Source organism: Serratia sp. HNCC26DJ206, from assembly GCF_057180605.1.
This window is the reverse complement of record NZ_JBXUGP010000002.1, coordinates 114,055-171,725: the sequence shown is the minus strand read 5'-3', so window position 1 is coordinate 171,725 and position 57,671 is coordinate 114,055. Positions and strand designations below refer to the sequence as shown.

The window sequence follows — 57,671 nt, the reverse complement described above, 5'->3', positions numbered from 1 at the left end:
CACGTCATACTTCAAGTTGCATGGGTGTTGGCTGCGTCCGTTCGCACCAGTCACATAGTTGTCTATGCTCCTGGCGACTCTCGGACTTGCCGCCTACACGCAACTCGAATTATTTAGTGTATACACCGCTGGGAGGTCGGGAAAATCGGGTTTTATTGAACAACTCTTTCCATTTATTGCAATGACTGGGACCACTGCTGCCAATGGCAGCAACGCTGGCTATCCCACTGTTCAAGCGCCTGAGCGACCTCTTGCCGCCAGTGGCGCAACAGCGCTTTCTGGCCGCTCAAACCATACTCAGCCACGCATTGCACCACGCTCTGCTGCTGTTGCAGATGGCTGCGCAGAGCGGCCATTGGGGATACGGTGTTCAATAACAGGCGTTGCAGCGCCCCCAGGCTGGCTTCCAATGGCCGATGGGCAAAGGCAAAGCCTGCCAGTTCGCGCCAGTCCTCTTCGTTCAGCAACTGATCGCCTTCATCACCCACAATCGCCAGTTGCAGATCGATACGCTGCTGCAACCAGCGCCAGTCGCGAACCAAATGTTGATGCGCCGCATGGCACAGTGCCCGCCCCTGCTCGCTGAGCGGCAGCAGCGCCATGGCGGTATAACAACCGCTGCTGGCTTCCGGCTTACTGCCAATACGCACCAGGGTAAAACCGCAGGATTGCCAGAAACGCCACAGCGGTTCGGTATAACCAAAGCTGACGGAAAGGAAATCCAACTCCTGCGAACGCTGCTTTTGCTGTTCAATTAACCGCTTGGCGATCCCCTGCTGGCGCAGCTCTGGCAACACCGCAATACGGGTAATACGGCGCGAACGCAGCGTTGGAGCCCACCACTGGCCACCGTGTGCCGCCAGAGATTGGGCCACCAGGTTGCCACGTGGCCTTCTGCGGCCCGCCCAGACTTCATGCGCCAGTTCAGCGCTCAAGCCCCCTTCATCCACCAGCCAGAGTGCCCCCACGATCTCGTCCGCCAGCGATGCTGCGCTGAAATGCATACCCGGTGCATCCATCAGTCGGCGCAGATCCAGGGGAGAAGTGCGGTAGTGAGCGCTGCTGAGCAACGCATAGAAACGCCTCAGTTTAAGGGGATCGGCGCACAGCTCGGCTTGTTCAAGCGGGTTGATGCTCAACGCGTGATGGGCCGCTGACCACACCGGCTCCTCGTTAAACAGCAAGGCGTTATCGATGATGCGCTCCAAGGCATCACCCGCCGCCCAGCGGATCGGTTGCTGTAAACTCAGCGGCTGCCACTCTGGCAATGCGGCGCAAAATTTAAGTAAAAAACCACGACCGGTACCTTCATAACCCTGCACCGTAGTGGTCAGCAATACGCGCGGGAAGTCGCTAATCAGCTGTTGCAGCAAAGGGGTGGGGATCGCCGCAGCTTCATCCACCAGTAACCAGCCGACATCACTGACGTTGTGTTCGGCACAGTATTGCAGCAACGCATCAGGTGCCCAGAACTGTGCCTTTCCGCCTGCCCATTCGCTGGCGACCTCGGTTGCCGCACGGCTTGGCCCGGTGATCCAGCAGCTTAGCGGGCTGGCAGCCACCAGCATCCCTGCCAAGGTGGATTTCCCACGGCCACGCGCAGCAGTCAGCACCCAGACGCCGCTTTCCGCTTCCAACAAGCGGGCCAAAATGGCCTGCTGCTCGGCGCTCGGTTCACCCTGCGGCGGTTGCCAGTCTGCGCGCAGCGGCAACCGGGCCAAACACAGCGGATCGCCTTGCCGCCAAAGGGTCACCTCACGGTCTGCCGCAAGCTGTTGCTGCAAATGAGCGATGAAATTGGGTGTCGCGATCGGCTGCTGGCAATCGCTCCAACGCAGGCTGTCGCCATCCGGCTGTTGCCGCCAGTTCGACCAGGCGGGAACCAGTAGCAGCAACCAGCTACCGGCACGCAGCGTGCCGCAGAGTTGAGCCAAAGCCTCTACGTCCAACCCTTGCGTGGCATCAAAAACGGCGTGCAACCGCTCCTGGCCCAGCAGCGTTCTGACTGCGCCGCTGCTTAGAGAGGGTATCTCGGAAGTAGCCTCGCTCCCCACCCACGGCCAGTCACCCGGCAGTTGCGCGGCCAGCTGTTGGGCCTGAATACGGCACCATTGCGGTTCGCCGCTAAGTACCAGCAAACGGCGGATACCCTGCCGCTGCATAAGCTGTTGCATTGCCTGTAACATCAGAAACCATACCTGAAGGGGAATGAATCAACGGGCAGCAAAGGTATTACACTTATTGGGATCGCCGCTGTCGAACCCTTGCTTGAACCAGGTGTAACGCTGCTGCGAAGTGCCATGGGTGAAGCTGTCTGGCACCACCCGCCCCTGGCTCTGTTGCTGTAAGCGATCGTCACCAATCGCCTGCGCTGCGTTCAGCGCCTGCTGCAAGTCACCGGCCTCCAACATGTTCTGCCGTTGCGCATAATGTCCCCACACCCCGGCAAAACAGTCCGCCTGCAATTCCATTTTCACCGAAAGGCGGTTGACATCCACCTGGCTGGCTCCCTGCTGCATCTGGCGGACTTTCCGCTCGATCCCCAGCAGGTTCTGCACATGATGTCCAATCTCATGCGCCACCACGTAGGCCTGCGCAAAGTCACCACCGGCACCCAGTTTGGTCTTCATGTCCTGATAAAAGGATAAGTCGATATACACCGTACCGTCCGCCGGGCAATAGAACGGCCCCATCACCGATTGGCCGGTTCCGCAACCGGTGCGCGTAGCACCGCGATACATCACCAGTTTCGGATCCTGATAACGTTTGCCTGTTTGTTGGAAGATTTCCTGCCAGGTGTCTTCGGTAGAAGCCAGTACCACCGAGGTGAATTTAGCCAGTTCATCATCTTTCGGGCTGATTCTGACGCTTTGCTGTTGCGCTTGCGGCGCCATCTCGCCGCCGTTTAGCAGCGGCGTAAGATCCACACCGTAGTAACCGGCCACCACTACCACCACCAGGACAATGAGGCCGCCCTTACCGCCAATCGGCGGGCGAAAACCACCGCCACCCATGCCTGAAGATTGCCCACGACGATCTTCAACGTTGTCACTTTCCCGACGCCCTTGCCAGCGCATATGTAAACTCCAAAATATAATGGTGTGGGTATGAAGATGATTATAAAGGGTTAGGGGCGCAGGGAATGCAGTAATTTTCTGGAAAGCAAAATAGAACGGGGCATTCCGCAGAAATGCCCCGTATTCAATAATATGGCAGGAATGAGGTTAGTCGAGCTTCACACCGATACGGCGGGCAACTTCCTCATAGGCTTCGATCAGGCCACCCAGGCTCTGGCGGAAACGGTCTTTGTCCATTTTATCCAAGGTGTTTTTGTCCCACAGGCGGCTACCGTCTGGCGAGAACTCATCCCCCAGCACCACTTCACCCTTGAACAGGCCGAACTCCAGTTTGAAGTCCACCAGGATCAAACCGGCGTCGTCGAACAGTTTGCTCAGCACCTCATTGGCCTTGTAGCTCAGCTCACGCATGCGTGCCAAATGCTCTTTGCTCACCCAGCCGAAGGTTTCGCAGTAGGATTCGTTGACCATCGGATCGTGCATGGCGTCGTTCTTCAGGAACAGATCGAACAGCGGCGGATTAAGCGGCAGGCCTTCTTCAATCCCCAAACGCTTGACCAAAGACCCGGCTGCGCGGTTACGGATCACACATTCAACCGGCACCATGTCCAGCTTTTGCACCAGCACTTCGGTGTCTGACAGCAGGCGTTCCATCTGCGTCGGAATACCGGCTTCTTCCAGCTTGCTCATAATGAAATGGTTGAACTTGTTGTTCACCATCCCTTTGCGATCGAACTGCTCAATGCGCTGACCATCCAGTGCTGACGTATCGTTACGGAATTCCAGCACCAGCAGATCAGGATTTTCGGTGGTGTAGACGGTTTTCGCCTTTCCGCGATACAACTCAGCTAGCTTTTGCATCTTACTTACTCCAGTGAGGTTATACCTTTCGGCTGCCAAACTGCGGCGTTATCGCGCTGCGGTTTACAGCCTACCGGGTACAGAATTGACCTAATAAATTCTTTGGCATGCTGGCGACTATTGTGCCAAACCCGCGACGCAAACGATACCGTTTCGGCAAAACAAAAAGGGGCCGTAGCCCCTTGATGATTGATTATTTAACGCTGGTTTTGCTGAAAGCCGCCTGGAATGCCGCCACCAGGGCATCATTCTGCCCCTGAGGCAACGGTTTCCCTTTGGAATCGATAAATTGCAGGCTGGTACGGTTATTCAAATCACCGACCTGCAGTTTGTAATCACCGTTGTTCAATTCTGGATCTTTCACACCCAAGGCATCCCAGTCGCTACTGCTCGGGGATTTATAGGTTACGGCAACGGTGCCCTGCGGACGGCTGCGGTCACCCACTTTCATCCCCAGCTTTTCCAACGCCGCAGGTAGGCGATCCCACACGGCAACGTATGGTGCACGCACGATCAATACCGGCAAGCCAACGTCATCCGCACCACTTTGCACATCCAACGCGCCAATACCGCTTGCTGCGCGGCTACTGGTCAAACTGTCCTGCTTATCCAGACTTTCGACGATGCTGTTCATCATCATGCTGTTATAACGCTGGATCTCGGTAGGATCGGTCACCTCTTCGGTTTTACCCTGTTGGCGCAACCCTAGCGTTTTCACCACCAACGCCTGCTGGTAACCCTGCTTTTGCAGGCTGACCTGATAGCGGCCTTCGTACTGGGTGTCTTCATCCAAACGGTTCCATTTCACCCAATCCGTGGTCAGCGTCTGACTGGCTTCCTGTTGGGAAGCGATAACCATATTTTTCGCCTGCAATGAGCTGACCACACGTGGCCACAGATTCTGGTTCTGCGGGCTGTTTTCCAGCAGCAGCGTGCCGCTGTTACCCGTGTTTTGGCTGCGAGAACCGCTCAGCAGGGCCAGTGGCTGCGACGGTGGCCGGATATCCAGTTGCTTGCCGACAGGGCCTTTTTGCGCACTGGCCGACACTTCAAGATCACCAGATCGCACTGGCAGGCTCATACCGGCCGGCGCGCTCAACGGTTTGAGCGGTGCGGCGTCGAGATAGGACTCATCGCCGCTGACTTGGCGTTTGTAACGTTGATCGGAGGAACATGCCGCCAGCGTCATAACAAGCGCTAACCCTACGACTGTTGCTACCGTCGACTTTTGCAATGAATAAGCCATCAAATCTCCCTAAGAATGATATCCCCATCGTACTTGCAGCGGCAGCCATATGGGTTACACACAACACCCCAACCGCTGGGTTTAACCAACGCCGGGGATGTATGTATGTGCCACATTGCTGCGACTTCAGTGACTTGGGGTTATAGCAAACCGGCGCTTTTCAACGCACGCTCCACCACAGGACGGGCAGCGTCGGTTAACGGCGTCATAGGCAGACGCATCGTATCGGTTGCCATCAATCCCAATGCCTTACAGGCCCATTTCACCGGGATTGGATTGGGTTCTACAAATAAATCCTGATGCAACGGCATCAAGCGCTGATTCAAGCGGCGAGCTTCGGCAAAGTTGCCTTGGGCCGCAAGACGGCAAAGTTCTACCATTTCACGCGCGGCCACGTTGGCCGTGACGGAAATCACCCCATGACCGCCCAGTTGTATGAAATCCAGGCCGCTGGCGTCATCGCCGCTCAGCAGAGTGAAGTTTTCATCATCAACCAGCACTTGGATCTGACTGACACGACTTAAGTTCCCTGTTGCCTCTTTAACGGCAACAATATTCTTGATTTTGGCTAAACGCGCGATCGTCGGCGGCAGCATGTCACAACCGGTACGCGAAGGCACGTTATACAGGATCTGTGGCAGATCGGTGCTTTCAGCAATGGCTTTAAAGTGCTGGTACAGCCCTTCCTGCGTTGGCCGATTGTAGTAAGGCGTTACCGTCAGGCAACCCACTACGCCGGTATTGCCGAAATGCCGCGTGAGCGAGATCGCCTCGCTGGTCGAGTTCGCCCCGGTTCCGGCGATCACCGGAATGCGGCCTGCGGCCAGTTCCAGCGTCTGCAACACCACGTCGACATGCTCGTCATGGGCAAGCGTGGCGGACTCTCCGGTAGTCCCTACGGAAACAATAGCCGCAGTCCCACTGGCTACATGATAATCAATCAGTTTTTTTAGGCTCGCACGATCGACAGCGCCTTTGGCGTCCATCGGCGTAACCAGTGCAACAATACTTCCCGTAAACATTGGCCGTCCCCTCCACAAACAAGTGACTCATGGTACTTTTGACACCTATCCAAAAGCAAGCAAACAACGTGTTGTAAGCGCTTGGCAGGCGGTTTTTTTTATGTTTACCATGGTAATCCCATTGAGCATGACAGGAAGCTGCATTTTGCCTAAGCCAGATGAACACTATCTCGTGATTACCGCACTGGGCGCCGATCGCCCCGGAATCGTCAACACCATCACCCGCCACGTCAGCAGTTGCGGGTGCAATATCGAAGATAGCCGTCTGGCCATGCTGGGTGAAGAATTTACCTTCATCATGCTGCTTTCCGGCAGTTGGAACGCAATTACCCTGATCGAATCCACTTTGCCGCAAAAAGGCGCAGAGCTGGATTTACTGATTGTGATGAAACGCACAAACTCGCACGAAAGGCCGCCAATGCCCGCGGCGGTGTGGGTTCAGGTGGAAGTGAAAGACTCCCCGCACATCATCGAACGTTTTACCGGTCTGTTTGACTCCAGCCAGATGAACATCGCCGAACTGGTGTCACGCACTCAGCCAGCGGAAGGCGATCTGCCGCCACAGCTATACATCCAGATCACGGCGCACAGCTCCGGCAATCAGGATGCATCAAATATCGAACAAGCCTTTCATCGCCTATGTACAGAATTGAATGCGCAAGGCAGTATTAGCGTAGTGAACTATCCACAGCATGATGAGAAAGATGGAGAGTAGTGATGAGCCCATTGAAAGCCGGTGATACAGCGCCAAAATTTAGTTTACTCGACCAGGATGGCGAGGAAATTCATTTGGCCGACTTCCAGGGACAGCGAGTTCTGGTCTATTTTTATCCTAAAGCCATGACGCCGGGTTGCACTGTGCAAGCCTGTGGCCTGCGGGATAACATGGACGAATTGAAACAGGCAGGTGTCGAAGTGCTTGGCATCAGCACCGATAAACCGGAGAAACTGTCACGTTTTGCCGAAAAAGAGTTGCTCAACTTCACATTGCTATCGGATGAGGATCATCAGGTCGCACAGCAGTTTGGCGTCTGGGGTGAAAAAACCTTCATGGGGAAAACCTATGATGGCATCCACCGCATCAGCTTCCTGATCGATGCCAACGGCAAGGTTGAGAAAGTGTTTGATGATTTCAAGACCACCAATCATCACGATATCGTTATCAATTACCTGAAACAGCAATAATCGATTAATCTCAAAGCGCAGCACTCCGCTGCGCTTTGTTTTTCCGCCTTATTTCGCTTCTTCCCCCGCATCCAGCAAGATGTCATCCGGCCAGGCATGAATGACCGCTTTCACCAGCGTCGCCAGTGGAATGGCAAAGAATACGCCCCAGAAGCCCCACAGGCCGCCAAAGATCACCACTGAAAGGATGATCACCAGCGGATGCAGGTTGACCGCCTCAGAGAACAGAATCGGCACCAGCAGGTTGCCATCCAGCCCCTGAACCACCAGATAGGCGATTACCAGCGTCCAGAAATCGGCACCGATGCCCCACTGGAACATCGCTACCACCACCACCGGGATCGTCACCAGCACCGCGCCAATGTAAGGGATCAAAACGGAAAAACCGACCAGCACCGCCAACAGCAGCGAGTAGCGCATATCCAGAATGAAGAACACCAGATAAGTCGTCACGCCAACAATCACCATCTCCAGCACTTTGCCACGGATATAATTGGTGATCTGCTGGTTCATCTCGATCCACACCTGCCCTGCCAGCCCGCGATCGCGGGGCAACACGCGGCGCACCGCGTTAAGCATCTGCTCCTTATCTTTGAGCAGGAAAAATACCATCAATGGCACCAGAATCAGGTAGATCGCCAGAGTCAGCAGCCCAACCAGAGACGCCAGTGAAAACTTGACCACCGATTCCCCCATGCCAGACAGCCTGCTGCGCAGGTTTTCTGCCATCATGTCGATGATGCCCGCATCCACCAATGCCGGATAACGCTTGGGCAGGGTGGTCGCATAGTTATAGAACTGGTTGAGCATGCCCGGTAAATCGGTCATCAGATTGATACCCTGTTTCCAGGCCGTTGGGGCAACGACAAATGCCAGTAGCAGAGTAATGCCACCAAACACAATCAGCACCATGCTTGCCGCCCAGGTGCGTGACCAGCCCAGGCGTTGCAGGCGTGCGGTCGGCCACTCCAGTAAATAAGCCAGGACAATTGCCACCAATAACGGGGCTAAAATACCGTGCAGAAAATAGAGAATGCAGAACCCGGCAACCAGAATCACCAGCAGCGCGATGGCTTGCGGATCGGTAAAACGGCGGCGGTACCACTGTAACAACATCTCCAACATCAGAGGTTACTCCTTAATTCCGTCAATGAGAGTGTGCCTCCGCCTTTCCCTGTGCGGCCCAGCAGGCATAACATTGTTATTTGTTTTAACACAATTTTAGCCCGATTATCGCCGGGCAAACGTTTCATTGCGAGCGGTGGCTGGCTATGATGAAAGGGTGTTAGCCCCTTCAGACGCACGCTGCACAAAAAGTGCATTTCTGTGAGCCAATGCACCTTCGCGCTGATTGTACTGGAGAGTCTGGCATGCAAGAAGAACTCTTACGCGATGCTGACGTCTTAATACCGTCATACTTCAAGTAGCAGGTGTGTTGACTACGCTCGCTCACCCCAGTCACAGAGTTGTCTATGCTCCTGGGGATTCACGCGCTTGTTGCCTTCCTGCTACTCGAATTATTTAGGGTATAGTTGATGACTTTGATTTAAGGGAAACGCCTGACTATGACCACCCGGTTAACTAAAACAGCGTTAGCAGTACTGTTGTTCGGCACACTTTGCGCCTCTGCACTGACGCCGGTAAATGCGGACACACAGGACCAACTGCCAGATATGGGGACCACCGCGGGCGGCACCTTGAGTATCGGCCAGGAATTGGTGATGGGTGATTTTTACGTGCGGCAGCTGCGCGCCAGTGCCCCTTTGATTAACGACCCATTATTGACCCAGTATATCAACCAGTTGGGTAACCGATTGGTAGCGAATGCCTATTCGGTAAAAACGCCGTTCCACTTTTTTCTAGTGCGTAACGACGAAATAAACGCCTTTGCTTTCTTCGGTGGCAACGTGGTACTGCACTCGGCACTGTTCCGCGAAACCGACAACGAAAGCCAGCTAGCTTCGGTGTTGGCACACGAAATCTCTCACGTCACCCAGCGCCATCTGGCTCGTGCCATGGAAGATCAACAGCGTAATGCCCCGCTCACCTGGGTCGGGGCGCTGGGCTCGGTCCTGCTGGCTATGGCTAACCCGACCATGGGGATGGCGGCGCTGAGCGGCACGCTGGCCGGTGCTCAGCAAGGGGTGATCAGTTTCACCCAGGCTAATGAACAGGAAGCCGACCGCATCGGCATTCAGGTGTTGCAGCGTTCCGGGTTCGATCCGGAAGCCATGCCGGATTTTCTGCAAAAACTGTCGGATCAATCGCGTTACGCGTCTAAACCACCAGAAATGCTGCTGACGCACCCGCTGCCGGACAGCCGCCTTTCCGACGCCCGCAACCGTGCCAACCAGATGCCGCGCCTGATCGTTCAATCCAGCCAGGAGTATCTGCTGGCCAGAGTCCGTACCCTCGGTATGTACAGTTCGGAAGGCTATGGCCTGACCGAAGAGGTGCTGAATCACTACAGCAATGGCAACGTGCGGGAACAACTGGCGGCAAAATATGGCCGGGCGATCCTGTTCTACGAAGCGAAGAAATACGATGAAGCCCGCAATACCATTCAGCCGTTGCTGACGCAGGATCCAAAAAACGTCTGGTTGCTGGATCTGATGACCGATATCGATCTTGCCCAGCAGAAAGCACCACAGGCCATCGCTCGCCTACAGGCCGTTAATGCTGAGCAAAGCAAAAATCCTGTGTTGCTGCTCAACCTGGCAAACGCCTACGTTGAGGGGAATCAACCGGCGCAGGCGTCAAAAATCCTTAACCGCTTTACCTTTGCCCACCCGAATGACCCGAACGGATGGGACTTGCTGGCGCAGGCCAGTGCCGCCCAAGGATTACGTGATGAAGAGCTTTCAGCCCGTGCAGAGAGCCTGGCGCTCGCAGGCCGTTTGGATCAGGCGATCGGTTTGCTCAGCAATGCCAGCTCTTTGCAAAAACTCGGTAGCCTGAAACAGGCACGTTATGATGCGCGTATCGATCAGTTACGCCAGTTGCAAAAGAGCTTCAGCAAGTTCCAGCGCAGCTAATTTGACCAAGGAATGATTGCAATGAAAAATGTCACTCTCTACCACAATCCGCGCTGCTCAAAGAGCCGCGAAACGCTGGCACTGCTGGAGCAGCAGGGCATTACCCCCAAGGTAGTGCTGTATCTGGAAACCCCGCCATCGGTAGATGAACTGAAAAAGCTGCTGAAAGAACTGGGTTTCAGTTCCGCACGTGAACTGATGCGGCAGAAAGAGGATCTGTACAAAGAATTGAAATTGGCAGATGAAAGCCTGAGCGAAGAGCAACTGTTACAAGCGATGGTGACCAACCCGAAACTGATCGAACGGCCAATCGTGGTAAAAGGCGGCCAGGCACGCATTGGCCGACCACCGGAGCAAGTGCTGGAGATCCTCTGATTCTGCGGGCCCTTACAAACCGAGAATATCTTTCACAAACGGAATGGTCAGCTTGCGTTGCGCGGTGATCGACGCGCGATCGAGCTGATCCAGCGTCATAAACAGCGTGCGCATTTCACGATCCAGGCGCTTGAGCAGGAACCGGCCCACGTCTTCCGGCAGTTCAAAACCACGCAGTTTGGCGCGCAATTGCAGTGCCAGCAGTTTCTCTTCATCAGAAAGCGGTTGCAGCTTGTAGATCTGCCCCCAATCCAGACGGGAGGCCAGATCCGGCAAATGCAAATTCAACTGGCGCGGTGGACGATCGCCGGTAATAAACAAACGCGTACGCCCGGTTTCCTGAATGCGGTTATAGAGATTAAAAATCGCCATCTCCCACTCTTCGTCACCGGCAATACATTCGATATTATCGATGCACACCAACGCCAGTTGCTCCATGCCATCCAACACTTCCGGCACGAAATAAGCCCGTTTGTCCAATGGTACATAGCCGACGGCTTCGTCACGCTGCGAAAGTTCAGCGCAGGCCGCATGCAGCAAATGGCTGCGCCCACCGCCCTCGCGTGACCAGAAATAGATGTAACTACCATGTTCCTGACGGATTGCAGACTGGATCGCGGCGAATAGGGATGGGTTCTCACCCGGATAAAAACTGGCAAAAGTTTCATCATCGGGAAGATAAAGTGGCAGTGAAAGCTGTGCCGGCGTATTCAGGGAAGCACCTCAACCAAAACTGGCAGGAAAACAGAGCAAGTCTATCACAAAAAGCGCGAACTGTTGAACCGGCAGGTTTTTATGCCGCAATAGTGAGCAGAGATGGCGATCATGCTGCATCACTGCTATACCCAAAGCACTTGGCTTCGCTCACTCTAGACGGTGCCCTTCAGATTCTGGCAAGGATAATAAACAATGAAATCATGGAACAAAGTATTGCTGGCTTCAATTATTGGCTTGCTGTTGGCCGGTTGCGATGACGCCTCCAAGGCCAATTCTGCCCCGGAAAAAACCAGCGCAACGCAGATGCAAGAAGGCTCAGCGGCTGAAGAAAGCAAAAACAGCACGGATGAGCAACCGCAGGAAACCGACGGTGCCAATGAGCCGGTAGAGAAACCGGTCAGCCCCTAAACGCCAACAGGGCGGATAAATCCGCCCTGTCCAATCCACAACGCAACGTTAAGCGTTATTTGTGATCGCGCCGTTCTTCCGGCACGTCAATCACGTCTTCTTCTCGGCGATACAGGCTGATCACCTTGAACAGCAGGCTCAGGCCGATACCGACGATGGTCGCCAGCGCCATGCCCTTCAGCTCTGCCGCGCCGATATGCAGTTTGGCCCCGCTCACCCCGATAATCAGGATCACCGAGGTCAGGATCAGGTTCTGTGCCTTGTTGTAATCCACTTTAGATTCAATCAAGACACGGATGCCCGAAGCACCGATTACGCCATAAAGCAGCAGGGAAACACCGCCCATCACCGGTACCGGCACCGCCTGGATCGCCGCCGCCAGCTTACCCACGCAGGAAAGCAGGATCGCCAGAATCGCCGCACCGCCAATCACCCAGGTGCTATACACCTTGGTAATCGCCATCACGCCGATGTTCTCACCATAGGTGGTATTCGGCGTTGAGCCGAAGAAGCCGGAGATCACCGTTGAGATACCGTTGGCAAACATTGAGCGATGCAAACCCGGATCGCGCAGCAGGTCTTTTTTGACGATATTAGCCGTCACCACCAGGTGACCAACGTGTTCGGCAATCACCACCAATGCCGCAGGCAAAATGGTGAAGATAGCAAACCATTCAAAACGCGGCGTATAGAAGGTTGGCAGCGCAAACCATGGCGCATTGATGATCGGAGACAGATCCACCACGCCCATAACGAACGACAGCGCATAGCCCACCAACACCCCGATCAGGATCGGAATGATGGCCAGGAAACCACGGAACAGCACCGAACCGAGCACGGTCACACCCAGAGTCACCAGGGAAATCGTAATGGTGGTGGTATCAGCAGAGGTGCCTTCGGCAGGCAGCAGCCCGGCCATATTGGCTGCCACGCCCGCCAGTTCCAAACCGATCACCGCCACGATGGCCCCCATTGCCGCTGGCGGGAAGATCACATCCAGCCAGCCGGTTCCGGCTTTTTTCACAATCAAGGCCACCAGGCAAAACAGCAGGCCGCACATGATAAAACCGCCGAGCGCCACTTCATAACCCAGCGGCAACAGCAGCAGCACCGGTGAAATAAACGCAAAGCTGGAGCCGAGATACGCCGGGATCTTGCCTTTACAGATAAACAGATACAGCAGCGTCCCAATGCCGTTGAACAGCAGCACCGTCGCCGGGTTGATCTTGAACAGTATCGGCACCAAAACGGTCGCACCAAACATGGCGAACAGATGCTGGAAGCTGAGTGGGATGGTCTGGAGTAACGGCGGGCGTTCATTAACGCCGATGGCGCGACGGGTCATGTATTTTTTCCTCTGAACTATTATCAGTTGTGTTGGCTTGATTATGAATGCTCTATGGATTTCAAGTTACAGCTAGGCGGCAAGGGCGATAATCCCCAGGAGCTTATGTTTAATAAGTGACTGGGGTTAGCGCCCGCAGCCAACAACGCTGTAGCTTGAAAGACGACGAGCATAAAAAAGCCGACTCTCTGGTCGGCTCGACGTTATTTTGTACCAAATATCTTATCGCCCGCATCACCCAGGCCAGGCACGATGTAGCCCTTCTCATTGAGGCACTGATCGATGGAAGCGGTATACAATTCAACATCCGGGTGCGCTTTCTCCAGCGCTTTGATCCCCTCTGGCGCAGCAACCAGCACCAGCACCTTGATGCTGGTACAACCCGCCTTTTTCAGCAGATCGATAGTCGCAATCATCGAACCACCGGTCGCCAGCATCGGATCAACCACCAGCGCCATACGCTCTGAAATGTTGGAGACCAGTTTCTGGAAATAAGGCACCGGCTCCAGGGTTTCTTCATCACGGTACACGCCCACTACGCTGATACGCGCACTCGGTACGTGCTCAAGCACCCCTTCCATCATGCCAAGCCCGGCACGCAGGATCGGCACCACGGTAATTTTTTTCCCTTTAATCTGCTCTACTTCAACTGGCCCGCACCAGCCTTCGATGGTCACTTTTTCAGTCACCAGATCGGCGGTCGCTTCATAGGTCAACAAACTCCCCACTTCAGAAGCCAGTTCACGAAAACGTTTGGTGCTGATGTCATGCTCGCGCATCAGACCAAGTTTGTGTTTAACCAGCGGGTGTTTCACCTCAACGATCTTCATCATTATTCTCCTATTAAGGCGGTTGACGGCCAAAAAAATCGCGGGATTATACCGCCTTTTCCCGCGTGCGCCACTACCAATAGCCGTATCGAGATCAACAAAAGATTGATAATTATTATATACCCAATAAACCTCGGGCAACGGTTTAGGGTAAGTGCATGAATCCGCAAACGCTGGTATGCCGCAGCGCCCAAGGCAACGGAAAGATGAAACGAAAAGTGGAAGCAGGCCGATAAGGCTCTCGCAAACGTTTGCTTGCGCTGTTAGAATTGCCGCGCCTTGTTCCGGAACCAACACCGGACGCACAGTTTTCAAACCGCAAACCGTCGTGGGGATCGCGCAGTGACCGACAAAACCTCTCTCAGCTATAAAGACGCAGGTGTCGATATCGATGCTGGCAACGCATTGGTAGACCGCATCAAAGGTGTAGTTAAACAGACCCGCCGCCCGGAAGTGATGGGTGGTCTGGGCGGGTTTGGCGCCCTGTGTGCGTTGCCGCAGAAATACCGCGAACCGATACTGGTTTCGGGTACCGACGGCGTGGGCACCAAGCTGCGTCTGGCGATGGACCTGAAACGCCACGACACCATCGGTATCGATCTGGTTGCAATGTGTGTGAACGACCTGGTGGTTCAGGGTGCTGAACCGCTGTTCTTCCTGGATTATTACGCCACCGGCAAACTGGACGTCGACACCGCGGCCAGCGTGATCACCGGCATCGCCGAAGGCTGTAAACAGTCTGGCTGTGCGCTGGTGGGTGGCGAAACCGCCGAAATGCCGGGCATGTACCACGGTGAGGATTATGACGTCGCCGGTTTCTGCGTCGGCGTGGTCGAAAAATCCGAGATTATCGACGGCAGCAAAGTGCAGCCGGGTGATGCGTTGATCGCATTAGGCGCTTCCGGCCCGCACTCCAACGGTTATTCGCTGGTGCGCAAGATCCTCGAAGTCAGCAATACCGATCCTACTCAAACCACGTTGGAAGGCCAATCACTGGCGGATCACCTGCTGGCACCGACCAAGATTTATGTCAAATCGGTGCTGGAGCTGATTGCCAAGGTTGAGGTTCACGCCATTGCTCACCTGACCGGCGGCGGCTTCTGGGAAAACATCCCACGCGTGCTGCCAGAAGGCATGCAGGCGGTGATTGATGAATCAAGCTGGCAGTGGCCGGCAATCTTCAGTTGGTTGCAGCAGGCAGGTAACGTCAGCCGCCATGAGATGTACCGCACCTTTAACTGTGGCGTAGGTATGGTGATTGCGCTGCCGGAAGACGCGGTTGAAGAAGCTATCGCTTTGTTGACCGCCGCCGGTGAAAAAGCCTGGAAGATCGGTAAACTGACCGCTTCTTCTGACGAACAACAAGTGATTATTCAGTGATGAAAAAGATTGTGGTGTTGGTCTCCGGCCAGGGGGGGAATCTCCAGGCGTTGATTGATGCCTGCCAGCAGGGCCGGATTGCCGCCAATATCGTGGCGGTATTCAGCAACAAAGCCCAGGCCTATGGCCTGCAACGCGCCGCAGAAGCCGGGATCGCCGCTCACGCGCTCGATGCCAAAGCCTTTGCCGACCGTGAAGCTTTTGACGCTGCACTGGCTGCAGCCATTGACCAGTATCAACCCGATCTGGTGGTGCTGGCCGGTTATATGCGCATTCTCAGCAACGCCTTTGTCCAGTACTATGCCGGGCGCATGCTGAATATCCATCCTTCACTGCTGCCGAAATATCCCGGCCTGCACACTCACCGGCAAGCGATCGACAATGGCGATAGCGAGCACGGTACTTCGGTGCATTTCGTCACCGAACAGCTCGACGGTGGCCCGGTGATCCTGCAAGCCAAGGTGCCCATTTTCCCCGGCGACGAGGAAAATGAGGTGATCGAACGTGTGCAAACTCAGGAACACCACATTTATCCTCTGGTGGTGAGTTGGTTCGTTGCCGGGCGGCTGGCAATGCGGGATAACGCAGCCTGGCTGGATGGTGAACGCTTGCCAGCGCAAGGATATGCAGCGGACTAGCGCCTGTAATCTGAATGCAGCCTAAACGGTGCCCTGAGTGGCACCGTTTTTTTTCGTCCTAATCCAACACCCGGCGTTATACTTTACGCATATTTATCATGTTGAGGATAGAGTATGCCGAGCACCACCAGCGTCAAATTACGCCCACTGGAACGGGACGATTTGGCGTTCGTTCACCAGATGGATAATAACGCCAGCGTGATGCGCTACTGGTTTGAAGAGCCGTACGAGGCCTTTGTCGAGCTAGCCGATCTGTACGATAAGCACATTCACGATCAGAGCGAGCGACGCTTCATCATCGAACACGAAGGGGCCAAAGTCGGCCTGGTCGAACTGGTGGAGATCGATCACATCCACCGCCGTGCCGAATTCCAAATCATTATCGATCCGGCCCATCAGGGCAAAGGCTACGCCAGCACCGCCGCCAAACTGGCGATGGATTATGGTTTTTCCGTGCTGAATCTCTACAAGCTGTATCTGATCGTCGACAAAGAGAACCCAAAAGCGATTCACATTTACAGCAAATTGGGGTTCGAAGTGGAAGGCGAGTTGATCGATGAATTCTTCGTTAACGGCGAGTACCGCACCGTGCTGCGCATGTGTATCTTCCAGCCACAGTATCTGGCGAAGTTCAAAACGCCGCCAGCACCGCTAAAATAATCACCTACCGGGGAGCATACCCCTCCCCGGTGGTCACAAGATCAGACAGTACCCAGATAGTCCATTTTGCCCAGTTCAACCCCCTGATGACGCAGGATGGCGTAAGCCGTGGTCAGATGGAAATAGAAATTGGGGATAGCAAAAGTCAGCAGATATCCTTCCGCGGTGAAGCTGAACTCCCGCGATTTGCTCTGCAATGTGATGGTGCGCCCGTCAGCGTCGGCAAAATCATCCGGCTGGAAACGTTGCAGATAGGCAATGGTTTTCTCGATACGCTGGTGCAACTCGGCAAAGCTCGCCTCGTTGTCCGGCATCGCTGGCACTTCCTGCCCGCTCAGTCTGGCAACGGCACCTTTCGCGGTATCGCTGGTTATCTGCACCTGTCGCAGCAGAGGAAACATATCCGCTGCCAGCCGCGCGTCTAACAGCGTGCTTTCAGCCAACTGTTTTTCTTGCAGAAACTGTTCACCTTTCTTTAATAAAGACGACAGATTCTGCAAACCACGGACGAACTGCGCAGGGGAATGGGCATAAATCGACAATGACATAAAACCTCCTGAGTTTAGCGACGAATTTCCTGCACGAATCTTACGCTTTCCGCCAGCTCAATGTTGCCGAATTGTTTAGCGATTTATGCCAATCAGACAAATAACTATAAAAATCATATTATTATTTGAATTAAAATTGAAAATGCACGTTCTTACAAATTCTGATTAATAAACCGAATGATGATTTAATGGCCATTGTTAGGTATCATTCCCGCCACTACGGATAGCCCCCTATAGAAACAGTGGCTGCGGACAGGCAACACAACTCCCCGCCCTCCGCTGCTAATGGAATTCAACCGGCCTGAAAAACATGCGTAAATACAACTTATTATGGTGTGTATGGGTATTATGGGCATTGCTCATCATGCTTTGGCTGACTGAGATCGGCACCAGTGGCACTTACTTAAACCGAACGCTGCTCACGGCTCTGGTCGTTCTGCTGTTAGTAACTCTTGCGTTTATCTACAAAATCCCAAGGATGAATAAAATGTTGTCATTCAATAAACAGAAAAAATCTATCAGTGAGTCAACTGCACCAGAGGTGATTGACCAACCTGTGGCATCACAGGCGATGATGCAATCTGAATCCACGGCGCAAAATGACGTTGCTGATGCCATCAAACCGATCCGTGCCAAGAAAGACACCTTTGTCTCTAATGGTGCCCAGTTCACTGGCGTTATCGAAGGTGACGGCAACATCATTATCGAAGGCAAGGTGGAAGGGAACATCATCTGTATGCACATGGTGCGCATTGAGAACAGCGGCAATGTGAAAGGCGAAATCCGCGCGCAGCAGATCATGATTAACGGTTCGGTTGAAGGCCGTTGCTACGCCGACTCGCTGTCGATTCAGCCCAAAGGCAGCATGCGCGGCGATATTTTTGCCGACGAAATCTCGATCGAGAAAGGCGGCGTGTTTATCGGCCAATCACAGCTGATGCAGAAGGCGCAGCCTCCGGTTCAGACCAAAGTCACACCGTTGAAAACCGCGCTTAGCTCCGCTGAACCCGAAAACCAGCCAGAACCATCAAACAAGCAAGCCAAATAAAACTGCCATCAACCATACCGGCCAGTGATGTAATCCTCCGTACGGCGCTGGCGCGGTGAGGTGAAAAGACTGTCGGTATGGTTATATTCCACCAATCGTCCCTGGTGGATAAATGCCGTATAGTCCGAAACCCGCGCTGCCTGCTGCATATTGTGCGTCACCAGTACCACGCTGTAGCGCTGTTTCAGGGCGGAAATCAGCTCTTCGATGGTGAGCGTGGAGATCGGATCCAGCGCCGAGGTCGGTTCATCCAGCAACAGCACTTCTGGCTCAATCGCGATCGCGCGAGCAATCACCAGGCGCTGTTGCTGGCCGCTGGACAGACGGAACGCGTTCTCACGCAGGCGATCTTTCACCTCGTGCCACAAAGCCGCCGCCCGCAGGGATCGCTCTACCGCTTCGTCCAGAATCCGCCGCTCACGGATCCCTTGTAGCCGCAGGCCGTAAACCACGTTCTCGTAGATGGATTTCGGGAACGGATTTGGCCGCTGAAACACCATCCCAACGCGCCGCCGCAGTGCAGCCACCTCAACCTGTGGGCCGGAAATGATTTCGCCGTTAAGCCGCAACTCACCCTCGATGCGGCAATCGTCTACCAGATCATTCATGCGGTTAAAACAGCGCAACAGCGTTGATTTCCCACAGCCGGAAGGCCCAATCAGCGCCGTGACGCGGTGTTTCGGAATACGCAGAGAAACATCGTGTAGCACCTGCTTGGCACCGTAAAACAGATTCAGGCCGTTGACCGCCAGTGCGGTATCCTCATCCGCAAGATGTTGAACATCCAGCCGCGGTAAGCTGTCTGGCATCATCAAACCCATTGTGCATTCCCCAAAGCGTCGCCCTCTTTCACTCTGCGGCAACAGATTATTGTGACCATGTTTTATACCGCTCCCTCAGCGAGTGGCGAATCCCCATCGCCGCCAGATTAAGCCCCACCACAATTAATACCAGCAGCAACGCCGTCGCGAACACCAACGGCCTCGCCGCCTCTACGCTGGGGCTCTGAAATGCCATATCGTAGATCTGGAAGCTGAGGTGCATGAATTTCCGCTCCAAATGCAGATACGGGAAAATATCATCCACCGGCAACACCGGCACCGACTTCACCACGCCCACCAGCATCAACGGCGCCGTTTCCCCTGCGGCACGCGCCACGGCCAGGATCAAGCCGGTCATCATCGCCGGTGCCGCCATCGGCAACACGATGTGCCACAGCGTTTCCGCACGGGTCGCGCCCAGTGCTAGCGATCCCTGACGCAGCGTGGCGGGAATACGTGACAGTCCTTCTTCGGTGGCCACGATCACCACCGGCAACGTCAGCAGCGCCAACGTCAACGCCGCCCACAGCACGCCGGGCGTGCCAAACGTCGGATTCGGCAGCGATGCTGGGTAAAACAGCTGGTCGAGGGTGCCGCCGATCATATACACGAAAAAGCCAAGACCAAATACGCCGTAAACGATCGAGGGAACACCGGCCAGGTTGACCACGGAAATACGAATCAGGCGTGTCAGAAGATTATTACCCGCATATTCATGCAGATAGAGCGCAGCAATGACGCCAAACGGCATCACCACGATCGACATCAGGATCACCATCAGCACGGTGCCAAAAATCGCCGGGAACACACCCCCTTCGGTGTTGGCCTCACGCGGGCTGTCGGTGAGAAATTTTTGTACCTGATCGGCCCAGTGCGCCAGTTTCTGCCCGCTGCCCATCGCGTTCGGATACCAGGCATCACGCACCTGGCTCAGCGGAATGGTGTGAATTTGCCCGTGCATATCGCGTAACAATAGGGCTGAACGCTCCAGATCGCGGTTCAGCCCCTGCAACTTGTCGGCCAGTTGCCGATACTGGCGCTGCAATTCCAGCCTTTCAGCACGGATCGATGCCTGTAAACGTTCATCCAGTTGCTGATCATGCAGCAGGCTTTTTTCGCGCAGGCGCAGACTTTCAAATTGCTGGTTGATACGCGCCATGTCGCGGAACTGAATCTCGTGCGCCTGACGGGAAAGCGCGGCAATCTGCGGCAAGCGCTGTTGCAATGCCTGGCCGAGATCGCGCCCGGTCAACGGTTGGCCGTCCTCCAGCATCCCGGCCAGATAGCCGTAGGCAGTACCATTGGTATTGCGTTCCAGCACCAGCACATCAGGCGGTGTGGTTTGCAGGCGCACATCACTAGCCAGCAGGGTACGGAAATCCTGCCCTTCAATTTCACGATTGCCCACCTTGATCAGATAACGGGTGACGCTTGGCGCCTCTCCCGCAGGCAGCACAATGCCGGAGTCCTGCAATTGGCGGCGCGAGAGCGTCTGTTGCTGATAAAGCTCACCGATTACCGTCACCGATCCTGCGGCGGTTTGGTTCAATTCGAACTGGTAAACCGGGCTGGGCCAGAAATAGCGCATCCCCTGCCCGGCCAGCAGCAGCAAAATGCCGATCAATGCCAACAGACTGACCGCCACCGATGCGGCCGTCAGCCAAATCCAGGGGGAGCCGCTGCTAATCCACTTTCTCATGGCGTCTCCTGATTCAGCGTATAACGCTCACGCAGGCGTAAACGCACGGCTTCGGCCAAGGTATTAAACATAAAGGTAAAGATGAACAGCACCAGTGCGGTCAGGAACAGCACGCGGTAATGGCTGCTGCCAACCACCGCCTCTGGCATTTCAATGGCGATATTGGCGGCCAGAGCGCGCAAGCCCTGGAACAGGCTGCCATCGATGATCGGCGTATTGCCGGTGGCCATCAGTACGATCATGGTTTCCCCCACCGCACGGCCAAAACCAATCATCAAGGCGGAAAATATTCCGGCGCTGGCAGAAGGTAATACCACGCCAACCACGGTTTGCCACTGGGTGGCTCCCAATGCCAGCGAGCCCCGGCTGAGCGCAGTGGGTACGCTGAACAGGGCGTCTTCCGCCAGCGAGAAAATAATCGGCACCAAGGCAAACCCCATCGCCACACCGACTACCAACGCATTACGCTGATCGTAACCCTCGCCCAGCCGGTAATGCAGCGGTTCACCGAACAGTTGCAACTCCAGCCATGGTCCAGCGGCAAACGCCAACCAAACGGTCAACAGCACCAGCGGCAGCAACAGCAGTAAATCCATCCCCGGAACCAAGCGGCCCGGGGCAAACTGGTTTACCAGCCAACCGCACAGCAGCACCACTATTGCCAGCAAAAACGGCAAAGCCAGTATCGCCAGCAGATAATTCTCCAGCAGCGGTGCCAACCAGATACCGGCCACCAGCCCAATCACCACCGTCGGCAACGCGCCCATCACTTCCACCGCGGGTTTCACCACGCGCCGTAACCCGGCCGACATAAAGCAGGCGGTATAAATCGCCCCGGCCAAGGCCAGCGGCACGGCAAACAGCATGGAATAACCTGCCGCCTTGAAGGTGCCGAAGATTACCGGCATCAGGCTGAACTTGGCCTGATAGCTATCCTCCCCCGAGGTGGACTGCCAAACGTAAGCAGGCTCAGGGTAATTTTCATACCACACCCGCTGCCACAGCGAGCGCCAGGTGACATCAGGATAAGGGTTATCCACGGCGTAATGTTGCCAACCCTGGACCGTTTCAAGCAGCAGGCCATCACCACGCGGCGCGAATGCCATCTGCTGCACATCGCCGGGCAAGATGGTATTCAACAACGGCTGCGGCTGAATGCTGGAAAACAGCGCAAAAGCGCCACCCGGCTGCCATGCGGCAAACACCCGGCGATAGGGCTCAGTAACCAGCAGTTCATTGGGCAACGCACGGTGTTCAAATTGCTGTATCGGCGTCAGTTGACGCTGCTGACCCTTTTCCACCTCGAACCACTCACGCAAGCTGCCGTCCCCTGCGCGGATCAACAGGGCGTGGCCACCGGGTAACAGCGTCAGATCATAAGGCAGGTGTTCGCCAAGAGTTAACGTCTCGCGCAACGATAGCTGCGTTCCTTCAACCTGATAACGGGCCAGCTGATTCCCGCTTAGTAAATAGAGTTGGCGGCCATCCGGCGTCAACAGCAGTTGCTGCGCGGCAGCATTCAGTTGCAGTTGCGTCAGTTGTACGGGCGCTGAAGCGTTGAAACGGCCAAACAATAAGCGATGATCGTCGGTGACTGCCGCCAGCAGGGTGGTTCCCCCGCGCGCTTCGGCCAGCGCCAGCAGCGCCAACGGTTGCCCTTGCGGATCGAATGCCACAGGTTGCTGCCCCAACGGGAAACGCCATTGCGGTTCGCCACCGCCTGTAGGAGCAAAATCAGCCTGGACCACCGTCAAACGGCCATCGGCCTGAGCCAAGGCAAACAGATCGCGCTCACCTACCCCCCGCGCCAATAATACCGGTTTACTCAGCAGGGTTTGTTGCGCTAACGCTTGCCCAGCGCGGGTATCACCTTGCGCCACTAATTGATAAAAACGGCCTTCGCCCTGTTGGTCAATGCGGTAACCGATGCGCTGCTGCACATCCATACCAATCACCCAGGCAGGGGATGCGTTGACGATCGGCAACGGGCGTGCCGCCCCGATGGAAACCGGTTTGAACAGCGGCAATACCGAGAGCAGCAGATAGACAAAAATCAGCATCAGCGTCATCAGCACCAGCAATCCGGTAGCGGTGACAGCGCCCTGCACGCCACGATCGACGAGTGCCCGCAAACGATCGCGAGGATGTTGATGTACCCTTGTTTGTGCCATGTCTCTCGCTGTCGGCTCCGTTTGCTGGCTTGCACCCTAAGATAACCGGGCATCTTATGTCAGTTTTGTGACGTTTGCATGACAAAAATGCCGGGCGTTATCTCTTCGCATGGCCGAGCTGATTGTCTTCCGCTTCCGTATAAAATGGGGGCGATAAGCCCGTAGATATGTTGGACATTCCAGCGGTTCTCTCGCAATAATGAATAAGACACTGGGCGGTGTCTCGAGTCCTTTTCTAAAATTGAACTGGAGTGGCAATGGGTCAGGAAAAGCTCTACATCGACAAAGAATTAAGCTGGTTATCCTTTAATGAACGCGTATTGCAGGAAGCCGCAGATAAGAGCAATCCCCTGATTGAGCGCATGCGGTTTCTAGGCATTTACTCCAATAACCTTGATGAGTTTTACAAAGTCCGCTTTGCCGAACTGAAACGGCGCATCTTAATCAGCGAAGAACAGGGTTCGGGCGGTATGCCGCGCCATTTGCTGAAAAAAATTCAGGCCAAGGTGTTAAAAACCGATCAGGAATTCGACAGCCTGTACAACGATCTGCTGCTGGAAATGGCGCGCAATCAAATCTTCCTGATCAACGAACGCCAGGTATCTGAAAACCAGCAAATCTGGCTGCGGCAATATTTTAAACAGCACCTGCGGCCTCACATCACGCCGATCCTGATCAATCACGACACCAATCTGGTGCAGTTCCTGAAAGATGATTACACCTATCTGGCGGTGGAGATTATCCGCGGCACGCGCATCGATTATGCGCTGCTGGAGATCCCGTCCGACAAGGTGCCACGCTTCGTCAACCTGCCGCCGGAAGCACCGCGCCGCCGCAAACCGATGATCCTGCTGGACAATATTCTGCGTTACTGCCTGGACGATATCTTCAAAGGTTTCTTCGATTACGACACCCTCAACGCCTATTCGATGAAAATGACGCGCGATGCGGAATACGATCTGGTCACCGAGATGGAATCCAGCCTGCTGGAACTGATGTCGTCGAGCTTGAAACAGCGCCTGACCGCCGAACCGGTGCGCTTCGTTTATCAGCGTGATATGCCGAATGAGATGGTGGAATTACTGCGCAACAAGCTGGGGATTTCCAACTACGATTCGGTGATCGCAGGTGGTCGTTACCACAATTTCAAAGACTTCATCAGTTTCCCTAACGTCGGCAAAGCCAATCTGGTCAACCGTCCGTTGCCGCGCCTGCGCCATATCTGGTTTGATAAATTCCGCAACGGCTTCGACGCCATCCGCGAACAAGACGTGTTGCTGTACTACCCGTACCACACCTTTGAACATGTGCTCGAACTGCTGCGCCAGGCGTCGTTCGACCCTAGCGTGCTGGCGATCAAAATCAACATTTATCGGGTGGCAAAAGATTCGCGCATTATTGAGTCGATGATCCATGCGGCGCACAACGGCAAAAAAGTCACCGTGGTGGTCGAATTGCAGGCACGCTTTGACGAAGAAGCCAACATCCATTGGGCTAAGCGACTGACAGAAGCCGGAGTGCACGTCATCTTCTCTGCGCCGGGGCTGAAAATCCACGCCAAACTGTTCCTGATCTCACGCCGTGAAGGCGATGACATTGTGCGCTATGCTCATATAGGCACCGGTAACTTTAACGAGAAAACCGCCCGCATTTATACCGACTACTCGCTGCTGACCGCCGACTCACGTATCACCAACGAAGTTCGCCGGGTCTTCAACTTCATTGAAAACCCATACCGGCCGGTCACTTTCGACAATCTGATGGTGTCACCGCAGAACTCCCGCCGGATGCTGTATGAACTGATCGATCGCGAAATCGTCAACGCCCAAGCCGGTGAAAACGCCGGTATTATGTTGAAAGTGAATAATTTGGTGGATAAGGGGCTGGTGGATCGGTTATATACCGCTGCCGCAGCCGGAGTAAAGATCCGCCTGTTGGTACGCGGCATGTGTTCGTTGATCCCCAACCTGCCGGGGATCAGTGACAATATCCAGGTGATCAGCATCGTGGACCGCTATCTGGAACACGACCGGGTCTACGTTTTCGACAACAAAGGTGACAAACGGGTTTATCTCTCATCCGCCGACTGGATGACCCGAAATATAGATTACCGCATCGAAGTGGCGGTATCGCTGCTGGATCCGGTGCTGAAACAGCGCGTTCTGGATATTCTGGAGATCCTGTTCAGCGATACGGTCAAAGCCCGTTATATCGACAAAGAACTCAGCAACCAGTACGTACCCCGCGGCAACCGCCGCAAGGTGCGCGCACAGGTGGCTATTTATGAGTATTTAAAAGCTCTGGAACAACCAGGAAAGTAGGCCAGCAACTATGCCGCTAAAAAGCACTGTAACCAACAAACCGCAGGAAATCGCTGCTATCGATCTTGGATCGAACAGCTTCCACATGGTGATCGCTCGCGTCGTGAACGGCGCTTTACAGGTATTGGGCCGTTTAAAGCAGCGGGTACACCTCGCCGATGGATTGGACAGTAACAATGTGCTCAGCGAAGAGGCCATCGAGCGCGGTTTGGCCTGCCTGGCGCTGTTTGCCGAACGGCTGCAAGGGTTCCCGGCCGATAACGTCACCATCGTCGGCACGCATACTTTGCGTCAGGCGGTGAATGCGGAAGTGTTCTTGAAACGGGCAGCCAAGGTGATCCCTTATCCGATCGAGATTATCGCCGGTCAGGAAGAAGCGCGTTTGATCTTTATGGGCGTGGAACATACCCAACCGGAAAAAGGCCGTAAACTGGTGATCGACATCGGCGGCGGTTCCACCGAACTGGTGATTGGCGAAGATTTTGAACCACTGCTGGCAGAAAGCCGCCGCATGGGGTGTGTCAGCTTCGCGCAGCAGTTTTTCCCTGGCGGAGAAATCAGTAAAACCAACTTCAAACGGGCACGACTGGCCGCAGCACAAAAGCTGGAAACCTTAGCCTGGCAATACCGTATTCAAGGCTGGCAATACGCGCTGGGCGCCTCTGGTACTATCAAAGCGGCCCATGAAGTGCTGGTGGCGATGGGCGAAAAAGACGGCCTGATCACGCTGGATCGCCTGGAGATGCTGGCAGAGCAGGTGTTGCAGTTTAAAAACTTCAGTGCCCTAAGCCTGCCGGGGCTGGCGGAAGATCGCCAATCGGTATTCGTGCCGGGGCTGGCCATTCTGTGCGGCGTGTTCGATGCGCTGGCGATCCGCGATCTGCGCCTTTCCGACGGTGCGCTGCGTGAAGGTGTACTGTATGAAATGGAAGGCCGCTTCCGCCATCAGGATATCCGCAGCCGCACGGCCACCAGCCTGGCGGATCACTACAATATCGATCGTGAGCAGGCTAAACGCGTGCTGGATACCACGGAACTGCTGTACGCCCAATGGATGGCGCAAAACACCAAGCTGGTGCAGCCGCAGCTGGAAGCCCTGCTGAGATGGGCCGCCATGCTGCATGAGGTTGGGCTGAGCATCAACCACAGCGGTATGCATCGCCATTCGGCCTACATCCTGCAAAATACCAACCTACCCGGCTTCAACCAGGAACAACAGTGGTTATTAGCCGCATTGGTGCGCTTCCACCGCAAAGCGATCAAGCTTGAAGAGTTGCCACGGCTGAATCTGTTCAAGAAAAAATACTATCTGCCGCTGATCCAGCTACTGCGTTTGAGCACCCTGCTCAACAATCAGCGTCAATCCACCACTACGCCAGAAACATTGCGCCTGGTGACCGACGATAACCATTGGACGCTGCGCTTCCCGGCCGGTTATCTGGCGCAGAACAACCTGGTGCAACTGGATTTTGAGCGTGAGCAGGCTTATTGGAATGATGTGGTAGGTTGGCAGTTAATGATCGAAGAAGAAAGCGAGCAGGACGAACAGCGTTCGGCATGAGGGCAAAGTATCGCCCTCTTATTGAACTCCCGCTCATAATGGCGTGCCATTTCCAGCGCTGGTGATTGCTAGCTTCCCCAAGCGGGGCCGTATAATGGTAATGTTCAGCGGTGGTCACCGCATCGCTGAACATTACCACACGCGGAAGACTAAACTAGCTACTCCATTGAACGTACAACGAAAAAATCCTGCGAAATTCTGGCCCCTTTATCCACCTTTTGCACATCGTGAACAAACCAGGCATATATTTCTGGTGGCGCACTGTCATCAGGCAAAGGTTGTGGTTGCTCCTGATAGGCTGCATGTGCGTAATCAAGGAATTTCCTCGCCCTTCTTAGCGCGGGCTTATACACCTCGGGTGCAATATAGAGACGTTTATCATTCGGATGTCTTTCCAAGTCGTTTTGCATATCCAGTGCAGCACTGCGAATATCATCCAGCCAACCCCAGTTTTTTTGCAAAATATCACGTTCACTCTGTAACCGATCGGCACTCTGTCGCGCCTGTGGTGTAATGCCCAACAATCCTGCTGAGGCTGCAGCGGAAGACATAATCTGCCCGCGCTGTTCTTCATATTTTTGGCATTGGCTACGATATTGATAAAATTGCCTGCCCAGCCAGTCAATATAGCTATCCAGATGCGCATTTTGCGCGCCAACGCTGAGTGTTTTTTGGGGAATAGCCTGCTGATAGATTTTTACCCACTGTCCAACCGACTTACGCTCGACGGCGTCCTGCATCAGGAAATAAGCCGCAACATCGGTATCTGTTTTATCAAGGGTCTGAAAATCCAGAAAAGGAACACCTGCCATGGTTGCTGCACGGTACATTCGGTGTAGCGCTACCCGACACAGTTCTGCACTCGGCTTCTGTTCATCCGGCTTCAGCCCCCCGCCCATATCCTCAGCACAACCTGGCAATAGTTCCTCTTGGTGTTTTTCCTTATTACCGCCTAACCGATAGAGACAACGCCAGACCCGCGTTTCATGAGCGGCCACCAGATGCAATGCATTCTTGACTACATCTGGCAGTGCCGAACTTTGGTCAATCGCTTTTTCACCCAATAAGACACTGACCTCTCTTACTGGCCCTCCGAATGTGGAAACAAAATAATCCAATCCATTGTTACTGCTGGCAGGAGTGTAGCGGCTACAGTCAAACAAACCGGTAAAGATGATCTCAACCGCAATACCCTGATAGGTATATTTGTCACCTTGCTTTTCGCATATATCTTCAAGCAAGGTGTCGATAAATTTACGTGCCAAGGTCGCACCAAGATCAAAACCGAATAGGGAAATGGAGATCAGTTTGATAGGGACCTGACTATTGGATTTCGCTCGTTCAAAGAAACGTTCAAATCGCAATTTTGCTGAGGCTATCCGAGTATCTACGCCCGTTACTAATATATCTGCCACAGTAGGGTTATCACGCAGCCAAGGAGTAGCCTCTATACTGACCCGTTTTGCCACATTTTTAGCACTATCGGCCAGGAGCTTTTTCCACTCAGCAGGGCTGATAAGCTTTCTCCCCTGCTCTTTCAATACCTCAAACCAATCAGCACCCTTGAATAACTCTATGCCTGCATCTTTAGCCATTTCACCCGGCTGATTTTTTAAATCATCCAGCACGGTGCTCTGCGCACCATCCATAATGGTATGAATTTTCTCAGTCAGCTCTTCATTAAATGGCGTACCGAGTCCGGAAATATAGAATGCATCGTAATTTTCACAAGACGTATTTTGTTGCGGCACAGGAAACGCCCTAAACAAACGGGCAATATTACTCAGGCGCTGTTCTGATGCATCCTGTTCAATATTGCGATGTACGCCATCAAAAAAGAAACCAACATGCCACGTTCGGGAACAGTTTCCCAACCCCGCATCCTCTGCCTGTTGTGCACGATTTGCAGCGGCAATAAGGTTTTCAATATCCATTATTTGTGCTCCAGCGCAACTGTTTTACCTTGGGTGTCAGGATGCTTTTCATAAGGTGACCATGCATTATCACTCCACCCCAGCAGGACTTTATCTCCAGGCAGAAAATGTACGTGCAAGTCATTTTCTCCCCACTTCCTTTCTGGCAATGGCATAACAACCTTGCGAGTTTCTGTACGCAGTCCAGCATCATACTGAGCGCGTGTGGTACTTAACGTCCAAATAACTTCTGCCGTATTTCCGCTGATACTGCCGCAACAGGTTGCTTTCCCCCCACTTGTCGAGTAAGGATTTTCTTTATATGCAAACGCATTAGCCCCTGCCACGCCATTGACGCTAAACCCCAAAATCGGGCGGTCAATCTCACTGTGAATAATCAGCGTGACAGGGCCGGTTGGTAGCCCCCAGATCGACGCCCAGATAAGCCAGCCACACCACACCACAACGGACAATAGCAACCCGCCCCAAATCCGTTTGCCCCAACGGGCATAACCGCGGGTCACTGCACCATCAATCTTTTCCAGTTGGGTAAACAATCCCATATCTTTCTCGCTTTCCTGTGGTTATTTATCTACTGCCAACAAATTAACAATACGAACCAGCGCCCCATTAACACTTCATTTATAAACGTCAATCGGACTTTCTTGGATTATTGCGGTGAACACCATCAAACAAACCAACGAACCAAGTCCGGGAACAAATTCCCAGCCCCGCATCCTCTGCCTGTTGCGCACGGTTCGCAGCGGAAATAAGACTTTCAATATCCACGGTTATTGCTCCTTTAAGTTAGGGGAATAGGTCAAATCAGGAATATTCTCTGCCTTTGGATGAATAAAACCGGTCCCCCACCATAAACGAACTTTATCCCCCGGTAGAAAATAGACATGCAGATAGTTTTCTCCCCACTTCCTTTCTGGCAGTGGCATAACAACCTTGCGAGTTTCAAGGCGCATACCTTTAAGATACTGCTCATGGGTAATATCGAGAGTCCAAATAACTTCTGCCGTATCACCACTGATACTGCCACAACAGGTTGCCCCGCCTCCTCCATGCGCAAACGCATTAGAACCTGCCACGCCATTGACGCTAAAACCCAAAATTGGGCGGTCAATCTCACTGTGAATAATCAGCGTAACAGGGCCGGTTGGTAGCCCCCAGATCGACGCCCAGATAAGCCAGCCACACCACACAACAACGGACAATAGCACCCCACCCCAAATCCGTTTGCCCCAACGGGCATAACCACGGGTCACTGAGCCATCAATCTTTTCCAGCAGGGTAAACAATCCCATGTTTTTCTCGCTTTCCTGTGGCTTTCAACATCCATTATTTATGCCCCAGCTCACCTGTTTTACCTTGGGTGTCAGGATGTTTTTCATAAGGTGACCATGCATTATCACTCCACCCCAGCAGGACTTTATCTCCAGGCAGAAAATGTACGTGCAAGTCATTTTCTCCCCACTTCCTTTCTGGCAGTGGCATAACAGCCTTGCGAGTTTCAAGGCGCATACCTTTAAGATACTGCTCATGGGTAATATCGAGAGTCCAAATAATTTCCGCCGTATCACCGCTGATACTGCCGCAACAGGTTGCCCCACCTCCTCCATGCGCAAACGCATTAGAGCCTGCCACACCATTGACGCTAAACCCCAAAATCGGGCGGTCAATATCACTATGGATAATCAGCGTGACGGGCCCGGTTGGTGGCCCCCAGATCGACGCCCAGATAAGCCAGCCACACCAGACGACGACAGACAATAGCAACCCGCCCCAAATCCGTTTGCCCCAACGGGCATAACCACGGGTCACTGCGCCATCAATCTTTTCCAGTTGGGTAAACAATCCCATATCTTTTTCGCTTCTCTGCGGCTATTTATCTACTGCCAACAAGCTAGCAATACAAACCAACGTGCCATTCCCAGCCCCGTATTCTGCCTGTTGTGCACAGCTTGTGGCGAAAGTAAGGCTTTCAATATCCACGGCTATTGCTCTTTTGAATTAACAGGCTTGGTTATATCCAGCATATCTTCAGCTTTGGGGCTAATGACCCCAGTTCCCCACCATAAGCGAACTTTATCCCCTGGTAGAAAATAGGTATGCAGGTAGTTTTCGCCCCATTTCCTTTCAGGCATTGGCATAACAACCTTGCGAGTTTCTGTACGCAGTCCAGCATCATACTGAGCGCGTGTGGTACTTAACGTCCAAATAACTTCAGCGTTATCACCGCTGATATTACCGCAACAGGTTGATTTCCCAGGTCCAGAAGCATATGGATTCGTTTCGTCATGTGCAAAAGAGTTAGCACCTGCCACGCCATTGACGCTAAACCCCAAAATCGGGCGGTCAATCTCACTGTGAATAATCAGCGTAACAGGGCCGGTTGGTGGCCCCCAGATCGACGCCCAGATAAGCCAGCCACACCAGACGACGACAGACAATAGCAACCCGCCCCAAATCCGTTTGCCCCAACGGGCATAACCACGGGTCATCGCACCATCAATTTTTTCCAGCTGGGTAAACAATCCCATGTTTTTCTCGCTTTCCTGTGGCTTTCAGCATCCATTATTTATGCCCCAGTTCACCTATTTTACCTTGGGTGTCAGGATGTTTTTCATAAGGTGACCATGCATTATCACTCCACCCCAGCAGGACTTTATCTCCAGGCAGAAAATGTACGTGCAAGTCATTTTCTCCCCACTTCCTTTCTGGCAGTGGCATAACAGCCTTGCGAGTTTCTGTACGAAGCCCAGCATCATACTGAGCACGTGTGGTACTTAACGTCCAAATAACTTCCGCTTTATCTCCGCTGATACTGCCGCAACAGGTTGCACCGCCTCCTCCATGAGCAAACGCATTAGCCCCTGCCACACCATTGACGCTAAACCCCAAAATCGGGCGGTCAATCTCACTGTGAATAATCAGCGTGACGGGGCCGGTTGGTGGCCCCCAGATCGACGCCCAGATAAGCCAGCCACACCAGACGACGACAGACAATAGCAACCCGCCCCAAATCCGTTTGCCCCAACGGGCATAACCACGGGTCATCGCACTATCAATTTTTTCCAGTTGGGTAAACAATCCCATGTTTTTCTCGCTTTCCTGTGGCTTTCAACATCCATTATTTATGCCCCAGCTCACCTATTTTACCTTCGGTGTCAGGATGTTTTTCATAAGGTGACCATGCATTATCACTCCACCCCAGCAGGACTTTATCTCCAGGCAGAAAATGTACGTGCAAGTCATTTTCTCCCCACTTCCTTTCTGGCAGTGGCATGACAGCCTTGCGAGTTTCAAGGCGCATACCTTTAAGATACTGCTCATGGGTAATATCGAGAGTCCAAATAACTTCTGCCGTATCTCCGCTAATACTGCCGCAACAGGTTGCTTTCCCCCCACCAGTCGAGTAAGGATTTTCTTTATATGCAAATGCATTAGCCCCTGCCACGCCATTGACGCTAAACCCCAAAATCGGGCGGTCAATCTCACTGTGAATAATCAGCGTGACGGGGCCGGTTGGTGGCCCCCAGATCGACGCCCAGATAAGCCAGCCACACCACACAACAGCAGACAATAGCAACCCACCCCAAATCCGTTTGCCCCAACGGGCATAACCACGGGTTACTACGCCATCAATCTTTTCCAGTTGGGTAAACAATCCCATGTATTTCTCTATATCCTGCCGTTATTAGGCTGAGTAATCAGTCAGGACCTTTGCCAATGTGGTTTTTCCTTGGCTGACTTTTTGCAGTGGCTCCTGCATCTCTTCTGACTCAAGTACCCTCTTGCCACCATTAAGGTAATAAAGTGCATAAAGTTTGCGGTCTGGCCCCGCGTCTAAACCGGCTGCTTGAGCTTTATCCAGCGCCTTAATCACCATATCGCGCTGAGCACAGGGCGGAAAATGCTGGCTCGCAGGCATCTTCTGCCACTGTGCCAATACCGTACTGACCTCCGGTTTGTCCGCAATCTGTTGCCAGATTTCCTCATTAAGCCTAACGGTACGCTCTCTGGCATTTTCTGCGGTCGATGGCATCAAGGTGACCGGCTGCCAGTTTCCCTCTATGGGCGTCCACCACTGAGCAATGTCTTTAAACAGGAAGTAATGCCATTCCTGTTCATGACATTGCACCAGTGTATTCAGCACATGACGGCTATAAAAACGGATTAGCGCTGTGCTCTTATCGGGGCAAATAATCGTACAGGCGTTTGAAAGCTGTATCGCCAAGGAACCCAGTAAACGAGGGGAAACAATAACGCCGACGATGCCGGGGGTGTTTTTCAGATATTCGCCGAGCTGATCTTTATTCTCCAGCGCAAACAACCAAGGCCCGTAAGTTCTGGCATCGGTGAGTTGGGGGTGGAGAAATAGTGATGACATGGCCGATGAATGCGCAGTATAAAACGCCTGAAAACCTTCAGATGCTTGTGCTCCACCTTCAATCAATAAATAGAGATGGCAACCGTCTGTTTGAGGTATGGCCTGAAGTAATGCCGTTATATCCATTGTTATGCTCCCTGCACCACGGCATCGTTCGCTTTTATAGCGTTAAGTAAACACTCAATGCAGACCTTCTTCTGAAGCGGAGGATACTGGCCGGGAAGCAGTGGCACGTTGATCGGCATATCCGCCTTGCCCGCCTTCGCCGTGCGTTTTACCTTGCGCACATACTGTGCCGTGGTGCCGTATTCAATCTTACCCATCTCGATTTTCACGTAGCTGCCGCCTATCAGCGTGATGCGCTTCTTCCCAGCAAACGATATATCGTCGGCGGAGCTTAGGGTGAGTTTCTTCTCCGCAAACAACCGCAGGCTGCCGTTCTGCGCCTGCATCTCTATCGGCCCTTCACCGGATTTCAGGCTCAGTTGCCCGCTGCGGGCAAACAGCCCCAGTTTCTCACCGGCCAACGCCGTCATATTGCCCATCACGCCAACGCTGATATCGCCCCCGGCGTTGATGGCCACATTTTTACTGGCGGCAAGCTGTAAGTGCTCACCGCTGGTCACCGCTATCCCCTGCGGTGCCGCGAAATGCAGGGTGTCATTCAGCGGTTTCAGCCGCTGCTCAAACATCGTCAGCTGGCTGTCGATATCCGCTTTCAGCGCCTCAGCCTGTTCGGCGGCGGCGTTGAGTTGCTGTATCTGGCGTAAGCAGATGTCGATTTCCTTCAGCGCGGTCGCCATGTCCAGCACCTCTCCCTGCGCCTTGGTCTGCCCGTCGGCGCTGATAAACAGCCCCTTCGCCACACGTATCACCCCGTACTCATCGGTACGCAGTTCAAAGCCCGTTCCACGCGCTTTATCCTGCGCATCCACCAGGTGGCCGCTGTTTAACTGGCTCTTGCCAAATTCCGTGGCGAGCTTGATATGCTCCTCATTGCGCTTGTCCTCCATTCGCAGTTTGCTGTTGGCTGGGGTGCGCAGGACGTTGCGGGTGTGGTTGTCGCGGGTGACGTGGTCCGGGTGTGCCGAATCGTGCAGCGCATGGGCGATGTAGGGCAAATCGATATCGCCGTTATGATAGGCGATGGCCACTTCCGTGCCATCGATAAACGGGGTGTGCCAGCCGTAAACCTCTCCGGCATAGGGCTTTGCCTGCCGCAACCACAGATAGGCATAGCCCTGTTCGCGGTCATCACGGTCAAAATCCAGCTTCACCCGATAACGCCCCTGCTCGTCCAGCCAGGCGTAGGTGTCGCGCTGCTCGCGGCTTTCTATACGCGCAGGCAACGAACCGTGGATGTGCGGGCGCGGGCATTCCGGGGGGCGATAGCCGAAGCGTTCGGTATAGGGCATGCCCCACAGCGACACATGCAGGCGGGAATCGCGTGCGGCGCGGAAGGTCGCCTGCGTAATCAGCATCCCCTCTTTCAAGGCTGTAATGCGATTGCCCTGCGGCTCCAGCACCTGACCGGGCGCAAGGTGGGCGGCGTTGCTGAACAGATGCAGGCGGTTGGCGTTGTTCAGCTCACGTTCATGATAAAGGCGGGCGTAGAACGCCCCGCTCTCGGTTTCCAGCTCCAGAGCACCGTCATCACCGGCTTCCCGGTACGGGGCCGCATAGCGGTAATGCTCACCGCTGGTCACCGCTTCGCTGCGGACGCGCACTTGCGCATCCAGCGGGGTGCTGGCGGTGCGGTAGTTGTAATCGCGCGTATTGACCCCGCCCGTGACCGCACGGTGCCAGGTGCGCACGCCCCACACCGACTCTTCCGCGCCATCGTACAGGCCTGCGGGTTCACAGTAGGGCAGTTGGACATCAAACTGATACTGGAGCGGATGGTCGGCAAACAGCAGTTTTTCCTGCTCGGTTGCCGCCTGCATCTCGGAGCGGTACCAGATACCCACCTCCGCGAGAATACGCTGGATAAACTGCAAATCCGTTTCACGCCACTGGGTGATCAGTTCTCGCGGTGGATAGGTGCATTCCAGGCGAAACTCAAAGTCCGGGCCTTCAAGACCGTGGGCACGTAACACCTGCTCCACCACCTCCGGCACCGACTGGTTCTGGTAAATGGCACAGCGGCGAGTACGGGAAAGCAACGCCAGACGGGATTCCAGCGCCACCCGGTAATGTGACTGGTCGGCAGAAGTGGAAAGCCACTCGAACCCGGTGATGATGCCGTGCACGGCCTTGCCGCTGCGCATCCGCAGGCTGGCATACTTCATCAGCACCTGCTCAGGCGCAATATCGGCCTGCGGGGTGGTGAATTCAATCTGCCAGTTGAAGGGCCTACTTAAGGCTTCACGCCCGCGAAAACGCAGGATATCCGGTTTGACCGGGCTGTCGTTGATATTTAGGGTATAGCGGGATAGAGAAGAACCGAACATTGCCGCAGTGCTGTCCATAGAGCTGCCACCTGTTATTCCATTATGCGCCAGAGTATAACCTTATATTCCAGGCAGTTGATTGTAGGGGCAGGTTTTATAAACACAATAAATTCAGGCAAAATTGCATCAGAGGCCAATGCGTTATAGACGCGCATTGATTTTTGTCGGATACGCCAATAGACCTTGGCAAGACACGCCCATTTCATCTTGGATGGCAGATTTTAGAGGTCAGTGCCCGCCTCGAACGATCTGCCACCCATTTTGGCTGACTTATATGATTACCGGTAACGGTTAAGCTTGCACTCTTGCTAGCCACCTGGAAATCAGGCTGTTGATTGTAAGATTAGTGAGTATCTTGTTCTTCTTTACCCGGCTGCACCAACGACTCCAGCAACTGTGGCTTACCGATGAAATAGCCCTGCATGTAATCCACACCCAGGCTTTTCAGCACATCGCGCTGTTCCGCTGTTTCTACATATTCCGCCACAATCGATAACCGCTGCATCAGCGCGACTTTGCAGATTGACGAAATAATCTGGTAATCCACCTTATTGGTCAGCATACCGCGCACAAAACTGCCGTCGATCTTCAGCGTATCCACATGCAACTCTTTCAGGCGATCGTAGGTGGCATAGCCAGTACCAAAATCATCCAATGCAATGCGGCATCCCAGTTGACGCAGCTCTTGCAACGAGCTTTTGGCATATTTAACATTCTGCACCAGATGGGATTCCGTCACTTCCAACACCAGTTGATAAGGCTCAATCTGGTACTGTTGCAGCGCATCGCGCACGTCCTGACACAGGCTCGGGCGGCACAGCGAAGAGGGGGAAAGATTCACGGCAAAACGCGCGCTGGGCATAGCTTCCCGGTTCTGATCCATAAACTCCAGCGTATGGCGCAGCACCCACAAATCCAACTGATAGGCCAGGCCAAACTCATGGATCACCGGCATAAACTCACTCGGAGGCACAATGCTGTCGTCATCATCCAACATCCGCAGCAAAATCTCGTGATAAGTATCGCCACGCACGCCAACAATCGGTTGTGCCATCAGCACAAAGCTGTCGTTATCCAGTGAACGCTGCACCCAGTGCAACAAGGCGACCTTGCGTTTGATCTCCTCCTGCGCAACATGGTGATCGTTCTGCACGTTCTCCGCCCGGCCGCTGGTCAGTGACATTTCTGCCAGTGAGCTCAACTCCCCCAGCAGCAAATGCAAATGCGCCACTTCCGAGTACACGCCGCAATAACTGATACCCAGAGGTGGATGAATCGGCAGGCCGTTCCACACCAGGCGGAATTTCTCCAACGTACTCTGGATGGTGGCCACCTTGGCTTCGGCGTTAGAGCCGTTCAGCCGCAGCACCAGATCGTATCCCGGCAGATGATAGACGTCCTCGCCCTCCTCCAATACCGTGCGCAACGTGCCGGCCAACTTCTGCTTGAAGCGGATGCGCAATTGCATACCGTAGTTACGGCTGAGCAGGTCCAGCTCAGAGATACGCAAAAAGCAAAGGGTAGAGCGCGGTGTTTTCGCTAAATCGCGCTTCAGTGCCCGCAGGTTGGGCAAACCGATTACCGGATCCTTCAGCGAAGCACTCTGCGCTTTGGCGTGATCCATCCGCTGGCGGGTATGTATCGCCGACGTCAGCAGAATACTGAGCGTAAACGCCAACATCATCGAAGAGATCATCGTCAGGTTGTGTAACAGATTGGTCCACTGCACATAACCTGGATAGTTAAAGAACAGCACTATCAGGGTCGCGGCCCAGATAATGCCATTAAACTGGTAGCCAAAACGCATGGCGCTGTACAACATCACGGGCAACAGCAATGTCAGGCTGTAATCTGGCACCTGCAAGAAATTCGTGTCTGCCGTGTGATAAGCCAGAATAAATACCAGTATGCTCAACACCGCAAACCACAGTTGCAGTTCACCCTTTTTCACCCCCGGCGCGACCTGCCGGCAGATACGCCCCCACAGAACCTTGGCAAATCGGGGGTTTTTAATGATCCGCAATACAGAATAGAACAGTTGCATGGACGAGAGGCAACCGATCAGTACCGCCTGAAAATTGACCAGCGTATGCAGATTGATCCCGTTGCCCGGCATCATACCGAGCTCATCAGGCAACATATCAAGACCGATGACTAACTTCAGACCGAAGATAAATAGCACCGAGGGCATCATCACCAGCCAGATAAGCCGATATTTGCCGAGCTTCAGTTCCGAGAACCCCGCACACCAGCGGCGCTGAGACAGGCAACGATAGCCCCACCAGCAAATGCTCAGGCACACCAGATAGAACAGGGTCATGATCACCGTGATATCAGCCCCAGCGCGATCGGAATAGCGAATAAGAATCGCCAGACCAATTCCTGGCAGGGCGCGCCAGTCATAGACCATCAGCAAAGAAAAGCAGGCCGCCAAAGGTAAATAGATCAGATAGACCTTACCTTCAGGCAGCATAAGACGTGGCGATAACCAGCCGGCAACCGGCAGTATCAGCAGGCTCAGCACAATAGGCTGCCCCCACCAGTGATCGCGTAAATTATTCCAGAATTTCAAAATACCCATCAAGACACTATATCCGCCAATGCGTGATTCATTTCACCGCTTAAGCATAATTTAAATTGCAGAGAAGAGTTAGATCCGAGCCAACTCCGGAGCCATTCATAAGCAGAACTGAGACACCATGATTTAGCATCAAGAATGGCCGTGTATTCTATTCACTGCGATAGCTCAAAATTTGACCGCAGTCAATCAATAGAGAAAAAACTAATGAAAATTCGTAAAGCGTTTTATCCTGCCGATAATAACCTATTAATACTCAACAAAAAATCAAAGAACATCTCAACAGAGCCTAAATGCGCGATTCAATGAAATGGAAATAAATAGACATCTTTTGTCATCACCGCATAGAATCACAGCATTAACCAATTGAATATCAATAAGTAAGCACATTTAAAAACGAACCACACCAGATATTGACACATTCGGATGATAATATGAGAAGAAAACCGACCGGACTCATGACCAAGATCGTCTTGCTAATAAGCTTTATCATTTTAGTTGGCCGTCTGTTGTATGCTGCCATCGTCGCCATTCCCCATCATCAGGAAAAAAGCATGACGCCACTGCCGCAGAACCCTAAAATCAGCGTGTATAATCAGTGAGTTCTCATTCAGCACGGCGACAATATCTCCCCTTTTCATCACCGTGGAAACGAATAATTAAGCCGTCTGCCATACATTCAGACCTCTTACTTATTCTTCACTTCCAGGCTGGTTTCACAAAAATGACGCCCACCGACGCTATGCTCTATCTTGTAAAGATAGCCGTAAAGGAACCGCATGTACCCAGTCAGCGTTAAGGAATACCATGTCCACCGCAACGCATAACGTAAAAAAGGTCGCTGAATACCGTCAGCGTATCCTGAATCTGCTGTTAAATAACAAAGGGTTGATTGACAGCATTCTCGGCCGTTCAGGGGATGAGAAAGAGCTCAGCCAAAACGAGCTGTTGAATCACACGGCCGAAATTACCCAACTATTGAAAGGCATGCACGCCGCCGATCTGGCTGACCTGCTGGAAGCATTGCCACAAGACCAACGCCTGGCGCTGTGGCGGCTGGTGGATACCACCAAACGTGGCCAGACGCTGGTCGAAGTGGCAGAACCCGTTTGGGACAGCCTGATCGAAGAGATGAGCGATAAAGACCTGCTCAAAGCGCTCAAAACGCTGGACGTCGATGAACAGGCCTATCTGGCCCAGTACCTGCCGCGTAACCTGATGGGCCGCCTGCTCACCTCGCTCGAACCACATGAACGCACACAAGTGCGGGAAATGGTGCACTACGGCAAGGATACCGTTGGCTGGATGATGGATTTCGAACTGATTACGGTCCGCCCGGACGTTTCACTCGGCACCGTCCACCGCTTTCTACGCCAACGCAAAACCATTCCAGATGCCACCGACAAGCTGTTCGTTACCGATCGCAAGAATACGCTGTTAGGCGAATTGCCGCTGACGGCGGTGTTGCTCAACGATCCGCAAACGCTGGTTTCTCAGCTGATGGACAGCGATCCCACCACCTTCCAGCCGGAAGATAAAGCCGAAGCCGCGGCCAGCGCTTTCGAACGTTATGACCTGATCAGTGCCCCGGTGGTGGATGCCAAAGGCAAACTGATGGCACGCCTGACCATCGAAGAAGTCGTTGACGCGGTCAACGAGGAAAGTGATAACACTCTGCGCCGGATGGGGGGGTTAAGCCCGGATGAAGACGTGTTTGCCCCGGTCGGCAAAGCGGTGAAAACCCGCTGGGCCTGGCTGGCGATTAATCTGTGCACCGCCTTTATCGCTTCACGGGTCATTGGCCTGTTCGAGCACACCATTTCGCAACTGGTGGCGCTGGCTGCCCTGATGCCGATCGTCGCCGGTATCGGTGGCAATACCGGTAACCAGACGATTACCATGATCGTACGGGCGCTGGCGCTGCACCAGATTGAAGTCGGCAATATCTCACGGCTGTTGCTCAGAGAACTGGGCGTTGCGGTGATCAACGGCTTCGTCTGGGGCGGTATCATGGGGTTGGTCACCTACCTGCTGTATGACGATCTGGCGATGGGCGCCGTGATGACGCTAGCCATGATGCTGAACCTGCTGGTCGCAGCGCTGATGGGGGTGGTGATACCGATGACCATGCTCAAGCTAGGGCGCGATCCGGCCGTGGGTTCCAGCGTGTTGATTACCGCCCTGACCGATACCGGGGGGTTCTTTATTTTCCTCGGTCTGGCTACTATTTTCCTGCTTTAATCGCCGACAGCCAGCACGGGTGCTGGCTGTCAACAAACTCGCCAATACGTTACTTAATATCATTCATTCAATAGGCATTCGTCACACACTGTACTAACCTCTTGTTAGTAAAATTCCGCTTTCCAACGGTAGTTATCTTTGCCCGTGGCCGATAGCACAGTAAGGTTACTCATGGATATCAGCGCAGCGAACCACCCCACGCCCCCGAAAGGTTCTTTACTGACTCACTCGCTGTTGATGGCAATGGTCATATTCCTGCTGGCTTACCTCTGCCTGACGCTGTCGACCGAATCCAGCCATTTTACCCCGCTATGGTTCCCGACCGCCGCCATTATCATCTTGCTGTACCGCTATCAGCCGCAGCAGTGGCCGCTGCCGCTGCTGCTCAGCGGTGCCAGTATCTGTGCGGCCAGCTTTATCCTGTTCGGTTTCAGTTGGTTTCCGGTCAAACTGACGCTGATTAACCTGCTGGAAGCCGCAGTCTGTACCCTGTTATTGCACCGGGTGCTGCAACCGACCGATCCGCTCAACGGGCTGGCCAGTTGGCTGAAGTTTGTCGTCTGTGCGGTTATTTTCACCCCGATGTTCAGCGCCCTGCTCGCCGTGTCCTGGGTTCCTCAGCCTGGACAGTCATTCTTACAGTCGTTCAGCACCTGGTTTATCTCTGAAGCGATCGGGGTACTTGCACTGACCCCCATCGGGCTGGTGTATCGCCGCTCCATGCTGAAAACACTGAATGTACTAGAATTGCTGGCGATGCTGATAGCCATCCTGGCATTCAGCTATCTGGTGCTGATCAATCTGCCCTTCCCGTTTGCTTTCGTCACTCTGCCGCTCTTGTGGGCGGCAATTAGCCTGCCCAGGTTTGAAACTTTCATCATCTGCTTTGCCACCACGCTGATGATTACCGTGCTCATCTCATTTGGGTTGTTGCACTCTCAGAATCACGGGCAGTTTCTCGGCGATGTGGAGATCTACCTGCCGCTGATCCTGATCCTGTTCCCGGCCCATGCCATGTCGATGGTGATGCACGCATTCCGGGTGGAAAAAGAACATATCGAAGAGAGTGAAGCGCGTTTTCGCAACGCGCTGGAATATTCCGCCATCGGCATGGCTCTGGTGTCCCCTGAGGGGAAATGGTTACAGGTCAACCAGGCGCTGTGCAAACTGCTGCATTACCCACCAGAAGCGTTGTGCCGTTTAACCTTTCAGGAAATCACCCACCCGGACGATTTGCATGCCGATCTGGCACAGTGGCAGGATCTGCTTAATGGCCACATCAGCAGCTATATTATGGAAAAACGCTACGTCCGCAGTGATGGTGAAAGCATCTGGACCCTGATAGCCGTATCGCTGGTGCGCGATCCCTCCGGCCAGCCGCTGTATTTTATTTCTCAAGTGGAAGACATCAACGAGCTAAAACGTACGGAGGCCGAAAACCGCCACCTGATGGAGCGCATCCAGCTTGCCAATCAGGCAGGGGGGATCGGCATCTGGGAGTGGGTGGTGGGTTGTGAAAAACTGACCTGGGACAAACGGATGTTTGAACTTTACGACCTCGAACCCGACCAACTGCCGACCCTGGAACTGTGGAGTTCATTGATTTTTCCAGAAGATCGCGCACGCATTGCCCAGCAAATGACGGTCATCACCCACCAGCACCAACCCTACGTGATGGAGTTTCGCATCCAGACCCGCCAAGGGATCCGGCATATCCGGGGCCAAGGCAATACCGTGCTTGATGAACAGGGCAAGCCGCTACGCATGATTGGCACCAATATTGACATGACGGAAATCACCGCGCTGACCGAGGCACTGCATGAAGAAAAAGAGCGCTTGCACATTACCCTTGATGCCATCGGTGAAGGGGTGATTTCTACCGACGGCGAAATGCGCATCACCTTCATGAACCCGATCGCCGAGCAGATGTCCGGTTGGTCATTGGAACTGGCGTTGGGTATGCCGATCACTGGCGTAGTGCGCATGACGAACGGCAAAGACGGCCCGGAAGTCGAAAATCCGGTGCAATACTGCCTGCTGGAAGGGAAAACCTTGCCGCAGGATTATGCGCTGGTGCTGCACAGCCGTGATGGCCGCCGCTTCGACGTACAAACCTCCGTTTCGCCGCTGAAAACCCTCGAAGGGGATGTGATGGGCGCAGTGATGGTGCTACAGGACGTCAGCGCTTCACGGGAATTGATGAAAAAGCTGAGTTACAGCGCCTCGCACGATGCGTTGACCAACCTACAAAACCGGCCTAGCTTCGAGAAACAGCTGAAAAATGCCACGGCCAGCGTGGCCGATAACGATCAGCAACACGCATTGGTCTTCCTCGATCTCGACCGGTTCAAAGTGGTTAACGACAGCGCCGGGCACGCAGCCGGTGATGCTTTGCTGAAGGAGATTGCTCAGCTCATGCAACGTCAGTTGCGTAACAGCGACTGTCTGGCCCGTCTGGGCGGGGATGAGTTCGGCCTGATCCTGTTCGACTGCTCGCTGGAACAGGCGAAGACGTTGATACAACAGATGGTTTCACAGATCGATGAACACCCATTTTACTGGGAAGGCAAAACCTACCATGTGGGAGCCAGCGCCGGTATTACCCAGATCAGTGCCACCAGCGGCAAAAGCGCCGAATTGCTGGCACAGGCGGATATCGCCTGTTACACCGCTAAACACCGCGGCCGTGGGCAGGTTTACATTTATGAAGCCCGGCAGAAGCAACTGATGGAGCGCCAACATGAACTGCTGACGCGTCAGCAGGTGATGAGCATTATTCATCAACAGCAACTGCAACTGTACGTCAAAGCCGTGTCGCCGCCCAACACGCCGCAGGCGATCTGCTTCCATCAGCTCACATTGCGGGTGACTTCCCCCGATGAGCACATGCTGACGTTTGACGACTTCTTCGCGGCCGCACAGTTGTATGGCCTACTGCCAGAGGTTGATCGCTGGATGGTGGATCAAATACTGGAGCAACACGCCCCAGCCATTCAGCGCCTGGGGCTCTCCATCGCCCTGCCGTTGGCCACCGACAACCTGTTGGCCCCTGAATTCCAACATTACCTGCGGGAGAAACTGGCAGCCTCTCTTCTGCCGCACCAGACCCTCCTTCTGATGATCGATGAAGCCATTATTCTGGATCACACGGAAAGCGGCGGTGAATTTATCCGTCAATTACAGCGGCTGGGTTGCAAACTGCTGGTCAACGGCTTTGGGCGCGACCTGAATGCCTTCGATCGGTTGAACGGCCAAAAGATCGATTACATTCGCATCGATGAACGCTTTGTCACCAACGTGCACAGCAATCAGATGGATGAACTGATGGTGTCAATACTCAATAACGCCGCTCACCGGATACATGCCAAAACGCTGGCTGGCCCGGTGGAACAATTGGCCACGCTGAGTACGCTGACAGCCCTTGGCATCGATCTGGTCGACGGTGACCTGATCGCGCTGGAACAACCGCTGGCTGAGTTACTTGATGATGGCGTCCATTGAGGGTGCCCAATCCCCGTTATGCCACAAATGCAGCGTGGCATAGGAGCGCCATGGCCGCCAACGTTCGGCGTACAGCTCGATCTGGCGCGGGGTCATGCCGGGAAAACGCTGTTTGATCAGGTAATCACCCGCCAGAAAAACGTCCGGCCATGACCAGGCGCGCATGGCGATATAGTTAGCAGTCCAGCTACCGATCCCCGGCAGAGCGGTCAACGCTTTAATGCCCTGTTCAATATCCAGCACATTATCCAACTGCAACCGCCCTTCCGTCACCGCTTTAGCCATTTCGATCAGCGCCGCAGCGCGTTTAAGCTGGATCCCCAACGGCCTCAGTTCCTCCGGTTGCAACTGCGCAATCCTTGCCGCTGCGGGAAACACATGCGTGATGCTGCCGTTAGGCTGTTCCAGCGCCATCCCCCAATGCTGCGCCATACGCCCGGCAAACACCGCGGCCATTTTCACGCTGACCAGTTGCCCCAGCACCGCCCGCGTGGCCTGCTCAAAGCTATTAACACATCCCGGCAGCCTCAGGCCCGGCGCACCAGCCACCAAATCCCCCAACGCATCGGCGATGCGATCGGGTGCCGCATCCAAGTCGAACAGTTGGCGCACACGCCGCAGCACCTCGGTGGTTACCCGGCTGAGTGCTGGAGCCACCTCCACCCGCACCCGATTACGGGCTTCGTCCGGCTGCACGCTCACCCAACCGCAATAATCAATGCCACCCTGCTGGACGGCAATTGAACGCCAATATTGTGTTCCTTCAACCTGTTCCACCCCCTTCACCGCACGCGCTTGCAGGAAAGCCAGCATACATGGCCAATCGTAAGGCGGCCGATACCCCAGATGAAAAACCAGCCCGCTGGTGGCTGCGCGCTCATGGCGGCCAGCACTACTGCGCAGCGCGGAAGGGATCAGGCGATAGCGCGCTTTAAACAGCTCGTTAAAACGCCGCAGGCTGCCAAATCCGGCAGCAAACGCCACCTCGCTCAACGGCAGATCGGTATCCGCCAGCAAGCGCTTGGCCTGCAACAAACGGTGCGACTGGGCATAGTCGATAGGGGATGCGCCGAACTGTTCGGCAAAAATACGCCGCAGATGGCGATCGGAAATCCCCAAACGCGCGGCCAGTTGTTCACAACTGTGCTCCGACAGATAACCCTGCTCAATCAACTGGACGGCCACCTGCGCATAACGGTTACCCAAATCGATCAACGCCAGCCCAGGGGCCAGTTCCGGCCGACACTTCAGGCAGGGGCGAAACCCCGCCAGTTCGGCGGCAGCAGCGCTTGGGTAGAAGGTACAGTTTTCGATTTTTGGCGTGCGCGCGCTGCACACGGGTCGGCAATAAATGCCGGTAGAAGAAACGCCGACAAAAAAGCGCCCGTCGAATTTACGATCGCGCGCACTCAGCGCGCTATACAACGCTTGTTGTTGCTCCATCATGGTCACGCTCAGGGTCTGTTTTTTTGTTCATTATGGGGCTCGGGCCAGTGGCTGACGTGCGGGAATCGGACATTAACCTGCAACGCCTCAGTTAAGCATGCCAACGCAAGCAGCGCTAAATTTTTCAGCATTGGCTTACACCGGTTGCCCGGCCCGGCCGTCTCAGGTAAAGTCGCCCCCCTTCATTGGCATGGGGAAATTGAGATAAATGTTTATTGGCTTCGATTATGGAACAGCTAACTGTTCCGTCGCCGTGATGCGGGATAATGGCCCCGAATTACTGACGTTGGAAAACCACGCCCCCTATCTGCCTTCGATGCTGTGTGCGCCGACGCGTGAAGCGGTCAGTGAGTGCCTGCACCGCCACTGGCAGGTGCCTACCGGTAGCGAAGAGAATCAGCAACTGCTGCGCCGCGCCATCGCCTTCAACCGTGAAGAGGATATTCCGGTTAACAGCCACAGCGTGCTGTTCGGCCTACAGGCGTTGGCGCACTATATTGAAGACCCGGAAGACGTTTACTTCGTGCGCTCGCCAAAATCCTTCCTCGGAGCCAACGGCCTCAAACCCCAGCAGATTGCGCTGTTTGAAGATCTGGTGTGCGCCATGATGTTCCATATCAAACGCCAGGCGGAAGGGGTGCTGCAAAGCAGCATCGATCAGGCGGTGATTGGCCGCCCGATCAATTTCCAGGGCATCGGCGGCGAAGAAGCCAACCGGCAGGCGCAGGGGATATTACAACGCGCCGCCGTTCGCGCCGGTTTCAAAGAGATCGAATTCCAGTTTGAACCAGTGGCAGCCGGGCTGGATTTTGAGGCCACGCTGAGCGAGGAGAAAATCGTGCTGGTGGTGGATATCGGCGGCGGCACCACCGACTGTTCACTGCTGCTGATGGGCCCGCAATGGCGCGATCGGGCCGATCGCCAGCAAAGCCTGCTGGGGCACAGCGGCTGCCGCGTGGGCGGTAACGATCTGGATATCATGCTGGCTTTCAAACAGCTGATGCCGCTGTTCGGCATGGGCGGCGAAACCGAAAAAGGTATCGCACTGCCTGCGCTGCCCTACTGGAATGCGGTCGCTACCAACGATGTTCCGGCACAGAACGATTTCTACAGCGCCGCCAACGGCCGCATGTTGCGCGACCTGATCCGCGATGCCGCCGAGCCGGAAAAAGTACAACGTCTGCTGAAGGTCTACCAGCAGCGGCTGAGCTACCGACTGGTACGTGCGGCTGAAGAGAGTAAAATCGCCTTGTCCAACCAGCCAAGCTTCCTTACCTCGCTGGCTTTTGTGCAGACGGAACTGGCAGAAACCATCAGCCAGGCTCAACTGGCCGAGGCGATTGCACAACCGCTGCTGCGTATTCAGGAGCAGGTCAGCGCCGCACTGGCTACCAGCCAGAGCACGCCGCAGGTGATTTATCTGACCGGTGGCAGCGCGCGTTCCCCCCTGCTGCGTAGCGCTTTGCAGCAGCAACTGCCAGGGATCCCGATCGTCGGCGGCAACGATTTCGGTTCGGTGACCGCCGGGCTGGCGCGCTGGGCACAAACGCTGTTTCGTTGATAACTCACTGGGAGCGAAGCACGATGACGACCATCTCACTCCAAACGGCACGACTACGGCTGCGTGAGTGGCAGGACAGCGATCTGCCCGCTTTTGCCGCGTTGAATGCCGACCCTGCGGTAATGACCTATTTCCCAGCGGTCTTAACCCGTGCAGAAAGCGATGCGCTGGCAGATCGCATCCGCCAGTTGATGCAGCAGCAGGGTTGGGGCTTGTGGGCGGTGGAAATTAAAGGTGGCGCGCCCTTTATCGGCTTTGTTGGGCTGGCGATCCCCGGTGACGATCTGCCCTGTTCCCCCTGTGTGGAGATCGGCTGGCGGTTGGCGGCAGAACACTGGGGCCAAGGTTATGCCAGCGAAGCGGCCAAAGGCGCATTAAACTTTGCATTTAACACGCTGGGACTGGCCGAGGTGGTGTCCTTCACCGCCGAAATCAACCAGCCTTCACGCCGGGTGATGGAGCGTATTGGTATGAGGTTCAGCGGCGAAACGTTTGAGCATCCGCGTTTGGCGGTTGGGCATCCGCTGCGTAAGCATGTGTTGTATCGCAGTTGCAAACTTTAGATACAACAGCTATCTCTTGCTCACGCATTGAGATACGAAGAACGAGTACTTATTTCGGTCGCTCAACATTTTGCGCCCATTCAGTAACGCAGTGAACGCGCCCGAGCAGGGGGCTCAAGAGCCAGCCCCCTGCACCCCGGCCCTTGCCATATCAGGCGGTCGCTACGCGACTAGTACTCGGCCCATCCCTGGGCCTCGCCCCTTCGGGGCCGCTGCAAGCAGCGTTCAAATCTGCTCCCGGCAGATTTGTCTCACTCCGCCACAGCGCATTACGGCCGGCTACGACAGGCGTCCTTGCCTATCTCGCCTGAACGCGCCGTCCATGGCGCGTTCGCCTATGCGCCGTGTCTGCGTTCGGCGCCTTCAATGGCGTCAACACCGATGCTCATCTAACCGATTGCACTGCTTTAAGTTCTCTTATCAACACCCATGTTGATGTTGCCCGGTGCACACAGATTCAGGTGTTGACGTTGAGCGCATCATGGCCTGCTGAGCAAGACACCGTTGCCAGGGGCAACCGGCCATGGAGGGCCGGTTGAGGCGATATGAACATGGACGTGAATTGAGCCGACCCGTCCGGCAACGGTGACGCAGCGAAGGCACCCGCGCAGCGGGCAGGTCATGTTAAGCGTGGGCGCGGGTGCAGGGCCCCGCCTTGGGCCCTGCAATTGCCGCTCACTATTGTTTCATGGTATTACGCTCTGCTTACGGCAATTCCCATGACACTTGGCTCACATAAACCTAAATACTCGCCTCGTTAAGTACCTTAATATCCTCAACATCCAGCCTCAGCCGAATCGCCCCCACCAACTCATCCAACTGCGTTAACGAAGTGGCACTGACAATCGGTGCAGTAATGCTTGGCCGAGCCATCAGCCAAGCCAATGACACCTGCGTCGGCGTGGTCTGATGCTTAGCCGCTACCCGATCCAGCGCCGCCAAAATGCGCAAACCACGCGGGTTCAGATAGCGGGCAACGATGGTGTCACCGCGCGGGCTCTTACCCATATCCTGTTCGCTGCGGTATTTACCGGTGAGAAAACCACTGGCCAACGCGAAGAAGTTAATCACCCCCAGACCGTGCCGCTGTGCAACACCTTCCAGCGCGGTTTCATAGCCTGCGCGGGCGTACAGATTGTATTCCGGCTGCAACGTTTCATAACGCGCCAAGCCGTTCTGCTCGCTGACGTTCAACGCTTCTTCCAGCCGATCCGCCTGATAGTTGGAAGCCCCAATTGCCCGCACTTTACCGGCTTTGATCAGCGCATCAAACGCCGCCAGGGTTTCGGCCAGCGGCGTATCGCGATCGTCATCATGGGACTGATACAGATCGATATAGTCGGTCTGCAAACGGCGCAGGGAATCCTCTACCGCCTGTTGGATATAGCGTGGTGATAACCCCTGCTTGCCCTCGCCCATCGGCTTGCCGACCTTGGTGGCAATAATCACCTGTTCGCGTTTGCCACTTTTCTTCAGCCAGTTGCCGATCACCGTTTCCGATTCACCGCCGTGATTGCCCGGTACCCAGGTGGAATACATATCCGCGGTATCAATGAAATTCAGTTGATGGTCCATCAGCGCATCCAGCAGGCTGAACGAAGTGGCTTCATTAGCGGTCCAGCCAAACACGTTGCCGCCAAAAGCCAGCGCTGGCACCTGAATACCGGAACGGCCTAGTTCTCTTTTCACCATCATTAACTCCTGTAAAAAATTATCGTGTTAAGTATCACTGCGGCTAATTATGTACTTTCTTCCGAAAAACCTGACGTTTCCTCCATATTTCCTTCATTTTTGTGCTGGCACGACTCGCTAAACTAGTATCCTGTTGGGAGTGTCACTTTTGGCAATGATTGCCCGCCTGTTTGTCTCTGGAGAGAGTCTTTATCACCATGAATGCAAAACCGAAACGCCGTTCATTGATACTACGCCTGCTGTTGGTGGTTATCGTGGTTATTGTTGCCATTCTGGCCTGGCGTCATTTCAACGCGCCACAAGCTACAGATGCAACACCGGGTGCTCGCCCGGCAGGTGCGGGGAATGCAGGCGCGGGTGGTAGAGCGGGCGGCAGACGCAATGCCCCGATGCCACCGGTTCAAGCTGCCACCGCTACCCAGCAAAACGTGCCGCGTTTCCTGAGCGGGCTGGGTACCGCCACCGCAGCTAATACCGTGACCGTCACCAGCCGGGTCGACGGCCAGTTGATGGCGATCCACTTCAGCGAAGGCCAGCAGGTGAAAGCCGGTGATTTGCTGGTGGAAATCGATCCACGGCCATATGAGGTGCAACTGACGCAGGCGCTGGGGCAACTGGCTAAAGATCAGGCCACGCTGGCCAATGCCAAGCAGGATCTGGCGCGCTATCAGCAACTGGTCAAAACCAACCTGATCTCACGCCAGGAACTGGACACGCAACTGTCACTGGTGCGCCAGAGCGAAGGGGCGGTCAAAGCCGATCAGGGTGCGGTCGACAGCGCTAAACTGCAAATCACCTACAGCAGGATCACCGCGCCGATTGATGGCCGCGTTGGCCTCAAACTGGTGGATGTGGGCAATTACATCTCCAGCGGCAGCACCACCGGGATTGTGGTGATCACCCAAACCCATCCGATTGACGTGGTTTTCACGCTGCCGGAAAGCAATATCGCCGATCTGGTGAAAGCGCAGAAGGCCGGGCCAGTCAGCGTCGAAGCCTGGGATCGCACCAACCAGCAGTTGTTGGCCAACGGCACACTGCTGAGCCTGGATAACCAGATTGATACGGCTACCGGCACCATCAAGCTGAAAGCCCGCTTTGATAATCAGGACGACACGCTGTTCCCCAATCAGTTCGTTAACGCGCGGCTGAAGGTCGCCACCCTGCACAATGCGATCGTGATCCCAAGCGCCGCGCTGCAAATGGGCAATGAAGGCCACTTCGTCTGGATCTTGAGTGAAGATAATAAAGTCAGTAAACATCGGGTTACCGCTGGCGTGCAGGACAGTCAACAGGTGGTGATCACTACCGGCGTGAGCGTTGGCGATCGCGTAGTGACCGACGGTATCGATCGCCTGACCGAAGGCATGCAGGTGGAAGTACTGGCACCACTTGCTCCGCAAGAGGCATCGGCAACGGTCAAACCTAAGCACCCGCGTAAAGCGCAGGAGAAATCCTGATGCAGGCCATGCCCCCAAAGGCCGGCGGCGGGCCATCCCGGCTGTTTATTCTGCGCCCGGTGGCCACCACTCTGTTTATGCTGGCGATCCTGCTGGCAGGGATTATCGGTTACCGCGCGCTGCCGGTTTCTGCTTTACCCGAAGTGGATTACCCCACCATTCAGGTAGTGACCCTCTATCCCGGCGCGAGCCCGGACGTAGTTACCTCGGCGATCACCGCCCCGCTGGAGCGGCAGTTTGGCCAGATGTCCGGCCTGAAACAGATGGCTTCGCAGAGTTCCGGCGGAGCCTCGGTGATCACACTCCAGTTCCAGTTGGAACTACCGCTCGACGTTGCGGAGCAGGAAGTGCAGGCGGCGATCAACGCCGCCACCAACCTGCTGCCCAACGATCTGCCCTACCCACCGATTTACAGCAAGGTTAACCCTGCCGATCCACCGATTCTGACGCTGGCGGTCACCTCTAACGCCATGCCAATGACGCAGGTGGAAGACATGGTGGAAACCCGCGTGGCGCAGAAGATTTCGCAGGTTTCCGGCGTCGGCCTGGTGACCCTTTCCGGCGGCCAGCGCCCGGCGGTGCGGGTTAAGCTCAATGCCGCCGCGGTTGCCGCCTATAAGCTGGACAGCGAAACCATCCGCACCGTCATCAGCAATGCCAACGTCAACTCCGCCAAGGGCAGCCTGGACGGCCCAACCCGCTCAGTCACGCTCTCTGCCAACGATCAGATGAAATCCGCAGAAGATTATCGTCAGTTGATTGTGGCGTATCAAAACGGTGCGGCCATTCGCCTACAGGATATCGCCACCATCGAACAGGGGGCAGAAAACAACCGCCTGGCGGCCTGGGCCAACCAAGAGCAGGCCATCGTGCTGAATATTCAGCGCCAGCCGGGGGCCAACGTGATCACTACTGCCGACAGCATCCGTGAAATGCTGCCGCAGTTGATCAAAAGCCTGCCCAAGTCGGTGGAAGTGAAAGTGTTGACCGATCGCACCAGCACTATTCGTGCCTCGGTCAGCGACGTGCAGTTCGAACTGTTGCTGGCGATCGTGCTGGTGGTGATGGTGATCTACGTGTTCCTGCGTAACGTACCTGCCACTATTATCCCCAGCGTGGCGGTGCCGCTTTCCCTGGTCGGCACCTTTGCCGCCATGTATTTTCTTGGGTTTTCGATCAACAACCTGACACTGATGGCGTTGACCATCGCCACTGGCTTTGTGGTGGACGATGCCATCGTGGTGATCGAGAACATCTCGCGCTATATCGAGAAAGGCGAAAAGCCGCTTGATGCGGCGCTGAAAGGCGCTGGCGAGATCGGCTTCACCATTATCTCACTGACCTTTTCGCTGGTGGCGGTGCTGATCCCGCTGCTGTTTATGGGGGATATCGTCGGCCGCCTGTTCCGCGAGTTTGCGGTAACGCTGGCGGTGGCGATCCTGATTTCCGCGCTGGTGTCTTTAACGCTCACGCCGATGATGTGCGCGCGCATGCTCAGCCATGAGTCGTTGCGCAAGCAGAACCGCTTCTCACGCGCTTCGGAACGCTTTTTTGAGCGGGTGATCGCCCAGTACGGCGTGTGGCTGAAAGTGGTGCTGAATCACCCTTGGCTGACGCTGGGCGTGGCGTTCAGCACGCTGATCCTCACCGTGCTGCTGTACTTGCTGATCCCGAAAGGCTTCTTCCCGGTACAGGATAACGGCATTATTCAGGGCACGCTGGAAGCGCCGCAAAGCGTGTCGTTCAGCAATATGGCCGAACGTCAGCAGCAGGTTGCGGCTGAGATCCTGAAAGACCCGGCGGTAGAAAGCCTGACCTCGTTCGTCGGCGTCGATGGCAGCAATGCCACGCTCAACAGCGGGCGCTTGCAGATCAACCTGAAGCCGCTGAGTGAACGCAGCGATCGTATTCCGGCGATTATTACCCGCCTGCAACAGCAAACCGCCCAGTTCCCCGGCGTGAAGCTGTATCTGCAACCGGTGCAGGATCTGACCATCGATACCCAGGTGAGCCGCACGCAATACCAGTTCACGTTGCAGGCAATGTCCCTCGACCAGCTCAGCCAGTGGGTGCCGCAGCTGATGCAGGCGTTACAGCAGGCACCGCAGCTCACCGACGTCACCAGCAACTGGCAGGATCGAGGATTAGTGGCGTTTGTGAATGTCGATCGTGATTCGGCTTCCCGCCTGGGTATCACCATGAGTGCTATCGACAACGCGCTTTACAACGCTTTTGGCCAGCGGCTGATCTCCACCATCTACACCCAGGCCAATCAGTACCGGGTAGTGTTGGAGCATGATGTCAGCAGCACGCCGGGGCTGGCGGCGTTAAACGATATCCGCCTGACCAGCAGCAACGGCACCACCGTGCCGCTGAGCACCATCGCCAAGATTGAGGAACGTTTTGGCCCGCTGACGATCAACCATCTGGCTCAGTTCCCCTCCGCCACCGTGTCGTTCAACGTGGCCGCGGGCTTCTCGCTCGGTGAAGCGGTGAATGCCATTACTCAGGCAGAAAAAACCCTCAATATGCCAAACGACATCAGCACCCAGTTTCAGGGCGCAACGCTGGCGTTCCAAGCGGCGCTCGGTAGCACGCTGTGGCTGATCCTGGCGGCGGTGGTGGCGATGTATATCGTGCTGGGCGTGCTGTATGAGAGCTTTATTCATCCGGTGACCATTCTCTCTACCCTGCCCACCGCCGGGGTCGGTGCCCTGCTGGCATTGATGATGTCCGGCCATGAGCTGGACGTGATTGCCATTATCGGCATCATCCTGTTGATTGGTATTGTGAAAAAGAATGCCATCATGATGATCGACTTTGCGCTGGCCGCCGAGCGCGAACAGGGAATGACGCCGTACGATGCCATTTATCAGGCCTGCCTGCTGCGTTTCCGCCCGATCCTGATGACCACGCTGGCCGCGTTGCTCGGCGCACTGCCGCTGATGCTCAGCACCGGCGTGGGCGCAGAGCTGCGCCGCCCGCTGGGTGTCTGTATGGTGGGCGGGCTGGTGATGAGCCAGATCCTGACGCTGTTCACCACGCCGGTGATTTATCTGCTGTTTGACAAGCTGGCGCGCAATACTCATCGCCAGCCGGATGCGCAGGAGCTGCTGTGAAATTCTTCGCCCTGTTCATCTATCGGCCCGTTGCCACCACCCTGTTGACGCTGGCGATCGCCCTCGCCGGGGTAATGGGTTTCCGGCTGCTGCCGGTGTCACCGCTGCCGCAGATTGATTTCCCGGTCATTGCCATCACGGCTTCACTGCCGGGGGCCGATCCGGAAACCATGGCGTCTTCGGTGGCCACTCCGCTGGAACGGGCGCTGGGCCGCATTGCCGGGGTCAGTGAAATGACCTCGACCAGTTCGCTGGGCAGCACGCGGATCATTTTGATGTTCGATCTCGATCGCGATATCAACGGTGCTGCGCGCGACGTGCAGGCGGCAATCAATGCGGCGCAAAGCCTGTTGCCGACCGGGATGCCAAACCGCCCGACCTATCGCAAAATCAACCCGTCCGACGCACCGATCATGATCCTGACGCTAACCTCGGACACCCACAATCAGGGGCAACTGTATGATTTTGCCTCCACGCAGCTGGCGCAGAAAATTGCCCAGACTGAAGGGGTGGGCGATGTGTCGGTGGGTGGCAGTTCCTTGCCTGCGGTGCGTGTGGAACTCAACCCCGGCGCGCTGTTCAATCAGGGCGTGTCGCTGGATGCAGTACGCCAGAGCATCGCCAATGCCAACGTTCGTCGGCCACAGGGCGCGGTAGACGACCCGCAGCAGCGCTGGCAGATCCAGGCCAATGACGAACTGAAAACCGCTGCCGCCTATCAGCCGCTGGTGATCCACTATAACAATGGCGCAGCGGTACGCCTGAGCGATGTGGCCAACGTCGTTGATTCGGTGCAGGACGTGCGTAACGCCGGGATGACCAACGCCAAACCGGCGATTATCCTGACCGTCAGCCGCTCACCGGGCGCCAATATCATCGAAACCGTCGATCGCATCCGCGCCGAGCTGCCCGCCCTGCGGGAAAATATTCCGGCTTCCATCCAGCTGAATATCGCGCAGGATCGCTCCCCCACCATTCGCGCCTCACTGGCAGAAGTGGAACGATCATTGATGATTGCCATCGGCCTGGTGATCCTGGTGGTGTTTATCTTCCTGCGCTCTGGCCGCGCGACGCTGATCCCGGCGGTAGCGGTGCCGGTTTCGCTGATCGGCTCCTTTGCCGCCATGTACCTGTGCGGTTTCAGTTTAAACAACCTGTCGCTGATGGCGCTGACCATCGCCACCGGCTTTGTGGTGGATGACGCGATCGTGGTGCTGGAGAATATTTCTCGCCACGTCGAAGCCGGGATGAAACCGATAAAGGCCGCGCTGCAAGGGGTGCGCGAAGTGGGGTTCACCGTGCTTTCCATGAGCGTGTCGCTGGTGGCGGTGTTTATTCCGTTGCTGTTTATGGGCGGTCTGCCGGGCCGGTTATTCCACGAATTTGCCGTCACGCTGTCGGTCTCCATCGGGCTTTCGTTGTTGATCTCGCTAACGTTAACGCCAATGATGTGCGCCTATCTGCTGCGCTATCAGCCCGACCGCAAACAGCGGCGCGTACGCGGTTTTGGCAAAGTGTTGCTGGCGCTGCAACGGGGTTATGGCCGCTCGCTTAACTGGGTGCTCGGCCATTCGCGCTGGGTACTGGCGCTGTTCTTGGCGACCATCGCCCTCAACATCTGGCTGTATATCAGCATTCCGAAAACCTTCTTCCCCGAGCAGGACACGGGCCGCCTGATGGGCTTTATCCAGGCGGATCAGAGCATTTCGTTCCAGGCGATGCGCGGCAAGCTGGAGGATTTTATGAAGATCGTACGGGAAGACAAAGACGTGGATAACGTCACCGGCTTTACCGGCGGTTCACGCACCAACAGCGGTTCGATGTTTATCTCGCTCAAGCCGCTGTCAGAACGCAGCGACGATGCGCAAAAGGTGATCGCCCGGCTGCGCGCCAAACTGGCGAAAGAGCCCGGAGCCAGCCTGTTCCTGATGGCGGTGCAGGATATCCGCGCCGGTGGGCGGCAATCCAACGCCAGTTATCAGTACACGCTGTTGGCGGACGATCTCCGCGAACTGCGTGAATGGGAACCGAAGGTCCGCCTGGCGCTCGCGGCCTTGCCCGAACTGGCCGACGTCAACTCCGATCAGCAGGATCGCGGTTCAGAAATGGATCTGTCTTACGATCGCGAAACCATGGCGCGGCTGGGCATTTCGATTACCGATGCCAACAATCTGCTGAACAACGCCTTCGGCCAGCGCCAGATTTCCACCATCTATCAACCGCTGAACCAGTACAAAGTGGTGATGGAGGTGGCTCCGCCTTATACCCAGGACGTGAGTTCGCTAGAGAAGATGTTCGTGATTAATAAAGATGGCCAAACGATCCCGCTGTCCTATTTTGCCCGCTGGCAACCGGCTAATGCTCCGCTTGCGGTCAACCATCAGGGGCTTTCAGCGGCCTCAACCATTTCGTTTAACCTGCCGGAAGGAGGCAGCCTGTCCGATGCCACCGTCGCCATTGAGCGCGCCATGACACAGATCGGCGTGCCCTCTACGGTACGTGGCGCGTTTGCCGGTACCGCGCAGGTGTTCCAGGAAACGCTGCAATCGCAGTTGCTGCTGATCGCCGCCGCCATTGCCACGGTGTATATCGTGCTGGGGATGTTGTATGAGAGCTATATCCATCCGCTGACCATTCTCTCCACTCTGCCTTCTGCCGGGGTAGGTGCCTTGCTGGCGCTGCAACTGTTCGGCGCGCCATTCAGCCTGATCGCCTTAATCGGGATCATGCTGCTGATCGGCATTGTGAAGAAGAACGCCATCATGATGGTCGATTTTGCCCTCGACGCGCAGCGCAATAGCGGCCTTAGCGCCCACGAGGCGATTTTCCAGGCCAGCCTACTGCGTTTCCGGCCGATTATGATGACCACGCTGGCAGCGCTGTTTGGCGCACTGCCGCTGGTGTTGACCAGCGGTGACGGGGCGGAGCTGCGCCAACCACTCGGTATCACCATCGCCGGGGGATTGGTGATGAGCCAGTTGCTGACGCTGTATACCACGCCGGTGATTTATCTGTATTTCGACCGGCTACAGATGAAGTTCCGCCGTGGTAAAAAATTGGCACCGCTGCCGCAATAAATGGCTATCACGATAATGTTTGTCAGTTAAGGTGAGGGGAAGATCAGCGAACTGCAAGCCCCTCACCCCGGCCCTCTCCCACAGGGAGAGGGGGGCTACCCCTTTAGCACCTAGGTGATGATTAGCTCTCACGATAGCTTTTAATATGAAAGGTAGGTGAATGATTATCAGACAGACCGCCCCAGTGCAATGGCAACTATGGATTGTGGCCTTTGGCTTCTTTATGCAGGCGCTGGATACCACCATCGTCAATACCGCGCTGCCGTCAATCGCCGCCAGCCTGGGGGAAAACCCGCTGCGCATGCAGTCGGTGATTGTTTCCTATGTGCTAACGGTGGCGGTGATGCTGCCCGCTAGCGGCTGGCTGGCGGATAAGATTGGCACCCAGCGGGTGTTCCTCAGCGCCATTGTTTTGTTCACCCTCGGTTCGGTGCTGTGCGCCCAGGCGGAAACCTTGCGTGAACTGGTGGCGTTTCGTGTTGTGCAGGGCATTGGCGGTGCGATGATGGTGCCGGTCGGCAGGCTGACGGTGATGAAGATCGTCCCGCGTGAACAGTATATGGCGGCCATGACCTTTGTCACTCTGCCCGGCCAGATCGGCCCGTTAATGGGGCCCGCGCTGGGCGGTTTTCTGGTGCAATATGCCAACTGGCACTGGATCTTCCTGATCAATATTCCGGTGGGGATTGTCGGCGCTATCGCCACCCTGCTGTTTATGCCCAA

The 57,671-nt window shown here is 55.0% G+C and carries 46 protein-coding genes (1 of these 46 running past the window's edge); 20 read left to right on the top strand and 26 right to left on the bottom strand.

Translation table 11 applies throughout. The features are described from left to right. Positions 1-173 precede the first annotated feature (173 nt). The 5 genes from AC2A1E_RS02190 to dapA all read right to left on the bottom strand — a co-directional run bounded on the left by AC2A1E_RS02190 (position 174) and on the right by dapA (position 6,206). Positions 174-2,186 carry a tRNA(Met) cytidine acetyltransferase TmcA gene (locus tag AC2A1E_RS02190; protein ID WP_484382355.1) on the bottom strand — a complete coding sequence of 671 codons (2,013 nt, stop codon included), beginning with the start codon at positions 2,184-2,186 and terminating at the stop codon, positions 174-176. Positions 2,187-2,213: 27 nt separating this feature from the next. After that, entirely contained in the window at positions 2,214-3,077 is an 864-nt protein-coding gene (gene ypfJ / locus AC2A1E_RS02185) for a KPN_02809 family neutral zinc metallopeptidase (RefSeq protein WP_484382354.1), read from the bottom strand. A gap of 147 nt (positions 3,078-3,224) precedes the next feature. Next, a complete protein-coding gene (gene purC / locus AC2A1E_RS02180) occupies positions 3,225-3,938 on the bottom strand; it encodes a phosphoribosylaminoimidazolesuccinocarboxamide synthase (protein ID WP_459401784.1) in 714 nt (237 codons plus the stop codon). A 193-nt stretch (positions 3,939-4,131) separates the two neighbouring features. After that, positions 4,132-5,184, bottom strand: a complete 1,053-nt coding sequence (gene bamC / locus AC2A1E_RS02175; RefSeq protein ID WP_484382353.1) for an outer membrane protein assembly factor BamC — start codon at positions 5,182-5,184, stop codon at positions 4,132-4,134. A gap of 140 nt (positions 5,185-5,324) precedes the next feature. Then, complete coding sequence (gene dapA / locus AC2A1E_RS02170) at positions 5,325-6,206, bottom strand: 4-hydroxy-tetrahydrodipicolinate synthase (protein ID WP_484382352.1); 882 nt, start codon at positions 6,204-6,206, stop codon at positions 5,325-5,327. 127 nt (positions 6,207-6,333) lie between these two features. On the opposite strand from dapA, the gene AC2A1E_RS02165 reads away from it, so the two are divergent. Together AC2A1E_RS02165 and bcp are read left to right on the top strand one after the other, a co-directional pair. Further along, entirely contained in the window at positions 6,334-6,921 is a 588-nt protein-coding gene (locus tag AC2A1E_RS02165) for a glycine cleavage system transcriptional repressor (RefSeq protein ID WP_459402738.1), read from the top strand. 2 nt (positions 6,922-6,923) lie between these two features. After that, positions 6,924-7,391, top strand: coding sequence for a thioredoxin-dependent thiol peroxidase (gene bcp / locus AC2A1E_RS02160; RefSeq protein WP_484382351.1), 468 nt, complete (start codon positions 6,924-6,926; stop codon positions 7,389-7,391). A 48-nt stretch (positions 7,392-7,439) separates the two neighbouring features. Here the strand turns inward: bcp and AC2A1E_RS02155 are convergent, their stop codons facing one another. Further along, a complete protein-coding gene (locus AC2A1E_RS02155) occupies positions 7,440-8,516 on the bottom strand; it encodes an AI-2E family transporter (protein ID WP_459401780.1) in 1,077 nt (358 codons plus the stop codon). A gap of 440 nt (positions 8,517-8,956) precedes the next feature. On the opposite strand from AC2A1E_RS02155, the gene bepA reads away from it, so the two are divergent. Both bepA and arsC read left to right on the top strand, forming a co-directional pair. Further along, a complete protein-coding gene (bepA, locus tag AC2A1E_RS02150) occupies positions 8,957-10,426 on the top strand; it encodes a beta-barrel assembly-enhancing protease (RefSeq protein ID WP_484382350.1) in 1,470 nt (489 codons plus the stop codon). A 21-nt stretch (positions 10,427-10,447) separates the two neighbouring features. Further along, on the top strand, positions 10,448-10,801 hold the full coding sequence (gene arsC / locus AC2A1E_RS02145) for an arsenate reductase (glutaredoxin) (RefSeq protein ID WP_484382349.1): 354 nt from the start codon (positions 10,448-10,450) through the stop codon (positions 10,799-10,801). A gap of 12 nt (positions 10,802-10,813) precedes the next feature. Here the strand turns inward: arsC and hda are convergent, their stop codons facing one another. Beyond that, positions 10,814-11,515 carry a DnaA inactivator Hda gene (gene hda / locus AC2A1E_RS02140; RefSeq protein ID WP_484382433.1) on the bottom strand — a complete coding sequence of 234 codons (702 nt, stop codon included), beginning with the start codon at positions 11,513-11,515 and terminating at the stop codon, positions 10,814-10,816. 195 nt (positions 11,516-11,710) lie between these two features. On the opposite strand from hda, the gene AC2A1E_RS02135 reads away from it, so the two are divergent. Continuing rightward, entirely contained in the window at positions 11,711-11,926 is a 216-nt protein-coding gene (locus AC2A1E_RS02135) for a hypothetical protein (protein WP_484382348.1), read from the top strand. Between the two features lie 55 nt (positions 11,927-11,981). On the opposite strand, the gene uraA is transcribed toward AC2A1E_RS02135, so the two are convergent. Both uraA and upp read right to left on the bottom strand, forming a co-directional pair. Further along, the gene (gene uraA, locus AC2A1E_RS02130; RefSeq protein ID WP_484382347.1) at positions 11,982-13,271 is read right to left on the bottom strand and encodes a uracil permease; all 1,290 of its coding nucleotides are present in this window, start codon (positions 13,269-13,271) and stop codon (positions 11,982-11,984) included. 203 nt (positions 13,272-13,474) lie between these two features. Continuing rightward, the gene (gene upp / locus AC2A1E_RS02125) at positions 13,475-14,101 is read right to left on the bottom strand and encodes a uracil phosphoribosyltransferase (RefSeq protein WP_459402736.1); all 627 of its coding nucleotides are present in this window, start codon (positions 14,099-14,101) and stop codon (positions 13,475-13,477) included. 342 nt (positions 14,102-14,443) lie between these two features. Between upp and purM the strand changes: the two genes are divergently transcribed. From purM to speG, 3 genes are all read left to right on the top strand, one after another. Further along, complete coding sequence (gene purM, locus AC2A1E_RS02120) at positions 14,444-15,481, top strand: phosphoribosylformylglycinamidine cyclo-ligase (RefSeq protein ID WP_484382346.1); 1,038 nt, start codon at positions 14,444-14,446, stop codon at positions 15,479-15,481. Next, positions 15,481-16,119, top strand: a complete 639-nt coding sequence (purN, locus tag AC2A1E_RS02115; protein WP_484382432.1) for a phosphoribosylglycinamide formyltransferase — start codon at positions 15,481-15,483, stop codon at positions 16,117-16,119. The genes purM and purN overlap by 1 nt, the downstream gene beginning before the upstream one ends. 114 nt (positions 16,120-16,233) lie before the next feature. After that, positions 16,234-16,779: a spermidine N1-acetyltransferase gene (gene speG / locus AC2A1E_RS02110; RefSeq protein ID WP_459401774.1), complete on the top strand. Its 546-nt coding sequence runs from the start codon at positions 16,234-16,236 to the stop codon at positions 16,777-16,779. Between the two features lie 41 nt (positions 16,780-16,820). Here the strand turns inward: speG and AC2A1E_RS02105 are convergent, their stop codons facing one another. Then, positions 16,821-17,327, bottom strand: coding sequence for a DUF1993 domain-containing protein (locus AC2A1E_RS02105; protein ID WP_484382345.1), 507 nt, complete (start codon positions 17,325-17,327; stop codon positions 16,821-16,823). Positions 17,328-17,814: 487 nt separating this feature from the next. Here AC2A1E_RS02105 and AC2A1E_RS02100 point away from each other — a divergent pair, with 487 nt between their 5' ends. Then, on the top strand, positions 17,815-18,375 hold the full coding sequence (locus AC2A1E_RS02100) for a bactofilin family protein (RefSeq protein WP_484382344.1): 561 nt from the start codon (positions 17,815-17,817) through the stop codon (positions 18,373-18,375). An 8-nt stretch (positions 18,376-18,383) separates the two neighbouring features. Here AC2A1E_RS02100 and pstB read toward each other — a convergent pair whose 3' ends face one another. From pstB to AC2A1E_RS02085, 3 genes are read right to left on the bottom strand one after another with little or no spacing between them, the layout of a single operon-like run. Next, positions 18,384-19,196: a phosphate ABC transporter ATP-binding protein PstB gene (gene pstB, locus AC2A1E_RS02095; protein ID WP_484382342.1), complete on the bottom strand. Its 813-nt coding sequence runs from the start codon at positions 19,194-19,196 to the stop codon at positions 18,384-18,386. Positions 19,197-19,242: 46 nt separating this feature from the next. Next, the gene (gene pstA / locus AC2A1E_RS02090) at positions 19,243-20,895 is read right to left on the bottom strand and encodes a phosphate ABC transporter permease PstA (protein WP_484382341.1); all 1,653 of its coding nucleotides are present in this window, start codon (positions 20,893-20,895) and stop codon (positions 19,243-19,245) included. Beyond that, positions 20,892-23,066 carry an ABC transporter permease subunit gene (locus AC2A1E_RS02085; protein WP_484382340.1) on the bottom strand — a complete coding sequence of 725 codons (2,175 nt, stop codon included), beginning with the start codon at positions 23,064-23,066 and terminating at the stop codon, positions 20,892-20,894. The genes pstA and AC2A1E_RS02085 overlap by 4 nt, the downstream gene beginning before the upstream one ends. A gap of 257 nt (positions 23,067-23,323) precedes the next feature. On the opposite strand from AC2A1E_RS02085, the gene ppk1 reads away from it, so the two are divergent. Further along, on the top strand, positions 23,324-25,387 hold the full coding sequence (gene ppk1 / locus AC2A1E_RS02080) for a polyphosphate kinase 1 (RefSeq protein ID WP_459401768.1): 2,064 nt from the start codon (positions 23,324-23,326) through the stop codon (positions 25,385-25,387). Positions 25,388-25,397: 10 nt separating this feature from the next. After that, positions 25,398-26,948 (top strand): exopolyphosphatase, encoded by a 1,551-nt coding sequence (ppx, locus tag AC2A1E_RS02075; protein WP_484382339.1) that lies wholly within the window; start codon positions 25,398-25,400, stop codon positions 26,946-26,948. 158 nt (positions 26,949-27,106) lie between these two features. On the opposite strand, the gene AC2A1E_RS02070 is transcribed toward ppx, so the two are convergent. From AC2A1E_RS02070 to AC2A1E_RS02020, 11 genes are all read right to left on the bottom strand, one after another. After that, a complete protein-coding gene (locus AC2A1E_RS02070) occupies positions 27,107-28,882 on the bottom strand; it encodes a DUF2235 domain-containing protein (protein WP_484382338.1) in 1,776 nt (591 codons plus the stop codon). Continuing rightward, complete coding sequence (locus AC2A1E_RS02065; protein ID WP_484382337.1) at positions 28,882-29,424, bottom strand: DUF3304 domain-containing protein; 543 nt, start codon at positions 29,422-29,424, stop codon at positions 28,882-28,884. Before AC2A1E_RS02065 ends, AC2A1E_RS02070 begins: the two co-directional genes overlap by 1 nt. A gap of 88 nt (positions 29,425-29,512) precedes the next feature. Further along, positions 29,513-29,650, bottom strand: coding sequence for a hypothetical protein (locus AC2A1E_RS02060; protein ID WP_484382336.1), 138 nt, complete (start codon positions 29,648-29,650; stop codon positions 29,513-29,515). 2 nt (positions 29,651-29,652) lie between these two features. Further along, positions 29,653-30,174, bottom strand: a complete 522-nt coding sequence (locus AC2A1E_RS02055; RefSeq protein ID WP_484382335.1) for a DUF3304 domain-containing protein — start codon at positions 30,172-30,174, stop codon at positions 29,653-29,655. 34 nt (positions 30,175-30,208) lie between these two features. Continuing rightward, positions 30,209-30,730: a DUF3304 domain-containing protein gene (locus AC2A1E_RS02050; RefSeq protein WP_484382334.1), complete on the bottom strand. Its 522-nt coding sequence runs from the start codon at positions 30,728-30,730 to the stop codon at positions 30,209-30,211. A 134-nt stretch (positions 30,731-30,864) separates the two neighbouring features. After that, positions 30,865-31,410: a DUF3304 domain-containing protein gene (locus AC2A1E_RS02045; protein ID WP_484382333.1), complete on the bottom strand. Its 546-nt coding sequence runs from the start codon at positions 31,408-31,410 to the stop codon at positions 30,865-30,867. A 34-nt stretch (positions 31,411-31,444) separates the two neighbouring features. Then, on the bottom strand, positions 31,445-31,966 hold the full coding sequence (locus AC2A1E_RS02040; protein WP_484382332.1) for a DUF3304 domain-containing protein: 522 nt from the start codon (positions 31,964-31,966) through the stop codon (positions 31,445-31,447). Positions 31,967-32,000: 34 nt separating this feature from the next. Beyond that, on the bottom strand, positions 32,001-32,543 hold the full coding sequence (locus AC2A1E_RS02035; protein WP_484382331.1) for a DUF3304 domain-containing protein: 543 nt from the start codon (positions 32,541-32,543) through the stop codon (positions 32,001-32,003). A 24-nt stretch (positions 32,544-32,567) separates the two neighbouring features. Continuing rightward, a complete protein-coding gene (locus AC2A1E_RS02030; RefSeq protein ID WP_484382330.1) occupies positions 32,568-33,386 on the bottom strand; it encodes a DUF4123 domain-containing protein in 819 nt (272 codons plus the stop codon). A gap of 2 nt (positions 33,387-33,388) precedes the next feature. Further along, a complete protein-coding gene (locus tag AC2A1E_RS02025) occupies positions 33,389-35,728 on the bottom strand; it encodes a type VI secretion system Vgr family protein (RefSeq protein WP_484382329.1) in 2,340 nt (779 codons plus the stop codon). Positions 35,729-36,053: 325 nt separating this feature from the next. Next, positions 36,054-38,291, bottom strand: coding sequence for a sensor domain-containing phosphodiesterase (locus tag AC2A1E_RS02020; RefSeq protein WP_484382328.1), 2,238 nt, complete (start codon positions 38,289-38,291; stop codon positions 36,054-36,056). 431 nt (positions 38,292-38,722) lie between these two features. On the opposite strand from AC2A1E_RS02020, the gene AC2A1E_RS02015 reads away from it, so the two are divergent. The 3 genes from AC2A1E_RS02015 (at position 38,723) to AC2A1E_RS02005 (ending at position 44,030) form a co-directional block, all read left to right on the top strand. Further along, a complete protein-coding gene (locus AC2A1E_RS02015) occupies positions 38,723-38,890 on the top strand; it encodes a YfgG family protein (RefSeq protein WP_484382327.1) in 168 nt (55 codons plus the stop codon). Positions 38,891-39,095: 205 nt separating this feature from the next. Then, complete coding sequence (gene mgtE / locus AC2A1E_RS02010) at positions 39,096-40,529, top strand: magnesium transporter (RefSeq protein WP_484382326.1); 1,434 nt, start codon at positions 39,096-39,098, stop codon at positions 40,527-40,529. Positions 40,530-40,700: 171 nt separating this feature from the next. After that, positions 40,701-44,030 (top strand): diguanylate cyclase, encoded by a 3,330-nt coding sequence (locus tag AC2A1E_RS02005; RefSeq protein WP_484382325.1) that lies wholly within the window; start codon positions 40,701-40,703, stop codon positions 44,028-44,030. Here the strand turns inward: AC2A1E_RS02005 and alkA are convergent. Then, on the bottom strand, positions 44,007-45,476 hold the full coding sequence (alkA, locus tag AC2A1E_RS02000) for a DNA-3-methyladenine glycosylase 2 (protein ID WP_484382324.1): 1,470 nt from the start codon (positions 45,474-45,476) through the stop codon (positions 44,007-44,009). The genes AC2A1E_RS02005 and alkA overlap by 24 nt on opposite strands. A 208-nt stretch (positions 45,477-45,684) precedes the next feature. Between alkA and yegD the strand changes: the two genes are divergently transcribed. After that, on the top strand, positions 45,685-47,037 hold the full coding sequence (gene yegD, locus AC2A1E_RS01995; RefSeq protein ID WP_484382323.1) for a molecular chaperone: 1,353 nt from the start codon (positions 45,685-45,687) through the stop codon (positions 47,035-47,037). A gap of 23 nt (positions 47,038-47,060) precedes the next feature. Continuing rightward, positions 47,061-47,600, top strand: a complete 540-nt coding sequence (locus tag AC2A1E_RS01990) for a GNAT family N-acetyltransferase (protein WP_484382322.1) — start codon at positions 47,061-47,063, stop codon at positions 47,598-47,600. 741 nt (positions 47,601-48,341) lie between these two features. Here AC2A1E_RS01990 and AC2A1E_RS01985 read toward each other — a convergent pair. Then, the gene (locus AC2A1E_RS01985) at positions 48,342-49,292 is read right to left on the bottom strand and encodes an aldo/keto reductase (RefSeq protein ID WP_484382431.1); all 951 of its coding nucleotides are present in this window, start codon (positions 49,290-49,292) and stop codon (positions 48,342-48,344) included. A gap of 197 nt (positions 49,293-49,489) precedes the next feature. Here AC2A1E_RS01985 and AC2A1E_RS01980 point away from each other — a divergent pair, with 197 nt between their 5' ends. The 4 genes from AC2A1E_RS01980 to mdtD all read left to right on the top strand — a co-directional run. Beyond that, a complete protein-coding gene (locus tag AC2A1E_RS01980; RefSeq protein ID WP_484382321.1) occupies positions 49,490-50,752 on the top strand; it encodes an MdtA/MuxA family multidrug efflux RND transporter periplasmic adaptor subunit in 1,263 nt (420 codons plus the stop codon). Then, positions 50,752-53,871 carry an MdtB/MuxB family multidrug efflux RND transporter permease subunit gene (locus tag AC2A1E_RS01975; protein ID WP_484382320.1) on the top strand — a complete coding sequence of 1,040 codons (3,120 nt, stop codon included), beginning with the start codon at positions 50,752-50,754 and terminating at the stop codon, positions 53,869-53,871. Before AC2A1E_RS01980 ends, AC2A1E_RS01975 begins: the two co-directional genes overlap by 1 nt. Continuing rightward, positions 53,868-56,948 (top strand): multidrug efflux RND transporter permease subunit MdtC, encoded by a 3,081-nt coding sequence (mdtC, locus tag AC2A1E_RS01970; RefSeq protein ID WP_484382319.1) that lies wholly within the window; start codon positions 53,868-53,870, stop codon positions 56,946-56,948. The genes AC2A1E_RS01975 and mdtC overlap by 4 nt, the downstream gene beginning before the upstream one ends. Positions 56,949-57,108: 160 nt before the next feature. Beyond that, on the top strand, positions 57,109-57,671 hold the beginning of the coding sequence (gene mdtD, locus AC2A1E_RS01965) for a multidrug transporter subunit MdtD (RefSeq protein WP_484382318.1). Its footprint extends 868 nt past the window's final position; only the first 563 of its 1,431 coding nucleotides appear in the window; its start codon is at positions 57,109-57,111; its stop codon lies off the right edge, out of view.

Bases quoted from the DNA above. Each gene is read 5' to 3' on its own strand.
- arsC (WP_484382349.1), top strand. From the start codon at position 10,448: ATGAAAAATGTCACTCTCTACCACAATCCGCGCTGCTCAAAGAGCCGC.
- mgtE (WP_484382326.1), top strand. From the start codon at position 39,096: ATGTCCACCGCAACGCATAACGTAAAAAAGGTCGCTGAATACCGTCAG.
- AC2A1E_RS01980 (WP_484382321.1), top strand. From the start codon at position 49,490: ATGAATGCAAAACCGAAACGCCGTTCATTGATACTACGCCTGCTGTTG.
- AC2A1E_RS02165 (WP_459402738.1), top strand. From the start codon at position 6,334: ATGACAGGAAGCTGCATTTTGCCTAAGCCAGATGAACACTATCTCGTG.
- AC2A1E_RS02005 (WP_484382325.1), top strand. From the start codon at position 40,701: ATGGATATCAGCGCAGCGAACCACCCCACGCCCCCGAAAGGTTCTTTA.
- AC2A1E_RS02050 (WP_484382334.1), bottom strand. From the start codon at position 30,730: ATGGGATTGTTTACCCAACTGGAAAAGATTGATGGCGCAGTGACCCGT.
- ppk1 (WP_459401768.1), top strand. From the start codon at position 23,324: ATGGGTCAGGAAAAGCTCTACATCGACAAAGAATTAAGCTGGTTATCC.
- AC2A1E_RS02100 (WP_484382344.1), top strand. From the start codon at position 17,815: ATGTTGTCATTCAATAAACAGAAAAAATCTATCAGTGAGTCAACTGCA.
- AC2A1E_RS02085 (WP_484382340.1), bottom strand. From the start codon at position 23,066: ATGGCACAAACAAGGGTACATCAACATCCTCGCGATCGTTTGCGGGCA.
- AC2A1E_RS02055 (WP_484382335.1), bottom strand. From the start codon at position 30,174: ATGGGATTGTTTACCCTGCTGGAAAAGATTGATGGCTCAGTGACCCGT.
- bcp (WP_484382351.1), top strand. From the start codon at position 6,924: ATGAGCCCATTGAAAGCCGGTGATACAGCGCCAAAATTTAGTTTACTC.
- AC2A1E_RS02045 (WP_484382333.1), bottom strand. From the start codon at position 31,410: ATGGGATTGTTTACCCAGCTGGAAAAAATTGATGGTGCGATGACCCGT.
- pstA (WP_484382341.1), bottom strand. From the start codon at position 20,895: ATGAGAAAGTGGATTAGCAGCGGCTCCCCCTGGATTTGGCTGACGGCC.
- purN (WP_484382432.1), top strand. From the start codon at position 15,481: ATGAAAAAGATTGTGGTGTTGGTCTCCGGCCAGGGGGGGAATCTCCAG.
- AC2A1E_RS02020 (WP_484382328.1), bottom strand. From the start codon at position 38,291: ATGGGTATTTTGAAATTCTGGAATAATTTACGCGATCACTGGTGGGGG.
- AC2A1E_RS02135 (WP_484382348.1), top strand. From the start codon at position 11,711: ATGAAATCATGGAACAAAGTATTGCTGGCTTCAATTATTGGCTTGCTG.
- bepA (WP_484382350.1), top strand. From the start codon at position 8,957: ATGACCACCCGGTTAACTAAAACAGCGTTAGCAGTACTGTTGTTCGGC.
- purC (WP_459401784.1), bottom strand. From the start codon at position 3,938: ATGCAAAAGCTAGCTGAGTTGTATCGCGGAAAGGCGAAAACCGTCTAC.
- AC2A1E_RS02015 (WP_484382327.1), top strand. From the start codon at position 38,723: ATGAGAAGAAAACCGACCGGACTCATGACCAAGATCGTCTTGCTAATA.
- AC2A1E_RS02025 (WP_484382329.1), bottom strand. From the start codon at position 35,728: ATGGACAGCACTGCGGCAATGTTCGGTTCTTCTCTATCCCGCTATACC.
- AC2A1E_RS02190 (WP_484382355.1), bottom strand. From the start codon at position 2,186: ATGTTACAGGCAATGCAACAGCTTATGCAGCGGCAGGGTATCCGCCGT.
- bamC (WP_484382353.1), bottom strand. From the start codon at position 5,184: ATGGCTTATTCATTGCAAAAGTCGACGGTAGCAACAGTCGTAGGGTTA.
- AC2A1E_RS01985 (WP_484382431.1), bottom strand. From the start codon at position 49,292: ATGGTGAAAAGAGAACTAGGCCGTTCCGGTATTCAGGTGCCAGCGCTG.
- AC2A1E_RS02155 (WP_459401780.1), bottom strand. From the start codon at position 8,516: ATGTTGGAGATGTTGTTACAGTGGTACCGCCGCCGTTTTACCGATCCG.
- AC2A1E_RS02040 (WP_484382332.1), bottom strand. From the start codon at position 31,966: ATGGGATTGTTTACCCAACTGGAAAAAATTGATAGTGCGATGACCCGT.
- AC2A1E_RS02035 (WP_484382331.1), bottom strand. From the start codon at position 32,543: ATGGGATTGTTTACCCAACTGGAAAAGATTGATGGCGTAGTAACCCGT.
- AC2A1E_RS02105 (WP_484382345.1), bottom strand. From the start codon at position 17,327: ATGTCATTGTCGATTTATGCCCATTCCCCTGCGCAGTTCGTCCGTGGT.
- dapA (WP_484382352.1), bottom strand. From the start codon at position 6,206: ATGTTTACGGGAAGTATTGTTGCACTGGTTACGCCGATGGACGCCAAA.
- ypfJ (WP_484382354.1), bottom strand. From the start codon at position 3,077: ATGCGCTGGCAAGGGCGTCGGGAAAGTGACAACGTTGAAGATCGTCGT.
- AC2A1E_RS02065 (WP_484382337.1), bottom strand. From the start codon at position 29,424: ATGGGATTGTTTACCCAACTGGAAAAGATTGATGGTGCAGTGACCCGC.
- speG (WP_459401774.1), top strand. From the start codon at position 16,234: ATGCCGAGCACCACCAGCGTCAAATTACGCCCACTGGAACGGGACGAT.
- AC2A1E_RS01975 (WP_484382320.1), top strand. From the start codon at position 50,752: ATGCAGGCCATGCCCCCAAAGGCCGGCGGCGGGCCATCCCGGCTGTTT.
- pstB (WP_484382342.1), bottom strand. From the start codon at position 19,196: ATGGGTTTGATGATGCCAGACAGCTTACCGCGGCTGGATGTTCAACAT.
- AC2A1E_RS02070 (WP_484382338.1), bottom strand. From the start codon at position 28,882: ATGGATATTGAAAACCTTATTGCCGCTGCAAATCGTGCACAACAGGCA.
- alkA (WP_484382324.1), bottom strand. From the start codon at position 45,476: ATGATGGAGCAACAACAAGCGTTGTATAGCGCGCTGAGTGCGCGCGAT.
- AC2A1E_RS02030 (WP_484382330.1), bottom strand. From the start codon at position 33,386: ATGGATATAACGGCATTACTTCAGGCCATACCTCAAACAGACGGTTGC.
- ppx (WP_484382339.1), top strand. From the start codon at position 25,398: ATGCCGCTAAAAAGCACTGTAACCAACAAACCGCAGGAAATCGCTGCT.
- uraA (WP_484382347.1), bottom strand. From the start codon at position 13,271: ATGACCCGTCGCGCCATCGGCGTTAATGAACGCCCGCCGTTACTCCAG.
- AC2A1E_RS01990 (WP_484382322.1), top strand. From the start codon at position 47,061: ATGACGACCATCTCACTCCAAACGGCACGACTACGGCTGCGTGAGTGG.
- yegD (WP_484382323.1), top strand. From the start codon at position 45,685: ATGTTTATTGGCTTCGATTATGGAACAGCTAACTGTTCCGTCGCCGTG.
- upp (WP_459402736.1), bottom strand. From the start codon at position 14,101: ATGAAGATCGTTGAGGTGAAACACCCGCTGGTTAAACACAAACTTGGT.